We start from the raw sequence: 41,526 nt of genomic DNA, 5'->3' as shown, positions 1-41,526 counted from the left end.
GAGCTTGCTCGCGATGAGGCCGACACATTCAACATCGATGCTGAATGTAAGTCCGCCATCGCGAGCAAGCTCGCTCCCACAGAGGATTTGTGTTGGTCAGAAGGATTTGCTGATGCTGGCTACGACCGTCGCGGTGCACACATCGCCATAACCCCAATTGCTGATGCACTGGCTCTGGGACAAATCCGTGTCGATGTAGCTCAACCCCAACATCACCCCGGCCAGTTCGTGGGTCAGCTTCACTTCCCATTCGTGGTACGCGTCTTCGGCGTGGCCGTTCGACGAGTACAGGTGCGGGTCCTTGAAGTCCATTTCGCCGTAGCGCAGTTTCAAACCCAACCCATAGGGCAACTCGGTTTCGTAACCGATGTAGCTGTACAGCGTGCTCTGCTTGCTGTCGATGCCCGGTGCGTCCGCCGAATAATAAGCCCCGAGTTTCACCCCGTAGGCACTGAGAATGCCGTAGACCTCGCTCTGGTTGAACTGGCTCTCTTTGGGGTAGGCGTAGCGCAGATAACCGACATCCAGGCTGACAGCATCGGTCGCCTGCCATAGCCAGCCGGCGTAGTAATCGAGTTCCTGCCGGGTTTTCAAGCCGCCGCCGAAATCGACATTCGAGCTCCAGACCCCCGCGTACAAACCGCTGCTGTGGGCCAGCGTGGCACCGGCCTGAACAGCGGGGTCGTTCTGGGTTTGCGAGATGCCGCGAGTGCGGTAATCGCTGGCCAGGGTCAGGTCCACTTGCACACTGAAGTCATCATTCAGGGGTAAGGCCTGGCTGCACAAGGGCAGCACACTTAGAGAACCAAGGGCGAACAGGGTGAAAGCTTTCATGGGTCAGTGCCTTTGTTTTGATTGTTTTGGGCAGATAACGGACAAGGCTGCGCCATACCCCGGCGACAGGCGCAGGGGCGGGCAGCAATAGGTTTTCTTATAAAGTGGGTGCGTAGACTTCGCGGCCAGCGAACCAGGTTTGCAACACTTGGGTGTCATGCAGGGCTTTGTTGTCGACCTTGAACACATCGCGATCCAGCACGATGAAATCTGCCTGCTTGCCAGCGCTCAACGAACCGATCTGTTTTTCCAGGCCGATGGTCCGGGCAGCGTTGAGGGTGTAGGCGTAGAACATCGTTTCCCGGTCCAGACGTTCATCGCCATTGAGCACGCCCAGCGGGCCGACACGGGTGATGGCCTGGGCCATGGCATTGAAGGGGTTCGGCGAAGACACCGGCCAGTCGCTGGCACCGGCAATGGTCGCGCCCTGTTTGAGCAACGAGTGCGCCGGGTATTGATAACGGAAGGCCAGGGCGCTGACGTAGGGCTTGATCATGTCCAACGTGTAATCGTCGGCGGTGGCCCACAGCAGTTGCATCGAGGCGATGACGTTCAGTGGTTTGAACCGCGCAAACTCCTTCGGGTTGACCATTTGCAGGTGCGTGATCGAGTGAGTGATGCCGCTTTGGCGATCCTTGCGCGCCTGCTCGATGCCGTTCAGGGATTCGCGCACCGCGCGGTCGCCGATGGCGTGGATGTGCACCAGCCAGCCGCGCTGATCGATGGCGCTGACCAGTTCGCCGAAATGCTTGGGATCAATCAGCAACTCACCCTGTTTGTGCGAGTTGCTGTACGGATCGATCATCGCCGCACTCTGGGCCGGGTATTCGATCACGCCGTCGGCGAAGATCTTGATCCCCGGCAGGGTCAGGTTGGGAATGCCCTGGAATTGCTGGCGGACCTTGTCCAGCACATCGAGATCGGCCGGCACGCTTTTCGGGTTGGCCACCAACAGTGCAGCGACGTGCACCGTCATGCCGCCGGTTTCGGACAGCGCTTTATAGGCGGGCAGTACGCCGACGGTTTTCTCCGTGGGTTTGAGGGCGAACACGGGCTCGCCGGGCGCGGCGTTGGCGGCGGGGTCCATCCACGCGGTGATGCCAAGGCTGTTGTTGTAGCGCACCGCGGATTGCGCGGCTTTGAGCATGTCGGCGGCGCTCGGCACCGGCATTTTCGAAGCGACCCGGTCCCAACCGGCGTCCACCAGAAAACCGTTTGGGCTGCCATCGGCGAGTTTGCCGATTGTGTCTTTCTCGGCGTCGGGCAGGTTTTTCAGCAGCGCGGCATCGATGCCGGCGCGTTGCAGCATCACGTCGTTGGCCCACGCGGTGTGGTGATCGCTGCCGGTGAACACCACGGGCACCTGAGCCCATTCGCCACTGTTGAATTTCTTGCCGAACGCTTCGGACTGCGCCCAATACGCCGAACTCATGCCGGCCACGCTCAGCACATCGCCATGTTTCGCCTTGCCGTCGTCACGCCAGCCGCGCAGGCGTTTTTCCAGTTCATCGAGGCTGACCACCTCGTCTTCCATATTGGCCGAGACCATTTCCAGACCGCCGAAAATCGCGTGGGAATGGCTGTCGATCAGGCCGGGCATCAGGGTCTTGCCGCCGAGGTCGACGACTTGGGTGCCGGACTCGATCAGGGCTTTGATCTGCGCATCCGTACCGACTTTCAGCACTTTGCCGTTTTCTACCGCCAGGGCCTGCACCTTGGGTTGAGCGCGGTCGGCGGTGAAAATCTTGCCATTGAGCAGCACCAGATCGGTGGCGGCCATGGCTTCCATCGAGGCAAAACTAACAGCGGCCATCAACAGATTCGGGATGAATCTTTTCATTGAATGTTTCCTTGTTATTGCGTCTGATGGCCAGATTAGTGGCTGCTCGCGCTCAGCAGAACGCCTGCCTCACGAAAAACGTTTTTGCCAGAATGGAAAAAGCATGGACAAGTTGGGTGCATTGAAAATGTTCGTGGCCACCGCGCAGCTCGGTAGTTTTAGCCGCGCCGCCGAGCAATTGGGCAAGACCCCGTCGGCCCTGACCAAAGCGGTCAATCACCTTGAAGCCGAGCTTGGCGCCCGGTTGTTCGAACGCAGCACCCGGCGGATTCTGTTGACGGAAGTCGGGCGGCTCTATCTGGAAACCGCGCGTCAGGTGTTGCAGCGGCTGGAGGAGGCCGGCGAGGAAATCGAGCAGATGCAACATGGCCTGCGCGGCAGCCTGAAAATCACCGCGCCGCTGGCGTATGGGCAGGCGTTTCTGGATCAGGTGTGCGGCGGCTTTCTGGAGCAATACCCGCAGATCAACCTGCAAGTGGACCTGTGCGATGAGTTCGTCAATCTGCTGGAAAGCGGCTACGACCTGGCGTTGCGCGAGGGTCATGACGACTTGCCGGGGCTGATCGCCCGGGTGGTCGGCAGCAATCGCCTGGCGCTGTGCGGCAGCCCGGCCTACCTGGCGCGCAAGGGCGTGGCGGTGACGCCGCAAACGCTGGATGAGCACGAATGGCTGTTGTATCGCCATCCGTTGCTCAGCCGCGAATTTTGGTGGGCCGAACGCGACGGCCAGCGCCTGAGCCTGCCGCAACCCCGGTCGCCACGGCTGCGTAGTGACAATTACGACTTGCTGCTGGCCAATGCCCTGGCCGGACGTGGCTTGCTGCATACGCCACTTTGGAGCGCCGCGCCGTACATCGCCGACGGGCGACTGGTGCGGTTGATGGCCGACTACGACATCGACCCGGACAGCTTTGGTGCACACATTCTGGCGGTGTACCCGAGCCATCGGCGGGCGACGGCCAAGGTGGTGGCGTTTATCGATTACATCGCGGAGTTTCTGGCGGCCCGTGGATTGGGTGATGACTGCGCTCGTCACTGACATGGTTTCCCCTGTAGGAGCTGACGAGTGAAACGAGGCTGCGATCTTTTGACTTTGTTTTTAAAGCAAGATCAAGAGATCGCAGCCTCGTTTCACTCGTCAGCTCCTACACGGCTCCTACGCGGTGCCTACATAACGCTTACCGGATTGACGGTTGTTGTCAGGAAAACCTGAAAAGAGTACAAATGTACTCCATGACGACTCTCACTCCCCGCCGTACCGCCATCCTGACTTTTATCCGCGATCGAATCGCGGAGCACGGTCAGTCCCCGAGCCTCGCTGAAATCAGCGAGGCCTTTGGTTTCGCCTCTCGCAGCGTGGCGCGCAAGCATGTGCTGGCGCTGACCGAGGCCGGTTTTATCGAGGTCAACCCGCATCAGGCCCGGGGCATTCGCTTGCTTGGGCAACCGGCACGTCCCGAGTTGCTGGACATCCCGGTGCTCGGCCGGGTCGCGGCGGGTGCGCCGATTGGTGCCGATGCCGAGGTGCACAGCCGTTTGCTGTTCGATCCGTCGATCTTCTCCCGGGTGCCGGATTACATGCTGCGGGTCCAGGGCGATTCAATGATCGAGGATGGCATTCTCGACGGCGACCTGGTGGGCGTGCACCGCAATCCCGAGGCGCTTAACGGCCAGATCGTGGTGGCGCGGCTCGACGGCGAAGTCACCATCAAGCGTTTCGAACGGGTCGGCGACACGGTGCGGTTGTTGCCGCGCAACCCGGCCTATAAACCGATCATCGTCGAAGCCGATCAGGATCTGGCCATCGAAGGAGTGTTCTGCGGTCTGGTGAGGCAAGGGTGATGGGCGCCGTCGTTGCGTTGGATACGCTGTTCAATGGCGGCCAGGTCTGGAAGGGCCGACCTGCGCCCCCGGCCGTCAGCCCGCAACCCACCGGGCACGCGGCGCTGGATGCGGCGTTGCCGACCGAGGGCTGGCCGGAAGCGGCGCTTACCGAAATCTTGTTGACCGGGCAGGGCGTCGGCGAGTTGCAACTGGTGTGGCCGGCGCTGGCGCGGCTGTCGGCGGCGGGCGAGCGCATCGTGCTGATCGCGCCACCGTACGTGCCGTATCCCCAGGCCTGGCAGAACGCCGGGGTCGATCTGCGCCAGTTGTCGATCATCCAGGCCAGCGAACGCGATGCGCTGTGGGCGGCGGAACAATGCCTGCGCTCGGGCAGTTGCGGCGCGGTGCTATGTTGGCCGCACAAGGCCGATGATCGGGCGTTGCGACGTTTGCAGGTGGCGGCGGAAACCGGTTCGACCCTGGCGTTTGCCTATCGCTCGCTGGCCGAGGCGGTCAACCCTTCGCCGGCTGCCCTGCGCATTGCCATCGATGCCAAGCCTGCGCAATTGCGGGTCTTGAAGTGCCGGGGCGGGTTGGCCCGTACGGCGCCGATTGCCTTTGCCATGGGACATTGAGGTTGCCATGCGCTGGGTGTGCATTCTGTTCCCGCAATTGGCGCTGGACGCGGTACTGCGTCAGCGTCCCGATCCCGACGAGCCGTTGGCGCTGCTGACCGGCCCGGCCCAACGCCGGGTGTTGCAAGCGGTCAATGGCGCGGCCCGGGCGTTGGGCTTGCGCCCCGGCCAGTCGATGACTGCGGCCCAGGCCTTGAGTAAAGGCTTTGCCACGGCCGAGTACGACGCCGCCGAAATCGAGCACTGGCAGCAGTTTCTTGCGGCCTGGGCCTATGGTTTCAGCTCCCAGGTCAGCGTGCATTACCCGCGCGCGGTGGTGTTTGAAATCGAGTCGAGCCTGGGCCTGTTCGGTGCCTGGCCGCAGTTTGAAGCGCGCTTGCGTAGCGAACTCACCGAACTGGGCTTTCGTCACCGGATTGTCGCCGCGCCCAACCCGGTGGCGGCGCGGGTACTGGCCAATGTTTATGACGGGCTGGTGGTGCCGGACGATCAGGCCTTGGGCTATCACCTGGGGCAGTTGCCCATCGACCGGATCGCCCTCGAACCTTCGGTGTCCACGGCGTTGATGCGCATGGGCCTGCGCACCTTGAGCCAGGTGCAGGCGTTGCCCCGGCATACCCTGGCCCGGCGTTTCGAGGCCCAGGTGCTCAAGCATCTGGACGCCTTGCTTGGTTTGCGCCACCTGGCCCTGGCGTTTTATCTGCCGCCGGACCGCTTCGATGTGCGCATCGAGCTCAACTTCGATGTGCAATCCCATCAGGCGCTGCTGTTTCCATTGCGTCGACTGACCGGTGATCTGTCGGCGTTCCTCTGCGGACGGGACAGCGGCGTGCAGCGCTTCGACCTGCACCTGGAACACGCCGGGTTGCCGGACAGTGTGATCAAGGTCGGGCTGCTCAGCGCCGAACGCGATCCGGCGATGCTCTTCGAACTGGCCCGGGGGCGTCTGGAGCAGGTGCAGGTCGAGGCCCCGGTGCGCGGTTTTCGCCTGCGCGCCGAAGACCTGCCGAGCTTCGTGCCGCAACGCCAGGAACTGTTCGACGACCGTCCGCAGCAGTCCTTGCCCTGGGAGCAGTTGCGCGAACGTCTGCGCGCACGACTGGGGGACGAGGCGGTGCAGGGTTTGCGTTTCCAGGCCGATCACCGCCCCGAGTGTGCCTGGCAGACGAGTGTCGACAGCCAGTTCTGTGGCGGGCTGCCGGAGGTAAAGCGGCCGGGCTGGCTGCTGACCGAACCGCTGGCGGTGCACGAAGCGTCGACGCGCATCCTCATGGGGCCGGAACGCATCGAGTCCGGCTGGTGGGACGGCGCCGATGTGCGCCGGGATTACTACCTGATCCAGACCCACTCCGGCCAACAGGGTTGGGCCTATCGGGCGGTGGGTGAAGACGGTCCTTTGTGGCTGCAGGGCTGGTTCGCATGAACGTCGAATATGCCGAACTGCATTGCCTGTCGAACTTCAGTTTCCAGCGCGGGGCCTCCAGCGCTCTGGAGTTATTTCAGCGGGCGAAACACCAAGGCTATCAGGCCCTGGCAATCACTGATGAATGCACGTTGGCCGGCATTGTCCGGGCCTGGCAAGCGGCCAAGTCTGTCGAGCTGCCGCTGATTATCGGCAGCGAAATCCGCATCGAGGGTGGGCCGAAACTGGTGCTGTTGGTGGAAAACCTCGAGGGCTATCAAACGTTGTGCCGGCTGATCACCCGTGCCCGTCGGCGCACGCAAAAAGGCCAGTACCAAGTGCTGCGCGAGGACTTCAGCGAACCGTTGCCAGGGTTACTGGCATTGTGGGTGCCGGATGCGGTAGATGATTTTCAAAGCGGTCATTGGCTCAAACAGGTCTTCGCCGAGCGCCTGTGGCTGGCGGTCCAGTTGCATCGTGGGCAGGATGATCCCCGGCGGCTGAATGACCTGCTGATGTTGGCCAGGGAGCTGCGAATCCCGGCAGTGGCCAGTGGCGATGTGCATATGCATGCCCGTGGCCGGCGTGCCTTGCAGGACACCATGACCGCGATCCGCCATCACCTGCCGGTGGCGGCGGCCGGGTTGCGCCTTCATCCGAATGGCGAGCGGCACCTTCGCAGCCTCGACGTTGTGGGCGAAATCTATCCGCGAGCCTTGCTCGATGAAACCCTGGTCATTGCCCGGCGTTGCACCTTCGATCTCGGCCAGTTGCGCTATCAATATCCCCGGGAGTTGGTGCCGCAAGGACATACAGCCACTTCCTGGCTGCGTCATTTGACCGAAGAGGGCATCCAGTGGCGCTGGAAAATAGCGCCAAAACCTGAGGTGCTGACGCAGATCGACGCAGAGTTGAAGCTGATCGCCGAGCTGGGCTACGAAAGCTATTTCCTCACGGTTCACGACATTGTGCGCTTCGCCCGCGAGCAAAAAATTCTCTGTCAGGGTCGCGGTTCGGCGGCCAACTCGGCGGTGTGTTATGCCTTGGGAATCACGGAAATCGACCCGGATCGCACCACATTGTTGTTCGAGCGTTTCCTCTCGAAGGAGCGCAACGAACCGCCGGACATCGACGTGGATTTCGAGCATGAACGCCGTGAGGAGGTCTTGCAGTACGTGTTCCAGCGCTATGGCCGCACCCGCGCCGCGCTGACCGCCGTGGTCAGCACTTACCATGCGGCCGGCGCGGTGCGCGATGTGGCCAAGGCCTTGGGCTTGCCGCCGGATCAGGTTAACGCCCTGGCCGATTGCTGTGGTCACTGGAGTGACAAGACCCCACCCGTAGAACGCCTGCTGGAAGGCGGGTTCGATCCTGAGAGCCCGGTGTTGCACCGGGTCTTGAGCCTGACCGGGCAGTTGATCGGTTTCCCTCGGCACCTGTCCCAACACCCCGGCGGCTTCGTGATTTCCGAGCAACCGCTGGACAGCCTGGTGCCGGTGGAAAACGCCGCCATGGCCGAGCGCACCATTATTCAGTGGGACAAAGACGACCTCGACGCGGTCGGGTTGCTCAAGGTCGATATCCTCGCGCTGGGCATGCTCAGCGCGATTCGCCGCTGTTTCGATCTGCTGCGTCGCCATCGAAACCTTGACCTGAGCCTGGCGACGATCCCGTCCGAAGACAAACCCACCTACGAAATGATTGGCCGTGCCGACACCATCGGGGTGTTCCAGATCGAGTCCCGGGCGCAGATGTCGATGCTGCCCCGGCTCAAACCGGTGAATTTCTACGACCTGGTGATCGAGGTAGCGATTGTCCGTCCGGGGCCGATCCAGGGCGGCATGGTGCATCCGTATCTGCGCCGTCGAAACAAGGAAGAACCCGAGGTCTATCCGTCTCCGGCACTGGAAACCGTGCTCAAGCGCACCTTGGGCGTGCCACTGTTCCAGGAACAGGTGATGCAGATCGCCATCGTCGCCGCCGATTACAGCCCCGGCGAGGCCGATCAACTGCGCCGCTCCATGGCTGCCTGGAAACGTCATGGCGGGTTGGAACCGCACAAGGAACGTCTGGCCGCCGGGATGAAGCACAACGGCTACACGGCAGAGTTCGCCGCGCAGATCTTCGAACAGATCAAAGGCTTCGGCAGCTACGGTTTTCCCGAATCCCACGCCGCCAGTTTCGCCTTGCTGACCTACGCCAGTTGCTGGCTCAAATGCCACGAACCGGCGGCCTTCGCCTGTGCACTGATCAACAGCTGGCCCATGGGCTTCTACAGCCCGGACCAGATTCTGCAGGACGCCCGCCGGCATCATTTGCAGATTCGCCCGGTGGACGTGCGCGCCAGCGACTGGGATTGCAGCCTGGAACCGATCAGCGGGGCGCAACCGGCGATTCGCATGGGGCTGCGGATGATCAAGGGCTTTCGCGAGGACGATGCCCGGCGCATCGAAACCGCACGGTCGAGGGGCGCGTTCACCGACATCGCCGACCTCGGCGAGCGAGCGCAACTCGACGCCCGCGCCCAGGAGCAACTGGCCGATGCCGGGGCCTTGCGTGGTCTGGCCGGCGACCGCCATCGGGCGCGCTGGGAAGTGGCGGGGGTGCAAAAGCAACTCGGGTTGTTCGCCGGGTTGCCGCGTCAGGAAGAACCTGAAGTGGCACTGCCCAAGCCCACCGTAGGCGAAGACCTGCAAGCCGATTACGCCGCCGTTGGCACCACCCTCGGCCCGCATCCGCTGGCGCTGTTGCGCCCGCAGTTGAAGGCCCGGCGTTGCCGCAGTTCGCAGGAATTGCTCGACGTCGAACATGGCCGGCCCGTCAGCATCGCGGGGCTGGTGACCGGTCGCCAACGACCGGCCACCGCCAGCGGCGTGACCTTCGTCACCCTCGAAGACGAGTTCGGTAACGTCAACGTGGTGGTCTGGCGCGACCTCGCCGAACGGCAGCGCCAGGTGCTGGTCGGCTCGCAATTGCTCAAGGTTGACGGGCGTTGGGAAAGGGAAGGCGAGGTGCGACACCTGATTGCCGGACGCTTGAGCGATTTGAGTCCGCTGCTCGACGGCATCAGCGTGCGCAGCCGGGATTTCCGCTGAGTCCCCTGTAGGAGCTGCCGAAGGCTGCGATCTTTTGATCTTGATCTTCCGCAATCTGGAGGGCGCCAAAAGATCGCAGCCTGCGGCAGCTCCTACATGATCCACATACATCCGTAAGACCACCCATTCCCCAGCCGCATCGAATGGCCTATAGAGAAAACATCTCGACGTCGTACGCTCCCATATTAGGGAATGCAAGAATCAGCTATACCTCTATGAAACCATTGGCAACCGCAGTGCTCGAAACAAACGGGCGCCAATACAGGACACAGAGTCAGCCAATGCAGTTTTTATCAGATAGCCACGGGTGTGCTGGCTGGACTGGCGAAATGGCCGGGCGCATTCGTGCGTTCGACTGGCGCCAGACCGAGCTTGGCAACATCGATGACTGGCCCCGCAGCCTGAGCAGCACGGTGCAGTTGATGCTCGCTTCGCCGCTGCCGATGGTGATGCTCTGGGGGCGGCTCGGCTACATGATCTACAACGACGCTTACTCGGTCTTCGCCGGCGGCCGCCATCCCTATCTGCTGGGGGTGCCGGTAGAGTTGGGGTGGCCGGAAGTGGCTGAGTTCAATCGTCATGTGCTCGATACCTGTCTGGCGGGCGGCACGTTGTCCTATCGCAATAAAGAGCTGGTGTTGTTGCGCGATGGCGTTCCGGAAGACGTCTGGCTGGACCTCTATTACAGCCCGATTGCCGATGATGAAGGGCGTCCTGCCGGGGTTCTGGCGATGGTGGTCGAAACCACCGACCATGTGATTTCCGAACGTCGGCGCCAGGAAGCCGAGAACGCCTACCGTGCCGACAACGAACGGGTGCGCCTGGCGCTCAATGCCGGGGCGTTGCTCGGCTCGTTCGTCTGGGACATCGAGGCCAATGTGCTGTCCGGGGATGAGCGTTTTGCCCGCACCTTTTCCTATCCTGCGCACCAGGACCTGGCCGATTTGCCCACCGGCATCGCTGAGTCGCGGATTCACCCCGATGACTTTGACTGGGTTCAGGAGCAAGTCGATCAATCGGTGAAAACCGGCGCGCCCTACAACGCCGAATACCGCGTCTTGCGCCCCGACGGCACTTACCTGTGGGTGCTGGCCAGCGGCTGCTGCGAGTTCAATGAACAGGGCAAACCGTTTCGGTTTCCAGGTGTGTTGATCGATATCCACGAACGCAAAATAGCCGAAGAATCCTTGCTCAAGTTCACCCGCAACCTGGAGCAGCGCGTTGCCGATGAAGTCGATGCGCGGCTGGCGGCGGAAGAGCAATTGCGCCAGGCGCAGAAGCTCGAAGCCATCGGCGGCCTCACCGGCGGCGTGGCCCATGACTTCAATAACTTGCTGCAAGTGATTGCCGGCAACCTGCATTTGCTGGCTCGCCATGAGCCGGACAACCTCAATGTGCAGCGCCGGGTCAGTGCCTCGATTGCGGCGGTCGAGCGCGGGGCCAAGTTGTCTTCGCAACTGCTCGCGTTTGCCCGACGCCAACCCCTGTCGCCGGCCGTCTGCGAACCCCGGCAGATCTTCGATGGACTGGGGGAATTGCTGCAACGGGCGCTGGGGGAAACCATTCAGATCAATGTGGCGGTGGCCAACGATGCCTGGCGTATTCATGTGGATCGCAATCAGTTGGAAAACGCCATCCTCAATCTGGCGATCAATGCCCGTGATGCCATGAAGGGCGAGGGCATGATTGGCCTGAGCGCCGAGAACATCGTCCTGGACCGGCGGTTCTGCGCGGGTAAGGACATCGTCGCCGGTGACTACCTTCGCGTCACGGTGACTGACGCCGGCGGCGGCATGTCACCCCAGGTGCTGGCCCAGGCGTTCGAACCGTTTTTCACCACCAAGGCTGAGGGCCAGGGCACCGGTCTTGGTTTGAGCATGGTGTTCGGGTTCGTCAAGCAGAGCGGCGGGCATATCGAGATGTCCAGCGTGGTCGGCGAAGGCACGCGAGTGCAGTTGTATTTCCCGCGCAGCCTGCGACCGTTGCCCAATGAAACACCGCTGCCGGGGCCGCAGCAACGGGGCGGGCATGAAACCATTATGGTGGTCGAGGATAACGAAGCGGTGCGCGTCTCGGCGGTGGAATTGCTGCGCGAAGAAGGCTACCGGGTGCTGACCGCCGCCAACGGCGACATGGCCATGAAAATGTTGCTGGAGGGCGTGGCCGTGGACATGATCTTCACCGACGTGGTCATGCCTGGCCTGATCAAAAGTTCGGACCTCGCGGCCTGGGCCAAGGTGCAGAACCCGCCAGTGGCGGTGCTGTTTACCTCAGGCCACACCCGAGACATTATTTCGCGCAATCACCAGTTGAGCCCGGATACGCATTTGCTCAGCAAACCGTATGGGCCTGAAGCACTGACCCAAATGGTGCGTATGGTCCTCAATGGTTAACCCCAGTCAAATGTGGGAGCGGGCTTGCTCGCGAATGCGGTCTGACATTCAACATTGATGTCGTCTGACACACCGCTTTCGCGAGCAAGCCCGCTCCCACAGGGGTTCGGTGTTTTTTCAGTTATTTATTTAAGGTTATTTCATGACTTCAAAGCGCACCTCCAACCCTCCCTCCGGCATGGTCAGGGTGCGCGGCGCCCGGGAACACAACCTCAAGAACATTGACGTGGACATTCCCCGGGATGCCCTGGTGGTGTTCACCGGTGTGTCCGGTTCGGGCAAGTCGTCGCTGGCGTTTTCAACCCTCTACGCCGAAGCGCAACGGCGCTATTTCGAATCCGTGGCGCCTTATGCCCGACGCTTAATCGATCAGGTCGGGGTGCCGGACGTCGATTCCATCGAAGGCCTGCCGCCCGCCGTGGCCCTGCAACAACAGCGAGGCACGCCGAGTACCCGTTCTTCGGTGGGCAGCGTGACCACGCTGTCGAGCCTGATCCGCATGCTCTATTCCCGCGCCGGCAGTTATCCGCCAGGGCAGGCGATGTTGTATGCCGAGGACTTTTCACCGAACACGCCGCAAGGTGCGTGCGCTGAATGCCATGGTCTGGGGCGCGTCTATGAAGTGACCGAAGCGCTGATGGTCCCGGACCCGAGTCTGACCATCCGCCAGCGGGCCGTCGCCTCGTGGCCGCTGGCCTGGCAGGGCCAGAACCTGCGCGACATCCTGGTGACCATGGGTATCGACGTCGACATTCCCTGGAAAAAGCTGCCGAAAAAGCAGCGCGACTGGATTCTCCTCACCGAAGAAACCCCGACCGTGCCGGTGTACGCCGGGCTCACCCCGCAAGAAACCAGAGTTGCCCTCCAGCGCAAAATGGAACCGAGTTACCAAGGCACCTTCACCGGCGCCCGGCGCTACATCCTGCACACCTTCAGCCAATCCCAAAGTGCCTTGATGAAGAAGCGCGTCTCGCAGTTCATGCTCGGCAGCCCCTGTCCGTTGTGCGACGGCAAGCGGCTCAAGCGTGAAGCGTTGTCGGTGACGTTTGCCGGATACGACATCGGTGAACTGTCGCAGATGCCGTTGCTGCAAGTGGCCGAAGTGCTGCGTCCTGTCGCGGCTCACAGTTACCTTGAACAACCGGATCAACCCGGCGAAGTGCTGACCCATGCGCAGACCCGCGAGGCCCGCGAACAGCGCGTCGCCCACGGTGCCAGCGGTCACGCCAACGCGCCGGACGTGCGCCACACGCCGAACCTGTCCGTGGAGAAACGCCTGGCGGCGCAACGCATCGCCCAGGATTTGCTGGAGCGGGTCAGCACCTTGACTGACCTCGGCCTCGGTTATCTGGCCCTGGAGCGCAGCACGCCGACCCTGTCTTCCGGTGAGTTGCAGCGTCTGCGCCTGGCAACGCAATTGGGCTCGCAGTTGTTTGGCGTGATCTACGTACTGGACGAGCCATCCGCCGGCCTGCACCCGGCGGATGGCGAAGCATTATTTGAAGCTTTGCAGCGCTTGAAAGCGGCGGGCAACACCTTGTTTGTGGTCGAGCACGATCTGGAAACCATGCGCCGTGCCGATTGGTTGATCGATGTGGGCCCGGCGGCGGGCGAGCATGGCGGCCACATTCTCTACAGCGGCCATCCTTCAGGGCTGGAGCACATCACCGATTCCCAGACCCGCACCTACCTGTTCGCCGAGCAGGTCAGCGCGAAACGCACCACCCGCAAGGCAAAGGACTGGCTGCGCCTGGAAGGCATCACCCGCAATAACCTGAACAACCTCAGCGCCGAGTTTCCCTTGGGCTGCTTTACAGCGGTGACTGGCGTGTCGGGTTCCGGCAAGTCGAGTCTGGTCAGCCAGGCGTTACTCGAATTGGTCGGCGCGCACTTGGGCCGTGCGACGACGGCCAGCGAGCCGGAAGAATTGAGCCTTGAAGACGACGCGCCGCAAGTCAGCGGCGGACAGGTCACGGCGGGGCTGGAATCGATCAAGCGCCTGGTGCAAGTCGATCAGAAACCCATCGGCCGTACGCCGCGTTCGAACCTGGCGACTTACACCGGGCTATTCGACAACGTGCGCAAACTGTTCGCCGCCACGCCCCAGGCACAGGCCGAGGGTTTTGATGCCGGGCAGTTTTCCTTCAACGTCGCCAAGGGCCGTTGCCCGACTTGCGAAGGCGAGGGGTTTGTCAGTGTCGAGTTGCTGTTCATGCCGAGCGTCTACGCGCCGTGCCCGACCTGCCACGGTGCGCGCTACAACCCGCAGACCCTGGCCATCACCTGGCAGGACCTGAGCATCGCCCAGGTGTTGCAATTGACGGTGGACGATGCGGTTACGGTGTTTGCCGAGCAACCGGGGATTCGCCGTTCGCTGGAAGTACTTCGCGATATAGGCCTGGGTTATCTGCGACTGGGTCAACCGGCGACCGAACTGTCCGGCGGCGAAGCCCAGCGGATCAAACTGGCGACTGAGCTGCAACGCAACCAGCGCGGCGCGACCTTGTATGTACTCGATGAGCCCACCACTGGTTTGCATCCACGGGATGTGGACCGGTTGCTGGAGCAGTTGAATACGTTGGTGACGGCGGGGCACACGGTGATTGTGGTCGAGCATGAAATGCGCGTGGTGGCCCAGAGTGACTGGGTGATCGACATCGGGCCGGGGGCCGGGGATCAGGGTGGCAAAATCGTGGTGGCCGGCACACCGCAACAAGTCGCCAAGAACAAGAAGAGCCGGACAGCGCCGTTTTTGGCGAGGGTGCTGCGCTGATGATCGTTTCCACGCGCCGTGTGGGAATGCAGCCCGGGACGCTCTGCGTCCCCTTGGAACGCGGAGCATCCCTTGAGGCATTCCCACGCGGAGCGTGGGAACGAACAGTCAAAAGATCGCAGCCTTCGGCAGCTCCTACAGGGATCGGCGTAGGAGCTGCCGAAGGCTGCGATCTTTTGATCTTGAGTTACTCAGGCGCCGTCGAGGCTGCGCCGAACCTTGTCCAGCAATTCGCTGATCTGAAACGGCTTGACCAGCATGTCCATGCCTTCGCCGAGGAACACTTGGCGGTTGAGGGCGTTTTCCGCGTAGCCGGTCATGAACAGGATCGGCAACCCTTCGCGCCAGCCTCGGGCGACATCCGCCAACTCGCGACCGCTCATGCGCGGCAGGCCAACGTCAGTCAGCATCAGGTCAATCGACGGATCGTTCTGTAACCGCTCCAGGGCACTTTCAATGTCTTCCACCTGGGTGCAGCGATAACCGGCGTCCACCAGCACCTCGGCGACGAACATCCGCACCGACGGCATGTCTTCGACGATCAGCACATGCTCGCCCGAGCCCTGGGAATCCACTACCACCGATGCCGTTTCAGTCGCCAGGGAATCAGCGCTGGCCGGCAGCATGATAGTCACCTCGGTGCCACGCCGCGCCACGCTGCGGATATGCGCATCGCCCCCGGACTGCCGGGCGAAGCCGTAAATGGTCGACAGCCCCAGCCCGGTGCCCTGGCCGAGGGGCTTGGTGGTGAAGAACGGGTCGAACACTTTGTCGATCACGCTGTGTTCGATGCCGGTACCGTCATCACGCACTGCCAGCGCGATATAAGCGCCGTCCGCCAGATTCGGGTCGCCGTGGGAATAGGCGGCGTAGGTGCTGACCCAGATATTGCCGCCCTGAGGCAGCGCATCCCGGGCATTGATCACCAGGTTGAGCACGGCGCTTTCCAACTGGATCGGATCGACCAGGGCAATGGAGGGCTTGGTGGTCAATTCCAGTTTCAACGCGATGCGCTCGCCGATGGTACGCACCAGCAGTTCTTCAAGGGAGCGGATGTTCTCGTTAATGTCCACCGGCCGGGTATCCAGCGGTTGCTGACGGGCGAAGGCCAGCAGGCGATGGGTCAGGGACGCGGCGCTCATGGCTGAGTTAAGCGCGGCTTCGGCGTAGAACTGAACCTTGTCGGTGCGGCCATCGGCGACCCGTTTCTGGATCAGCTCCAGGCTGGTGATGATGCCGGTGAGCAAATTATTGAAGTCATGGGCGATGCCCCCGGTCAGCTTGCCCAGCGCATCCATCTTTTGCACTTGCAGCAGCTGTGCCTCGGTGCGCACCCGTTCGGCGACTTCCTTGGCCAGTTGCGTGGTGGCGTCATCGAGCCGGGCCAGGTGCGAGCGTTCGCGATGGCGGTGTTCGGTGACGTCTTCGACGAACACCAGGCTCAATTCCGGGGTGCGATACGGCGAAATCTGCCACTCGGTTTCCCGTACCTGGCCTTCGACCCGCATGTTCAGCGTGCCTTTCCAGCGCTCGCCGTAGGCCAGGCGCAGGCGCAGCTCATCAATCACCGCGCCCTGATCGTCGGCAAAGCATTCGCGCAGGCTGTTCGGGTCGAGGTTTTCCTGGATCAACTGGGCGAAGGCGTGATTGCATTCGTGGACTTTGAGCGTCGCGTCCATCACCGCGATAGGCGCCGAGACATTGGTGAAAATCTCGCGGAACCGCGCCTCGCTTTCGCGCAAGGCGTTCTCGGTGTCGCGCACCCGCAGCAACGTGCGCAGGGTCGCCAACAATACGTCCGGGTCCACGGGGTGGATCAGGTAGGCATCGGCGCCCGCGTCGAGGCCGGTAATGATGTCGCCGGTCTGGATCGAGGCCGCCGACACATGAATCACCGGGAGCAGGGCGGTGGCCGCCTCGGCGCGCAGTTTGCGCACGATGTCGAAGCCGCTCATGTCCGGCAGATTGACGTCGAGGATCAGTGCATCGATCAGTTCGCTGTCGATCAGCGCCAAGCCGTCGCCACCGGTACCGGCCTCGAGGATTTCGTAGCCGTGGCGTTCCAGGCGTCGGCGCAGGGCGTAGCGGGTGGCGACGTTGTCATCGACGATCAACAAACGAATGTCACGTTTCATCGGCAGGCTCCACGGCGATGGCCAGCGGGATGATCACGAAAAAGGTCGAACCCGTCCCTGGCGTGCTCTGCACCCCGACCTCGCCCCCCAGCAGCTCGGCGAAGCGTTTGCACAGGGACAGTCCAAGCCCGGTGCCGCGCAGGCGTTTCTGCAATGGCGAATCGACCTGGGAAAAGTCCTCGAACAATGCGCCATGTAGCTCCGGGGCGATACCTATTCCAGTGTCGCTGACGGCAAAACGCACGTGATCACTGTCTTCCAGCCGCGCCGAGACCCGTACTTCACCGCGGGTGGTGAACTTCAGCGAGTTGGAAATGAAGTTGCGCAGGATTTGCGCGAGTTTTTTGTCATCGGTGAACAGCCGTGGAAGGCCGACCGGCTCTTCGAAGATCAGGTCCACGGCGCTGCCATCGACAATCGGCCGGAACATGCCGCGCAGGGCGGCGAACAGGTCGAGCATGTCGAACCATGCCGGGGAAATGCTGATGCGCCCGGCCTCGATTTTCGCCAGATCCAGCAGGTCGTCGACCATGTCGCTCAGTTCCCGCGCGGCACCGCTGACAAACGCCACTTGTTTGTGTTGCTCGGGGCTCAAGGGACCGTCGAGCTCATCGGTCAGCAGGCCGGTAATGCTCAGGATCGAGCCCAGTGGCGTGCGGAATTCATGGCTCATGTACGACAGGAATCGGCTTTTCAGGTCCGAGGCCTGGCGCAATTGCTCGGCCTGTTCATCGAGTTCGGCGTACAGCGCCAGCACGCCCTGATTGGTTTCGTCGAGTTCGTCGCGCAACGCAATGGCCTCGCCCTGCAATTGCGCGATCAGCGTCGACTGTTCGTCTGGCGTAAGGTTGGGTGACTCAGCCATGGGCGGCCTCCAGGGCAACGACCAATACCGTGACATCGTCCCGCCCACGACAGAAATCGCGGTGCAGGACAGCGGCAATCACGGCGGGATGACGGTGCACCAGCCCGGGGTAGTCTTGCAGGTTCCAACGGGACTGCAGGCCATCGCTGTACATGATCAATAGGTGTCCGTTCACTTGAGCATAGTCAAAAGGTTGAGCGCGCCGGTATTGGCCGCCGACGATGCCAGGGTGGGAGGCCAGGCCACGGGATTTGTCCGCGCCGATCAGGCTGGCGCCAATGTTGCCGATACCGACGAACTTCAAGGCATCGCCGTTGAATTGTGCAAAGGCCGCCGCGCCGCCACGGGTGCCGATCATGGCTTGGTGCATGTCCTCAAGCAACAGTGTCGGCGAGGCGAACGGTGCCAGGGCAAAGACTTTCTCTCCGGCGCGGGCGGCCCGTTCGGCTTCTTCGCCATGGCCGAGGCCATCGATCACCAAGGCGCTGATGCAGCCACCGTCGAAGGCCAGGTGCCAGACATCGCCGCATGCCGGGTCTTGGTGCAATGAGTGCTGGCTGACGCCGACACGTCGATCCGGCGCCTTGTCGCTGCGCGGGTATAAACGGGTCAGCAGCACCGCGCCTCGGTGATCGGCATACACATCAAACACTTCTGTCTGGCGCGACACCGCGCCCAATCCGATGCCCTGGGTGCCGCGAGTCGAAAAGCCATCGGCCAGGCACGCCTGCAAATCAAAGCCTGCGGCGCGGTCCACCGCAAGAATTTCGATCCCGAAGCCTGACGGACGAGGCAAGGTCCGCACATGCAGTTCGCCCCGTCCCGCATGCTTGAGCACATTGCTCGCCAGCTCCGTGACCACCAGCGCGACGCGACCGGCATCGGTGGCATCGAAGCCGTGTTTCTCCGCCAGTTGTTGTGCGGTGCGCCGGGCATGACCGATCTGACTGCTGTCCTCGATCGGCAGAACCTGCGTCAGAGTGCCGCCAATATTCATGTCCATCGGGTAATCGTTATGCGAGTGCCTTTGCCAGGCTCGGTTTCCAGCTCAAACTCTTCCACCAGGCGCTTGGCCCCGGTCAGCCCCAGGCCAAGGCCGCTACCGGAGGTCCAGCCGTCGGTCATTGCCAGTTTGATGTCCGGGATGCCAGGCCCTTCGTCGCGGAAGGTCAGGCGCAGCCCGGTGCGGGCGTTCTCGTCGAGAATCTGCCAGTCCATGTCGCCGCCACCGCCGTAGACCATGGTATTGCGCGCCAGCTCGCTGACGGCAGTCACCAGTTTGGTCAGGTCGATGAGACGCATGCCGCATTCCTGCGCCAGTTTGCGCGCGGTCTGACGGGCCAGCACGACGTCCTGCTCGATAGAAATCGGTTGGCTACCGCTGCTGCGCACAGTCATTGTTCGCGTACTCGGTCCTGCAACAGTTTCATGCCGCGCTCGACATTCAACGCGGTGCTGACGCCAGGCAGCGTCAGGCCGAGCTCGACCAAGGTGATCGCCACGGCCGGTTGCATGCCCACTAACACGGTTTCAGCGTCCATGATTTTCGACAACCCAGAGATGGTCCCGATCATCCTGCCGATGAATGAGTCGACCATGTCCAGCGCCGAGATATCGATCAGCACGCCCCGGGCGGAGGTATTGCTGATGCGCTCGGACAGGTCGTCCTGAAGGGTCATGGCGAGCTGGTCATGCATGTCGACCTGAATGGTCACCAGCAGGAAGTCGCCCATTTTCAGAATCGGAATACGCTCCATCGGCTTATACCGCCTTGTTGACGCTGATTCCCAGGCGGGTCAGGGCCAGTTTCAGGGCATCGGCCAGGTTGGCCTTGGTCACCACGCCTTGCAGGTCCAGGCCCAGGTGCACGATGGTCTGGGCGATCTGCGGACGCACGCCGCTGATGATGCAGTCGGCGCCCATCAGGCGAATCGCGGTGACAGTCTTGAGCAAGTGTTGCGCCACCAGGGTATCGACGGTTGGCACACCGGTGATGTCGATAATGGCGATTTCCGATCCTGTGTCGACGATCCGTTGCAGCAGCGATTCCATCACCACCTGGGTGCGTTGCGAATCGAGGGTGCCGATCATCGGCAGCGCGAGCACGCCATCCCAGAGCTTGACCACCGGGGTCGACAGCTCCAGCAGTTCTTCCTGCTGGCGTTTGATCACCGCTTCGCGGGACTTCTGGAACGTGCGGATGGTGTGCATGCCCAATGAGTCGAGCAGCTCGGAGATTTCCCAGAGTTGTTCGGCCAATTGCGCGGGGTCGTCGCGGTAGTGCGCCTGCAACAGGGTAAACAGCGGGCCTTTGAGTGCGAAGATGAAACTGGCGGTCTGTTGCGAGTCCAGGCCCAGTTGAGCACGGCTTTGGGACAGTTTTTCGAGGAACTGGCGAATCTCGTCCCAACCCGGGGCGGCGACGTTCTGGCTGTTGCCTTGTTCCAGCCCGGAAATGATCAGATGAAGGAAATCCGACGTCTGTTGCTTGAGGTCGAGTTCCTTGATGTTACGCGTAGCACCACTGGTCTCGAGGCTGTTCGTCCATTCGGCGAGCAGTTGCGTCTGGTTGTTTTTGATCGCGTCGAGTGTGTTGCGTTGCAGTGCCGCCATATGCCTTGACTCCCTGAAAATGAAAGGCCGATACCGTGAAAAGTGATCGGCGCAAATCAGTGACATTTGCCGTGCGAAATAGTTGTTCGCTGACGGAAGGATTTTTTCATCCTTAGGGCACAACTCTAGTAGGAGCTGCCGAAGGCTGCGATCTTTTGATCTTTCTCTTGATTTATAGCGATTCAACAGGCGCCGAAGATCAAAAGATCGCAGCCTTCGGCAGCTCCTACGGTTCATGCAATTGAACGTTGCGCCGGGGATGGCTTCGAATCTTCAAGGCACGACTGTTTCAGCCGCGCTTGTGCAGTGAAAAACGAGGTGCTTATGAAAGAAGAATCAATGACGCAGCAGCAGGACCAGGCGGTCAACCGCAATGACCCGGCAATCGACCCGCAGACGCCGGGAGAAGGTGACAGCGAAACCCCTGAGCCGGACAGCGCCAACAGCGCCGTCGACCAGAAAAATATCCACACCGACAACGACAACGAGTTCAGCCCGGGCTTCAAACCGCATCCCGACCGGCCAAAGCCCAGTGATGAGACGGATGCCGATATCGACACGGATGGCGGCTAGGCGCGGAATAAGAACCCACACCTATAAAAACTGTGGGAGCGAGCTTGTGTGGCGAGGGGGCTTGCCCCCGTTCGATTGCGGAGCAATCGTAAACTTAGTCACCGCATTACAATTGCAAGATTGCGGTGACTGGTTTAGGTGTGCTTCGCACCCCAACGGGGGCAAGCCCCCTCGCCACACAAGCTTCGCTCCTACAGGGGATTGCGCCGGTTATTTGCTTGGATGCTTCGCTTGCAGTTCTTTCGCCGCTTCCAAGTGTTTTTGCAGCGCCGGCAGCATTTTCTGCGCAAAGCCTTTCAGCTCAGTGGCGCCCGGTTTTTTGTCGTCGGTCACCGTATCGGCTTCTTTCTTGAACAGTGCAATGGTGTCTTCGTGGGCCTTCACCTGATTGTTGGCGTAGGCCGCGTCGAAGGATTCATCGCGCAGGTCGAGTATTTTCGCCTTGGCCTGATTCACCATCGTCGTGCTGTCCGGCACCTTGATGTCGTGCTGTTTCGCCAGGGCTGCCAGCTCATCGTTGGCCTTGGTGTGATCGGTGATCATCATGTTGGCGAAAGACTTGATGTCCGCCGATGAGCTTTTTTCCAGGGCCAGTTTGCTGGTTTCAACTTCAGCGATACCGCCAGCGGCAGCGTTATCGACAAAATCATTGGAAGTGGCCGCGAACGCGGTGCCCATGCTGGTGCTCAAGGCAACAGCCAGGGCGAGGTGGCGCAGGGTAAATCCGTCCATTGGTTATTCTCCACACGGGTGATAAGCGATCGAGGTGATCGTTATTCAATGGAGGCTGGCGCTGGACGAAAGGTTTGATCGCAAATGCAAAAGGACGACGAACGGACACCGCTGGTCTGACAGGAGGTCGACAGAACCGGGTAACCGAGGCCATTCTGATAGTTGGTGAACGCAATTGATCGCGTTTGCTACCGATCAACAAACGGAGGTGTTCCATGCCGGTGCCACACGACCTTTATCAGGACTTGAAAATTTCAAAGGAAGTTATCCAGCAAAAACGCACCAAGGATCCGTTACTGGATTCACTGATCAACAAGTATTCCCAGGCGGACGCCGAGGTGGTCAAGGCTGAAACCGCCCAATCGGATGCACCCAGCGACGACGCACTGAAAAAGCTCAAGGAACAGCGATTGCTGGTCAAGGACAAGATCGTCAAACAACTCCAGGCGTCGTCCTGATTCACCGACAATCGGTGGATGAATAATTGGAACGGCGATAAAGACCGGCACCTCGAACGTACAGAGTCTCAACATTCATGACTCGCTGAGAGGTGCCTTCATGACTCACCCCAAATTCCCGAGCGAAGAGCAGGGCGGGTACGACCCGATCCCGACGCATCCTGAACCGCTTAGCCCGCAGCACAATACAGTCAAGCCCGAAGAGCCGGATGGTGACGAATTGCCTGAGGATGAGAAGGGCAAGCCTTCGGAGCAGCGTGACAGGGCAAAACCGTAAGATCAAAAGATCGCAGCCTTCGGCAGCGCCTACATGGGATTGCGAATACCCGAGCTGCCGAAGGCTGCGATCTTTTGATTGTGATCTTTAGTGCAATGCCTTGGCCAACGGCAACCGCACCATGTGCTTCTCTGTAAGCGAACCGAAATACAGCCAGTCCCCATACTCGCGCACCGTGGTGATCGGCGAGTAATTGCCGCTGCCGGCGTCCTGCAGATTGGCAATCACCTTGCCGTCCAGATCCAGCCCCAGCGCGAACGCCCGTTTCTCCACCGGTTTGGGCAGCACGGTCAGCGCCCGCACGATCATTTTGCGTACGAACGGATGCTGTGCCGTGGCATCAAGCAGTTTGCTGCGCGGCGCATACAGTGCCACCCAGAAACGGTTGCTGCCGTTGAACGCCAGGTTGTCCGGTAACCCCGGCAAGTTGTCGATGAACACATCATGCGTCCCGGCTTTCGGCCCGGTCAGCCAATAACGGCTGATGCGATACGCACCGGTTTCATTGACCAGCACAAAGGAATCGTCCGGCCCGAGGGTGACGCCGTTGGCGAACTCCAGTTTGTCCAGCAGCAGGGCGGTCTTGCCGGTCTGGAAGTCATAGCGCAGCAAACGACCGTCGCCGCCGTGCTCGATGATCGCCTCGCCATCCTTGCCATAACCCCAACGACTCGACGCATCGCTGAAGTAGGCATAGTGCCCTGGCTTGTCGATCACCACGTCATCGGTAAAACCGAACGGCACGCCATTCGCCTCGGTGGTCAACGGAATGACCCGACCCTGTGCATCGAGAGACAGCAAACCCTTGACCCCGTCAGCGATCACCAGCAAACCGTTGGGATGCCGGGCCAACCCCAGAGGCCGGCCACCCGTATCGGTCAGCACGGTCCTGACGTTGCCGTCGAGGCTGCTGCGAATCACCCGACCGTCATGCAGGCCGGTGAGCAGCTCATCGTTTTCCAACAGCAGCGCCTCGGGCCCGTCGATGTCTGAAGAACCGATACGCTCCACGTCCTTGAGCCGTTGATTCTCGGCATACACGCCGCTGGTCAGGGATGGCGCCGATGGCGGTGTCCAGGCCACCGGTTGCGCCTTGTTCGGCATCAACAGCAAATAGGCAACAATGACGATGATCAGCAGCAACAGAACCCTGAAGACTGCTTTCACGCGCTTACTCCTGCGGGGGCCAGGTGCTTTTGCGCCATGTCGCGCAGCGCCAGCATCGACGCTGCCGATTCTTGATCGATACGCCGTTTGAGCAGCAGTTGATTGGCGATACGCATGCCCAAGCCGCTGAACTGATAATCCAGGGTACGAACAAACCGCGTGCCGTCACCCATGGCCTCGCACTCGTAAGTCACCACCAGCGACAAGCCATGATCGCCCCGGGCCTGGGCACTCCAGCGGCGCCCCGGCAGATACTCCTCGACCTTCCAGCGCAAGTGCCCGTCACGCCCGCCGGCGCGGATGTCCTCCTCGAACCGCGACCCGGCATGCAGCGGGCCCGTCTGGCCATCGACCTTGAGAGAAGACGGATGCCACTCCGGCCAACGGGTAACGGTGCTGGCGTAGGCGAGCACGGCAATTGGATTACCGGCAATCTCGATCTGATGTTGCATGCGGGTCATGGGCGTTCTCGTCGGGTGCGGGTTGGCGTGCTCCGGTTCCCAATAGAGGGTGCCGAACAGGTAATCCATCAGCGGAAACACGATATTGAAGTTGCGCTCCTGCATCAGCTCGCGGCGGTGATGCAGTTCATGCAGGCGGCGCATCTGGCGAATCCACGGCAAGCGTGTAATCGGGTTACGCGGCGGTAAATGCTCGCAGGCGTGAAACACTTCATACGTCAGATAGCCCAGGACCATGCAGCCGCCGAACAGCCCGGCGACGTTGGCGTTGAGCTGTGAAAACAGCCACCAGAGGGGCAGGGTGATCACCACCGTGTGCAGCACGATCAGCCAGGCCGGAAACAGAATCACCCGCCAGTCCCGGGCGCTGTCGTAGGTCATGTGGCCGGGGGCGAAAAAGCTGTGATGGTCACCGGCATGCCGGGCATAGAACATCCGCGCGAAGCTTTTTTTGTGATGCCCCAGATGCCGATGCACCATGTACACGCCGAAGTTGAAGAACAACAGCGTCAGCGGCACCGCCAGCCATTCCAGCGGCTGGACCTGCTGCACGGTGCGCCAGAACCCGCCGATGGCGACAATACCGAACAGCAGTACAAACGCGCCGTGCAGCCACGGGTTGTAGAGCCGATGAATGTCGGCACGGTAACGGGTGCGAAATGCCTGGGTGGTCTGCCTCACTGCGCTCACCTGTGATTATTGTTATCACAGCAGATTAGCCGATCCCGCCGATCAGGCTCGACGAAGCTTGAGGGCACAAATGCCATGCTCCGGTGAAAAAGCTGCCTCTCGATGCACTCAGCCCAACGGGTTCCAGCGTTGGGACCAGTCATCGTCGGTCTTGATCACTTCGCGCAGCAGGTCGAACGCCTGTTGCAGCGTCGCTGAATCCCGGTCACGGGAGTAAACCAGGTAGGTCGGGTAACTGAATTCCGGGGCCTTGGCCACGGCTTCCAGCACGCCGCTTTCCAGGTAGCTCTGGACCACCCGCGTGCGGAAATAACCACTGCCGCCGTGCTCCAGCAGGTACTGCAAGGCCAGCGGCCCGAGGTTGAAAGTCAGGGCGGCCTTGGCTTTTTCCGGCAGGGCGGCGTCGTGCTGGCGACGGAAGTCCGGGCCCCAGTCGATGTAAACGTATGGGTCGGGTTGGCCGGCCAGGCGCACGAGGATCAGTTTTTCTTCCAGCACCTGTTCCACTTGCAGGCGCGGCCAGTATTCCGGCTGGTAGACCAGCGCCGCGTCCAATACGCCCAGCTCCAGTTGGCGCAGCAGGTTTTCGCCGTCACGGATTTCCATGCGCAGGGCGTGGCTGGGGATCTTCTCCCGCAGCTCGGCGGCCCAACTGAGCATCAGCGGATTGCACAGACTGACTTCTCCGCCGATGTGCAACACGTCGCGATAGCCTTCGGGTAACGGCAGGTCGCGGCGGGCGGCTTCCCAGGTCTGCACCAATTGATTGGCGTAGACCACAAAGGCCTCGCCGTTCGGCGTCAGGCGCGCGCCGGCGCGGTTGCGCACGAACAAGGTGCTGCCCAATTGGCTTTCGAGTTTCTGCACCCGGGCGGTGATCGCGGTCTGGGTCACATGGAGTTTTTGCGCGGCGGCGGCGAGGCTGCCGTGGCGGACGATTTCCAGGAAGGTGCGGGCGAGATCGATGTCCATGGGGTGGCCGAAGAGTGAAGTGCCCGCATTGTAAGAGCCTCCTTGGTGTTCGCCTACCTTGATGGCTGCACTCGATCCTGTGGCGAGGGGGCTTGCCCCCGTTCGGCTGCGCAGCAGACGCAAAATAGCGGGCGCGCTGAAGATTTTGGGGCCGCTTCGCGACCCAACGGGGGCAAGCCCCCTCGCCACAGGTTCTGTGGTGCCCGCAATTTCTGAGGTGTGCAAAGTGTCAGAGTTTTCACATTCCCCCCAAGCCATGCGCACTACACTGCAACCGTCTCCCGCCTCAACGGACCACCCCATGCCGGCAAAACCCGCAGCGAATATCCTCGACACCCCTGAAGGCCAGCGCTTGGCCGGCAGCGAGGCCCAGGACTGGCGCGAGTGGGGGCCTTACTTGAGCGAACGGCAGTGGGGCACGGTACGTGAGGACTACAGCCGCGACGGCGATGCCTGGCGCTATTTCCCCCACGAACATGCGCGCAGCCGCGCCTATCGCTGGGGTGAGGATGGCCTCGCCGGGTTCAGCGACAAGGCTCAGCATTGGTGCCTGGGCCTGGGGTTGTGGAACGAGCGCGACCCGATTCTCAAGGAGCGTCTGTTCGGCCTGAACAACAGCGAAGGCAATCACGGCGAAGACGTCAAGGAACTGTATTTCTTCGTCGATGGCGTGCCGAGCCATGCCTATATGCGCATGCTCTACAAATACCCGCAGGCCGAGTTTCCTTACGCCGACCTGGTGGCCGAAAACGCCCGTCGGGGTCTGGCCGAGACCGAGTACGAAATCCTCGACACCGGTGTGTTCGATGACGGTCGCTATTTCGACGTGACCGTGGAATACGCCAAACACACCCCCGACGATATCTTCATGCGCGTCACCGTGCACAATCGCTCCGATCAACCCGCGCGCCTGCAAGTGTTGCCGCAGCTGTGGGCGCGCAACACCTGGAGCTGGGTCGCCGACGGGGAAAAACCGAGCCTGATTCTCGACGGCAATCAGCTCCTGGCCCATCATCCGCAATTGCCCGACCGACAAGCCACCGCGTGGGGTGAGGCCGATTGCGCCTGGCTGTTCTGCGAAAACCAAAGCAATTTTCCCAAGCTCGACGGTGTGCCGGCGCAAGGGCCGTTCAAGGACGGGATCAACGATTTTATCGTCGATGGCGTCGCCGACGCGGTGCGCCATGACCACGGAACCAAGGTCGCCGCGCATTTCGTGCTGACCTTCGAACCCGGCCAAAGCCGCAGCGTGTTCCTGCGCTTTGCCCCGGCAGGTTCGCCGCAGGTCAACGCCCGAACCTTGTTTGAACATCGGCGTGCCGAAGCCGATGGCTTCTACGCGGCATTGCAAGTCGGAATCAAAGACGCCGATGCACGCAATGTGCAGCGCCAGGCCCTGGCCGGTTTGCTCTGGTCAAAACAGCTCTACTATTTCGACGTCAATCAGTGGCTCGACGGCGATCCGACACAACCGGCGCCGCCGCCCGAGCGTACGCACATCCGCAACACTCATTGGCGGCACTTGTCGAATTTCGACATCGTCTCCATGCCCGATACCTGGGAATACCCGTGGTACGCCTCGTGGGACCTGGGCTTTCAAGCGGTGGCATTCGCGCTGATCGATCCGGGCTTCGCCAAGCATCAATTATTGCTGCTGGTCAAAGACCGCTTCATGCACCCCAACGGCCAGTTGCCGGCCTACGAATGGCGCTTCGACGATGCCAACCCGCCGGTGCATGCCTGGGCCTGCTGGCGGGTGTATCAGCAGGATAAAGCGCTGACCGGGGCAGGGGACATGGACTTCCTCGAACGGGTTTTCCACAAACTGCTGCTGAATTTTTCCTGGTGGGTCAACCGTAAGGACGCCGAGGGCCGCAATCTGTTTCAGGGCGGTTTTCTCGGGCTGGACAACATCGCTCTGTTCGACCGCTCGGCGATTTTGCCGCCCGGTTATCAACTCGATCAGGCCGACGGCACGGCGTGGGTCGCCGCCTATGCGCTGGACCTGATGCGCATCGCCCTGGAGCTGGCCAAGCGCAACAACGTGTACGTCGACATCGCGGTGAAGTTCTTCGAGCACTTCCTCTACATCGCCGGGGCGATCAATAAAATCGACTCCGACGCTGAAGGCTTGTGGGATGAGCAGGATCAGTTTTTCTACGACGTACTGCACCGCCCCGACGGTGTCAACGAACCGTTGCGCTTGCGCTCGATTGTCGGCCTGATGCCGCTGTTTGCCGTGCAGGTTTTAGAGCAGCACGAACACGAAGGCTTGCCCGGTTTGCGCGAGCGCTTGCTCGGGTTTATGCGCCATCGCCCGGACTTGGCCAGCCTGGTGTCGCGCTGGACCGAACCCGGTGAAGGCAATCGCATGTTGCTGGCGCTGTTGCGAGGCGAACGCACCAAGGACTTGCTCAAGCGCATGCTCGACGAGGGCGAGTTTCTGTCACCGTTTGGCATACGCTCCTTGTCCAAGTCCTTCGCCGGACAACCCTTCGGTATCCGCATCAACGGTGACAGCCTGTGCGCCCGTTACGAACCGGCGGAGTCCGAATCGCGGCTGTATGGCGGCAACTCCAACTGGCGCGGGCCGGTGTGGATGCCGATCAACTACATGCTGATCGAATCCTTGCGCGAGTTTCACCGTTACTACGATCAGAATTTCTCGGTGGAATACCCGACGGGCTCGGGGTTTCTGGCGTCGCTGGAAGAGGTCGCGGACAGCTTGAGCCAGCGGCTGACCAAGCTGTTTTTGCGGGATGAAGAGGGCAATCGGCCGTCGATGGCCGGCTATGCGCAGTTACAGGCTGACCCGGCGAGTCGCGATCTGGTGTTGTTCCATGAGTACTTTCATGGCGAGACCGGGCGCGGGTTGGGGGCCAGCCATCAGACCGGGTGGACGGCGTTGGTGGCGTTGCTTTTACAACCTTGAGACCGCGTTATCGTTCTTCGCGAGCAAGCCCGCTCCCACATTGGATCTGTGGCGTTCAAAAGTCCCCTGTGGGAGCGGGCTTGATCGCGAAGAGGCCCTCACAGGCGCCGAAAAATCAACCGGCTAATTCAACCTCACGCGCCCACGCCGCCACCAATCGCTGCGGCGTCCTACACGCCTTACGCTTGAACACAAAATTGCGGCATTTCTCGGCAAACTGCTTGCGGTTTTGCACCATGTCCAGATGCATCTCTTCCAACTCCGCATTCCGGCAATGCTGCATCAACTGAGTATCGCTGCGACCCTTGCGCTGACGAATCGCCGCATACGCCGGATCACTCAACGCACCATTGGCCCGCTGCAGCAACCACAGCCCAAACTCATCCGGACAACGCGGGCCGATTTCCTGGACCATGCCCATTTGCAACGCCTGGGTCGCGCTGACTGGCAGGCATTCCTCAGTGAGTTTTTCCGCCATGGCCTGGCCCACCGCACGGGGCAAGCTGTAGGTCCAGTATTCGGAGCCATACAGGCCCATGGTTTTGTAGTGCGGGTTGAGGACGACTTCGGCGCGAGCGAAGACGATGTCGGCGGCCAACGCCAGCATCACGCCGCCGGCCCCGGCACTGCCGGTCAAGCCGCTGATCACCAGTTGCCGGGCGGTGAGCAGTTCCTCGCACACATCATCGATCGCCTGAATATTCGCCCAGGCTTCCAGCCCCGGCACCTCTGCGGCCTGAATCACATTCAGGTGCACGCCATTGGAAAAACTGCCGTGTCCACCCTTGATCAGCAACACCTTCGTGTCTCGGGCCTTGGCCCAGCGCAGAGCGTCCACCAACCGCTGGCATTGCTCGGTGCTCATGGCGCCGTTGTAGAACTCGAACGTCAGTTCACCGACCTGCCCGGATTCGCGATAACTGATCGGTTGATAGGCTTCGGTATTGAACGGGTTGGACGCTATTGACCAGTTCAGGGTCGGCACTTCGCTCAACTGTTGTGGGAGCACATGCCGGGCCGGGCGCTTGAAGGTTTCTTCGCCGGGCAACGGTTTGCGCCGCAACGAACCGATCCACACGCTGTGATCACCGGTCGCCACCAACACCGCGTCGTCGTGCATGGCCAGAATCTCCCCCGGCGTACCGCTGCGTGAGTCCAGATGGGCGTCATACAGGTAGTACTGACTGCCCGCCAGACTGGCCAACACACCGGGCTGACCGTCGGCTGCATCGATGCTGCGTTTGATAAAGCGCGAGCAATCGTGCCAGCTGAAAGACCGGTCTGCCTGTTTCATGTTCGGCTGCAAACGGCCCAGTACCTGAGATTGGCTGTAATCCAGCGGCACCGGCACGAAACCGTCGATGAATTTTTCCACCACGTCGCGAATGCAACGGATCGCCGCGTCGCTGACCCGTCCGTTATACAGCTCGGATTTGCGCAGGCCCCGTGGCAGGTTGAATTCGCAGGTGGCCCAGACCGGCCCGGCGTCCATTTCTTCAACCGCTTGCAGAGCGGTGACGCCCCAGCGCTCCAGTTCATGGGTGATGGCCCAGTCCAGCGCGCTGGCGCCACGATCACCGACGATGCCCGGATGGATGATCACCACAGGGCGCCGGGCATTGCTCCATAACTGTTGCGGCACCCGGTCCTTGAGGAATGGGCAGATCACCAGGTCGGCGCCTGAATGTTCGATCTGTTCACACACTGCATCTTCGTCTGTAAACAGCACCACGCTGGGAGAATGACCGGCCTGACGCAATTCCAGCCAGGCCCGTTGGGTCAGGCCGTTGAAGGCCGATGCCAGCAAAATGATCTTCAGTGAACGCATGATTGCCTCTTCCTTGAGAATGTTCAGCCGCGGCTCCCTATGAGCCGTCCCTGGCTTTCGATGGAAGCGCGATAGTAGAGAGTGCGGCAGTGGCGACCACTGACCGGGATCAACCTTGTGTGACTACTGCTTATTCCTGCTGGTTAGCAGATCCTGATTTTTTATTACTTCAAATGTATCAAGCCCTGTTGCACAGTCGCACCCCTAATCCAGAGCCGGACGATCCCGGCAGAACCAGTGATTTTCGAAGCGGGTCGGACCCGTTTCATGAGGGAGCAAGGCATGGGTGGAAATCAGAACCCTCACTACCCGTTGATCGGGAAGATGTTCCAAAAGGATTATCAGTGGCTGTGCACCACCGTCAGCCGCACGCTCGGGTGCTATCACAGCGCCCAGGACATTGCCTCGGAAACCTTCTTGCGAGTGCTGGCGTTGCCCGATCCACTGGCGATTCGCGAGCCCCGGGCGTTGCTCACCACCATCGCCAGGCGCCTGGTGTATGAAGGCTGGCGTCGGCAGGATCTGGAGCGCGCCTACCTCGAAAGTCTGGCCCTCGCGCCAGCGTTGGTGCATCCGTCACCAGAGGAACGAGTGCTGGTGATCGAGGCGCTGCTGGCGGTGGATCGCTTGCTCAGTGGTTTGTCGGCCAAGGCCAAAGCAGCGTTTCTCTATCATCAACTCGATGGCCTGACCTACAGCCAGATCGGCGAACGCCTTGGTGTGTCCACCAGTCGCGTGCAGCAATACATGGCGGACGCGTTCAAGCGCTGCTATCAAGCGATGGCCCAGGCATGAGCTTGCCCAGGCCGGATGAGGCGGTGGTCGATGAAGCCGCGCAGTGGATGGCGTTGCTGCAATCGGGGGATGTCAGCGCGCAGGAGCACGAGGCGTTTGAGGCTTGGCGTAGCGCCGATCCACGGCACCGCTTGGTGATCGAGCAAATGAGCGGCGGGCTGAACGTGCTGCGCAGCAATGCCTTGCGCGGCGTGCCTAGCCAGAGCTTGTTGCACAGCTTGAATGCGCCTTCGAGTCGGCGGCGGTTTGTTACCGGCAGTTTGAGTGTGGTGGGATTGGCGGTGGTTGCCGGGTTGTTGGGGCGCCGTTATGGGTTGCTGCCGCAGGCCGGTGAGCTGTACACCGGCACCGGCGAGCGCCGGGACTTTACCCTTGAGGATGGCAGTGCCCTGACTCTTAACGCCCGCAGTCGGGTGATCAGCCGGTTTGATACCAGTCAGCGCTTGCTCCAATTGCGCGATGGCGAGTTGTTGGTGGACGTGGCCAAGGACCCGACGCGGCCGTTTGTGGTGGAGACCGAACACGGTCGCCTGCGTGCCTTGGGCACCAGGTTTCTGGTGCAGCGTGGGGATGATTCGACGCGGTTGGTGATGTTGCACTCGCAGGTCGAAGTGGTGACGCGCAGTGGCGCGCGGCAAGTGGTCGAGGCCGGTGAGAGCCTGCGTTTCGATGAGCAAAATATTCTGGCTCTGGAGCGCACGAATGGCCATGAACTGGCCTGGACATCTGGGCGACTGGAAGTTCGCGACCGGCCGTTGAGCGAAGTGATCGACAGTTTGCGCGGTTACCGCCGAGGGATTGTGCGCGTCAGTCCGGATGTCGCGGGGTTGCGCTTGAGCGGGATTTATCCGCTGGACGACAGCGACCGCACCTTGCAGTTGCTGGAGCATTCGTTGCCGATTCGGGTGACGTACCACAGCGCTTATTGGGTCAGCATCGAACACCTGTAGGAGCTGCCAAGTGAAACGAGGCTGCGATCTTTTGATCTTGATTTGCAGCGAATTTTAATTCGCAGAAGATCAAAGCTCGCAGCCTCGTTTCTCTCGACAGCTCTTACGGGCCCGGTCTTTTGATCCTGGTTATAGACCCATAACTTCTTGGCCTATCTGCCGGCCTATAAAAAACCGTGTGCCGCTGCTCATTCCCTGCATACGTCTTCAACAGGGAAGCTCTTCGATGTTTTCACTCAAACAACAACTACCGCGCCTGACCCTGGCCGCCGCGCTGGCAGTCGGCATCTGCCCGTCGCTGACCTTGGCGCAGCAACCCGCCAGCCCGGTGTTCACTTTCGACATCGCCACCGGCCCGCTGGACGAAGTGCTGCTGGACATCTCACGGCAGACCGGTGTGCCGATTTCCTTCAGTCAGAACCTGGTGCAAGGCAAGCGCAGCGCGGCGATTCGCGGTGCGCTCGGCAGCCAGCAAGCCGTGGAAAAGGCCTTGCAGGGCAGTGGTCTGGAAGTCGATCACAGCGAGCAAGGCTTGACCGTGCACCAAGCCGCTGCTGCGGCGAAAGTCACGGCGGCGGCGCCGGCCAGCAACGCCGATTACCGCATGGAAAAAGTGACCGTTACCGGTTCGCGCATAGCCCGCGCACAGACCGATGGCGCCACGCCGGTGAACGTGATCACCCACGAAGAAATGGAAGCCGGAGGCTATAAAAACGTCTACGACGCCTTGGCCACCCAGACGCAAAACACCGGTATGACCCAGGGCGAAGACTACGGCAACACCTGGCAGCCGGCGGCCAGTGCGCTCAACCTGCGCGGGCTCGGGCCCAATCACACACTGGTACTGATCAACGGCCGACGCGTCGCCGATTACCCAACGCCGTATGACGGCAAGGTCAACTTCACCAACCTGGCGAACATCCCGTCGGCGATCATCGAGCGCATCGAGATTCTCAGCAGCGGCGCTTCGGCGATCTACGGTTCCGACGCGATTGCCGGGGTGGTCAACATTATCCTCAAGAAGCAAATGAACGGCATCGACGTCAACCTCAAGGGCGGCACCACTGAGCGCGGCGGTGGCGACAATCAGCGACTGCAACTCAGTGGCGGCGGCAGTTGGGGGGACTTCGACGGTTTGTTCGGCCTGGAGCTGACCAATCGCGACCCGATCTGGTCCGAGGATCGCGGCTTTATGCAGAGCAGCCCGTTGGCGGACGTGGGTTATCGGCGCGATTTGAACAGTGGTAAATACCTGGGACCTGGGTGCGGCGCCTACCAAGGCGTGTTCGACAATAAACTCACGAACAACGGTGGCCGCTGCCGCACTGATCAGGTCTACAACGATTACTGGACGATCCAGACGCAAAAGGAAAACTACGACGGCTACACCCGTGGCACCTGGCATTTCAACGACAGCGGCCAGGTGTTCGCCGACCTGATGTACGGTCTCGATCACATCCAGAACAACACCCGAGGACCGACCTTCACCTCGCCGGATTTCATCAACCAGAACAGCGGCAATCTCGAACGTTGGTACCGGCGATTCGGTGAAGAAGAAATCGGTGGGCGCACCACCAATAACAGCAAATGGCGCGATACGTCGTGGACCGGAACGCTGGGGCTGTCGGACAAGATTGCCGACACAAACTGGAGCTATGAATTGGCGGCCAACCGCTCCGAATACCGCAGCGTGCGCACCACCCGCTATACGCCGCTGTCGACCATCCGCGATTTCTACCTCGGGCCGCAACTGGGCGAGCAGGGCGGTTACCCGTTGTTCGCCCCGAATGCCTCGCGCCTCGACCGGCCGCTGACGCCACAAGAGTGGGAGCAGTTTCGCAGCAACCTGACCCAAAGCAGCAAGTCGGTATCCCAGAGCTACAACGCCTCGATCAATGGCGAGTTGTTCGACTTGCCTGCAGGCCCGGTGGGTTTTGCGGGCGTGCTGGAGGCGGGCAAGCAGGAATATCACGTCGATACCGATGACGGTTTGAACGACGGGACCTTCTACGGTGTCTCGCCGTCCCAGAGTTCCGGCGGCTCTCGCAAGCGTTATGCGGCGGGTGGCGAGTTCAGTATTCCGCTCACCGACAGTCTGCTGGCCACTGCCGCCGGACGTTGGGACCAATACAAATTCAGCGGCCGCACCGAGCAGCAGAAAACCTACAACCTGGGCCTGGAATGGCGTCCGCTCAACAGCCTGTTGGTGCGCGGCAGCTACGGCACCAGTTTCCGTGCGCCGGACCTCAACTACATCTATCAGTCCGACAGCAACGGTTACTACCCGGCGCAGATTGACTACTACGGTTGCAGCCAGGGCGTGGAGGGCGCGTGTGATCGCGGTCGGGTCGACTACACCCAAAGCGGCTCGACGGACCTCAAGTCTGAGCGGGGCAAATCCTGGACCTATGGCTTCGTCTGGTCGCCGTCGCACAACTTCGATTTCTCCACCGATTTCTGGCGGGTCGAGATCGATGACCTGCTGACCACCGTCGATGAAAATCGCCTGCTGCAAGACGAAAACGCCTGTCGCAATGGCACCCAGGACATCAACTCCGCCGGTTGCCAGGCGACATTGGCGCGGATTGACCGCAACCCGGCAAACGCGGCGATTGATCCGAATCAGTTGAACAAAGTGCAGGTAAACGCGATCAACGCCGCCAGCGAGCGGGTCAGCGGACTGGATTTCAAGAGCAACATTCGCTGGGGCGCGGGGCAGTACGGGGCTTTCAGTTCGGCGCTGGGCTACACCCTGGTGCTGTCGCACTTCTACAAGGAATCCGCCGACGCGCCGACCCAGGACTGGCGCACCTCCCGCACGAATTTCGACTGGCGCAGCAAGGTCAACGCCAGCCTGACCTGGGAATATCAAAAGGCGACGGCGACGTTGATGGGCATCCGCTACGGCAGCGTCACCAATGGTGCCGGGGATGGGAGGTTGTCACCGTGGACGGTGTTCAATGCCAGCGCGCGCTACAAGCTCAACGACCGGGCGAGTGTCGGGTTGACGGTAAACAACGTGCTGAACCAGATCAAACACGACGACTCGGCGGGCTGGCCGTATTACCCGACAGGCAACTACGACCCTTATGGACGGCAATGGTGGCTGGATGTGAGTTATCACTTTGGCAGTTGATCACTTGTAGGAGCGAGCCTGCTCGCGAAGGGGCCTGTCATTCGACATCGCTGTCGCCTGGCACACCGCATTCGCGAGCAAGCTCGCTCCCACAGGTTTTGTGTCTTTGCGCTGATCGCGTGAAAGTCGGCATAAGGTCATCACTCATTGGTCTAACCAACCCTCTATAAAATCCCTTCCGTCATTGCACAACCCTGCATAAACCAAAACGCAGGGATGGCTGTCCATGATCCAGTTTTCACCGCTTAAATCCCCACTGACCCTGGCCTTGCTGCTTGCCTTGAACACGCTGCCGGCCTTCGCCGCGAGCAGTGTCGATTTCAACCTGCCGGCCGGTCCGCTGGACCAGACCTTGCTCGGGATTTCTCGTCAGACGGGTACGCCGATCTCCTTTGATCAGTCCCTGGTAAATGGCATCAATGCCCCGGCGATCCATGGCCAACTGACCCAGGCCCAGGCGTTGACCCTGGCCTTGCAGGGCAGTGGTCTGAAAGATGACGACGGCGTGATCAGCGCTGCGACGCCAACAAGCGCTGCCCCCGTCAAAACCTTCGCCGAACCCACCACCCAACTCCAGCGCGTCGAAGTCACTGGCAGCGCAATCCGCCGGGTCGATGCCGAAACCGCCGTGCCGATCACCATCCTGCGGGTCGAGCAGTTGCGCGAGCAGGGCGTGACCAGTACTGAAGAACTGGTCAGTCGCATTTCCGCCAACCAATCCTCGGTTGGCTCGGGACGCTCGGTGGGTTCCAGCAGCGGCGGCGCCTCGTATGCGGACTTGCGCGGTATCGGCCCGAACAAAACGTTGGTGTTGCTTAACGGTCGACGCCTGAGCAACAACGCCACCAACGCAATCAACGGTTCCGGTGTGGACCTGAACACCATCCCGTTCGCCGCCATCGACCGGGTCGAAGTGCTGCGCGACGGCGCTTCAGCGCTGTACGGCACCGACGCCATCGGTGGAGTGATCAACTTCATTACCAAGAAAAGCCTGACCAACGGCCAGCTCACCACCGGTTACGACACCCCGACCCACGCGGGCGGAGGTGACAGCCACAACTTCAGCGGCAGCTGGGGTTTCGGTGATCTGCAAGACGACCGCTTCAACGTGTTCGGTGTGGTCAGCTACGACAAACAGAAACGCCTGGCCGCCGAGGACCGCAGTTACACCTACAACTACCAGCCCGGTCGCGGGCTGGATTACACCTCCGGCACCGCGTCGCCGGCCAACTGGAGCCAAGGCAGCAATGCGACCAACCCGCTCGCAGGTGGCGGCTGCAACGCGCCGGGGTTGTTGTCGCGCAATGGCATCTGCCGCCAGAGCCTGTGGAATTACCTCGACCTGGTGCCGGAAACCGAGAAGACTTCGGCCTTCGCCAAAGCCACCGGCAAACTCTCGGACGACCATAACGTCAGCCTCGAATACTTCTGGGCGCGCAACGAAAACCGCACGCAGATCGGCCCCGGCACGTTGATGGGCAATCAGGTCAATCCGGGCACTACATTCTATCCGGGCAACGGCGTCACCCCTGGCTCCAGCGGTTTCGCTTTGGACCCGACGCAACCGGTGGATGTGAACTGGCGCGAAACCGCTGTCGGCGCGCGCAAGCATGAAGACGACAACACCAGCCAGCGCTTGCTGTTGAGCTTCGACGGCAATCTGGTGGGCTGGGATTACAACGTCGGTGCGTCGTACAACCAGAACAAAGTGGTCAATACGATCCTCGACGGTTACGTGAACGACCGCGCCGTCAGTCAGGGCATTGCCACCGGCGTGATCAACCCGTTCGGCCCGCAAACCGCAGCGGGCAATGCCTTATTGGCGGCCAACACCGTAGACGGCGATTACGGCACAGCCGTCGGACGGGTGAAGGCGATTGACGGGCGCATCAGCCGCGAGATCGGCGACTGGTTCGGTTCCGGTCCAACAGGCCTGGCACTGGGCGGCGAGTACCGCAAGGAAGATTTCCATCAGGACTTCGCCCAGTTTGCCGGCGATATCCAGAGCCTCGGCGTCGACCCCAACGGCAGTGTGACCGGGGATCGCAGCGTCTCGGCCGAGTACGCCGAGGTCAACGTGCCGGTGCTCGACAGCCTGGAGTTGTCCGCTGCCGTTCGTCATGACAAATACAGCGATTTCGGCAGCACCACCAACCCGAAATACTCGTTCCGCTTCCAGCCGTTCAAGGAACTGGTGGTTCGTGGCGCCTACAGCGAAGGCTTCCGTGCGCCATCGTTGTATGAGCTGTACAACCCGAATTTCACCTCGTTCACCAACGCCAACTACAACGACCCGCGCCTGTGTGCCGGTGGCAACCCAAGCAACGGCGGGATCGCCAACCGCGACTGCGCGCAGCAGTTCAATCGCACCTCCGGCGGCAACACCGACTTGAGCCCGGAAACCGCGCGTAACGTGACGGTGGGCTTCGTCTATCAACCCTTCGATCGCCTGACCACCGGGCTGGATTTCTGGTGGATCAACATTGCCAACCAGATCGCCGAATTTCCCGAATCGGCGGTGTTCGAAAACCCTGAGTTGTATCCGGAACGTCTGATTCGCAAGCCTGACGGCTCCATCGATCACATCGTCACCGGCCTGGCGAACCTAGGCAAGATCAAGACTAACGGGGTCGACGTGAGCTTCGACTACCGTTTGCCGAGCACCTCGATTGGCGATTTCGGCATCGGTCTGCAAGGCACCTACGTCAGCCGTTACGAGTATCAGCAGCAACTCAAGGGCGACTACATCGACAAGCTCGGCGACTTTCGTGGCGGCGACTTTTCCTCGGCTGGCGCCGTTGCCCGTTGGCGTCACAGCTTGACCGGCACCTGGAACCGTGGCCCGTTCGGCGCAAGCCTGACCAACCGCTACACCAGCGGCTACCACGACTCCGACCGCGAGACCCACGACTACGTCGGCTCGTACAACGTCTGGGATGTGGCAGGCACCTACACCTGGCGCAAGACCCTGGGCGTGACCCTCGGGGTGAAGAACCTGTTCGACCGTGAGCCGCCGTTCAGCAACCAGACCTACACCTTCCAGAGTGGTTACGACCCTAAATACGGCGACCCTTTCGGGCGGACGTTGTACACGCGGGTCAGTTACAACTTTTGATTTAAACCAACCAGTCGGGACGGGTTTTAGTAACCCAACGTTCTAAACGTCACCCTATAAAAACCGCTGGCCTGTTGCACATAACAGGTAGGCGGGAAGGGTGGGTGTCCTGATTTGACTGTCACGGTTCGGGATGTGTGGCGATTGGGATGGCCTCTTCGCGGACAAGCCTCACTTCTATAAGGAAGTGCATTCCCCTGTAGGAGCGAGGCTTGCCCGCGAAGAGGCCGCCAGCGACACCCACCCTCCCGGCCAGAGATAAAAGGCCTGCCCCGATGCCATCCCGATTCTGCTTGTTGGGCCTCTGCCTCGTACTGAGCCCCGCCGTTTTCGCTGCGCCGCAATCCGCCCTCACGGTCTACGGCGAAGCCCCGAAATACGCTCCTGGCTTCCAACATCTCGACTATGTGAACCCGAACGCCCCCAAGGGCGGCAGCTTGCGCCGTTCTTCGCTGGAAAGTGGGCCGTTCGATCACCTGATTCCGTACGTCGATAAAGGCACCGGCGTCGCCGAGATCGACACCTGGCTCTACGCTCCGTTGGCCTATCGCTCCAAGGATGAGCCTTACAGCGTCTACGGCCTGGTCGCGCAGCAAATGGAACTGGCCCCCGACCGAACCTGGCTGCGGTTCTACCTGAACCCGGCTGCACGTTTCGACGATGGCAGCCCGATCACCGCCGAAGACGTGCGCTACACCTTCAACCTGTTCACCACTCAGGGCAGCCTCAAATATCGCCAGCAATTTGCCGATGTCGCTGAGGTCATCGTTGAGTCGCCGACCCAGGTGCGGTTCGTGTTCAAAAACAACGAGAGCCGCACCTTGCCGCTGGACCTGGCGACACTGCCGGTGCTACCGGAACACTGGTGGCAAACCCGAAACTTCGCCGACGGCGGCGGCTTTGAAGGGCCGCTGGGCAGTGGGCCATATCGGGTCAGCGCCGTGGACGCCGGGCGCAGCATCAATTTCGAGCGGGTCAAAAATTGGTGGGGAAACGACCTGCCAATCACCCGTGGCCTCTACAACTTCGACGCCCTGCGGGTCGAATTCTTCGCCGACACCGACGTCTCGCGGCAAGTGCTCAAGGCCGGCGGCTTCGATTACAACCGCGAATTCTCCGCCACCAGTTTCACCATCGGTTACGCCGGCAGTGCGCTGGATCAAGGACGCCTGATCCGCGAGCACCTGGCCCCCGGCGCAGCCCAAGGCGCTCAGGGTTTTGTGTTCAACCTGCAAAAACCGCTGTTCCAGGACCGTCGCGTGCGTCAGGCGATTGCGCTGCTGTGGGACTTCGAATGGAGCAATCGGCAGATGATGCGCAGCATGTACCTGCGTCAGCGCAGCTTCTTCTCCCACAGCGAACTCTCAGCCACGGAACTGCCGGACGCCGAAGAGCTGAAAATCCTCGAACCGTGGCGCGGCAAGATCCCGGATGAAGTGTTCAGTGAAGTGTTCCAGGCACCGCACACCGACGGCAGCGGGATCATTCGTGGCCAGCAATTGCAGGCGCTGAAATTGCTGGAAGAAGCGGGGTGGAAGCCCGATGGCGATCAACTGGTGAACGCCAACGGCGAACCGCTGCACTTTACCTTTCTCAACGGCCAGAAAGGTTTCGAACGGCTGCTGCTGCCGTTCAAACGCAACCTCACGCAGATCGGCATCGGCTTCGATATCCGCCAGGTCGACACCGCGCAATACACCAACCGGGTGCGCAGCCGCGACTACGACATGATCGTCGCTGGCTACCCGGTGAGCCAGGCACCGGGGCGGGAGCTGTTCAACTATTTCGGGGCTGATGGCGCCGATGACTTAGGCTCCAACAACTACATGGTCCTGCGCGATCCGGCGGTGGATGGCTTGCTCACCGGGCTGGTCCAGGCCGACAGCCGCGCGAGCATGCTGCGCCACGCGCGAGCGCTGGATCGGGTGTTGCAGTGGGGTTACTACTGGATTCCCAACTATTACCCACCGGGCATTTCCACCGTGTGGTGGAACCGTTTCGGTCGCCCGGCGATTGCGCCGCTGTACGACGCCGGGCTGGAAACGTGGTGGGAAATCAGCCCTTCGGCGCTGACCCAAACCCAGATGCTACAACTCACTCGGGAGTATTCCCATGTGGGGTTATAGCCTGCGGCGTTTGCTGCTGATCGTGCCGACCTTGTTGTGCATTTTGCTGGTCAATTTCGTCATCGTACAGGCCGCGCCGGGCGGGCCGGTGGAGCAAGCCATCGCGCGCTTGCAGGGCATTGGTGTGGGCGGCGCGGTGGGCGGCGGACATGTCGAGACCGTCGGCGGCGAATCCCGCGCCACCCGTGGCCTGGACCCGAAACTGGTGGCCGATATCGAGCGCCAATACGGCTTCGACAAACCGGCTGGCGAACGCTTGTGGCTGATGCTCAAAAGCTATGCGCGACTGGACTTCGGCTCGAGTTTTTTCCGTGGCGCCTCGGTGATTGATCTGATCCTGCAAAAACTCCCGGTGACCTTGTCGCTTGGCTTGTGGGCGACGCTGATCACTTATCTGGTATCGATTCCATTGGGGATTCGCAAAGCGGTGCACCACGGCTCGGCGTTCGACGTCTGGAGCAGTGCGGCGATCATCATCGGTTACGCGATGCCGGGGTTTCTGTTCGCGTTGTTGCTGATCGTGGTGTTCGGCGGCGGCACCGTGCTGGACTGGTTTCCGGTGCGCGGGCTGGTCTCGGAAAACTTCGCCGAGCTGTCGGCCTGGGGCAAGGTCGCGGACTACTTCTGGCACTTGGTGCTGCCAGTCAGCGCGCTGGTGATTGGCGGGTTTGCGACACTGACAATCCTGACCAAAAACAGCTTCCTCAACGAGATCTCGCGGCTGTACGTGGTGACTGCCCGAGCCAAAGGCTTGAGTGAAAATCAGGTGCTGTACGGCCATGTTTTTCGTAACGCCATGCTGTTGGTAGTCGCCGGTTTGCCCCAGGCATTGGTGACGGTGTTCTTCGGCGGCTCGTTGCTGATCGAAGTGATCTTCTCTCTGGATGGCCTCGGCCGGATGAGTT

Annotated in this window: 30 protein-coding genes (1 of these 30 cut by a window edge); 17 read left to right on the top strand and 13 right to left on the bottom strand. The window is 61.1% G+C overall.

The features are described 5' to 3' along the window. Nucleotides 1–96: 96 nt before the first annotated feature. Together ACWIKB_RS24470 and ACWIKB_RS24465 are read right to left on the bottom strand one after the other, a co-directional pair. Entirely contained in the window at nt 97–834 is a 738-nt protein-coding gene (locus tag ACWIKB_RS24470; RefSeq protein WP_475269967.1) for a TorF family putative porin, read from the bottom strand. A 97-nt stretch (nt 835–931) separates the two neighbouring features. Next, a complete protein-coding gene (locus tag ACWIKB_RS24465; protein WP_475269965.1) occupies nt 932–2,674 on the bottom strand; it encodes an amidohydrolase in 1,743 nt (580 codons plus the stop codon). 103 nt (nt 2,675–2,777) lie between these two features. Between ACWIKB_RS24465 and ACWIKB_RS24460 the strand changes: the two genes are divergently transcribed. The 7 genes from ACWIKB_RS24460 to ACWIKB_RS24430 all read left to right on the top strand — a co-directional run bounded on the left by ACWIKB_RS24460 (nt 2,778) and on the right by ACWIKB_RS24430 (nt 14,796). Further along, a complete protein-coding gene (locus ACWIKB_RS24460; protein ID WP_475269963.1) occupies nt 2,778–3,713 on the top strand; it encodes a LysR family transcriptional regulator in 936 nt (311 codons plus the stop codon). A gap of 185 nt (nt 3,714–3,898) precedes the next feature. Further along, nucleotides 3,899–4,516 carry a transcriptional repressor LexA gene (gene lexA / locus ACWIKB_RS24455; protein ID WP_475269961.1) on the top strand — a complete coding sequence of 206 codons (618 nt, stop codon included), beginning with the start codon at nt 3,899–3,901 and terminating at the stop codon, nt 4,514–4,516. Next, entirely contained in the window at nt 4,516–5,133 is a 618-nt protein-coding gene (gene imuA, locus ACWIKB_RS24450) for a translesion DNA synthesis-associated protein ImuA (protein WP_475269959.1), read from the top strand. The genes lexA and imuA overlap by 1 nt, the downstream gene beginning before the upstream one ends. A 7-nt stretch (nt 5,134–5,140) precedes the next feature. Then, nucleotides 5,141–6,556 carry a Y-family DNA polymerase gene (locus ACWIKB_RS24445; protein ID WP_475269957.1) on the top strand — a complete coding sequence of 472 codons (1,416 nt, stop codon included), beginning with the start codon at nt 5,141–5,143 and terminating at the stop codon, nt 6,554–6,556. Continuing rightward, nucleotides 6,532–9,630, top strand: coding sequence for an error-prone DNA polymerase (locus ACWIKB_RS24440; protein ID WP_475269955.1), 3,099 nt, complete (start codon nt 6,532–6,534; stop codon nt 9,628–9,630). The genes ACWIKB_RS24445 and ACWIKB_RS24440 overlap by 25 nt, the downstream gene beginning before the upstream one ends. Before the next feature lie 281 nt (nt 9,631–9,911). Continuing rightward, complete coding sequence (locus ACWIKB_RS24435; protein WP_475269953.1) at nt 9,912–12,023, top strand: ATP-binding protein; 2,112 nt, start codon at nt 9,912–9,914, stop codon at nt 12,021–12,023. A 142-nt stretch (nt 12,024–12,165) separates the two neighbouring features. Then, entirely contained in the window at nt 12,166–14,796 is a 2,631-nt protein-coding gene (locus tag ACWIKB_RS24430) for an excinuclease ABC subunit UvrA (protein WP_475269951.1), read from the top strand. Between the two features lie 191 nt (nt 14,797–14,987). On the opposite strand, the gene ACWIKB_RS24425 is transcribed toward ACWIKB_RS24430, so the two are convergent. From ACWIKB_RS24425 to ACWIKB_RS24400, 6 genes are read right to left on the bottom strand one after another with little or no spacing between them, the layout of a single operon-like run. Further along, on the bottom strand, nt 14,988–16,931 hold the full coding sequence (locus ACWIKB_RS24425; RefSeq protein ID WP_475269949.1) for a response regulator: 1,944 nt from the start codon (nt 16,929–16,931) through the stop codon (nt 14,988–14,990). Beyond that, nucleotides 16,921–17,796, bottom strand: a complete 876-nt coding sequence (locus ACWIKB_RS24420) for a sensor histidine kinase (RefSeq protein WP_475269947.1) — start codon at nt 17,794–17,796, stop codon at nt 16,921–16,923. Before ACWIKB_RS24420 ends, ACWIKB_RS24425 begins: the two co-directional genes overlap by 11 nt. Next, nucleotides 17,789–18,793 carry an ATP-binding protein gene (locus ACWIKB_RS24415; protein WP_475270116.1) on the bottom strand — a complete coding sequence of 335 codons (1,005 nt, stop codon included), beginning with the start codon at nt 18,791–18,793 and terminating at the stop codon, nt 17,789–17,791. Before ACWIKB_RS24415 ends, ACWIKB_RS24420 begins: the two co-directional genes overlap by 8 nt. Then, nucleotides 18,790–19,194, bottom strand: a complete 405-nt coding sequence (locus tag ACWIKB_RS24410; RefSeq protein ID WP_475269945.1) for an anti-sigma regulatory factor — start codon at nt 19,192–19,194, stop codon at nt 18,790–18,792. Before ACWIKB_RS24410 ends, ACWIKB_RS24415 begins: the two co-directional genes overlap by 4 nt. Then, complete coding sequence (locus ACWIKB_RS24405) at nt 19,191–19,553, bottom strand: STAS domain-containing protein (protein ID WP_475269943.1); 363 nt, start codon at nt 19,551–19,553, stop codon at nt 19,191–19,193. The genes ACWIKB_RS24410 and ACWIKB_RS24405 overlap by 4 nt, the downstream gene beginning before the upstream one ends. Before the next feature lie 4 nt (nt 19,554–19,557). Next, a complete protein-coding gene (locus tag ACWIKB_RS24400) occupies nt 19,558–20,409 on the bottom strand; it encodes an STAS domain-containing protein (protein WP_475269941.1) in 852 nt (283 codons plus the stop codon). 324 nt (nt 20,410–20,733) lie between these two features. Here ACWIKB_RS24400 and ACWIKB_RS24395 point away from each other — a divergent pair, with 324 nt between their 5' ends. After that, nucleotides 20,734–20,982 carry a hypothetical protein gene (locus ACWIKB_RS24395; protein WP_475269939.1) on the top strand — a complete coding sequence of 83 codons (249 nt, stop codon included), beginning with the start codon at nt 20,734–20,736 and terminating at the stop codon, nt 20,980–20,982. A 210-nt stretch (nt 20,983–21,192) separates the two neighbouring features. Here ACWIKB_RS24395 and ACWIKB_RS24390 read toward each other — a convergent pair whose 3' ends face one another. Next, nucleotides 21,193–21,714 (bottom strand): DUF4142 domain-containing protein, encoded by a 522-nt coding sequence (locus tag ACWIKB_RS24390; protein WP_475269937.1) that lies wholly within the window; start codon nt 21,712–21,714, stop codon nt 21,193–21,195. A gap of 215 nt (nt 21,715–21,929) precedes the next feature. Here ACWIKB_RS24390 and ACWIKB_RS24385 point away from each other — a divergent pair, with 215 nt between their 5' ends. Both ACWIKB_RS24385 and ACWIKB_RS24380 read left to right on the top strand, forming a co-directional pair. Continuing rightward, complete coding sequence (locus ACWIKB_RS24385; RefSeq protein WP_475269935.1) at nt 21,930–22,172, top strand: DUF465 domain-containing protein; 243 nt, start codon at nt 21,930–21,932, stop codon at nt 22,170–22,172. A 100-nt stretch (nt 22,173–22,272) separates the two neighbouring features. Continuing rightward, nucleotides 22,273–22,449 (top strand): hypothetical protein, encoded by a 177-nt coding sequence (locus ACWIKB_RS24380; protein ID WP_475269933.1) that lies wholly within the window; start codon nt 22,273–22,275, stop codon nt 22,447–22,449. Nucleotides 22,450–22,536: 87 nt separating this feature from the next. Here ACWIKB_RS24380 and ACWIKB_RS24375 read toward each other — a convergent pair whose 3' ends face one another. The 3 genes from ACWIKB_RS24375 to ACWIKB_RS24365 all read right to left on the bottom strand — a co-directional run bounded on the left by ACWIKB_RS24375 (nt 22,537) and on the right by ACWIKB_RS24365 (nt 25,739). Further along, on the bottom strand, nt 22,537–23,553 hold the full coding sequence (locus tag ACWIKB_RS24375) for an SMP-30/gluconolactonase/LRE family protein (RefSeq protein WP_475270114.1): 1,017 nt from the start codon (nt 23,551–23,553) through the stop codon (nt 22,537–22,539). A 59-nt stretch (nt 23,554–23,612) separates the two neighbouring features. Further along, nucleotides 23,613–24,758, bottom strand: a complete 1,146-nt coding sequence (locus tag ACWIKB_RS24370; protein WP_475269931.1) for a sterol desaturase/SRPBCC family protein — start codon at nt 24,756–24,758, stop codon at nt 23,613–23,615. Nucleotides 24,759–24,875: 117 nt separating this feature from the next. Then, nucleotides 24,876–25,739: a LysR family transcriptional regulator gene (locus tag ACWIKB_RS24365; protein WP_475269929.1), complete on the bottom strand. Its 864-nt coding sequence runs from the start codon at nt 25,737–25,739 to the stop codon at nt 24,876–24,878. 301 nt (nt 25,740–26,040) lie between these two features. On the opposite strand from ACWIKB_RS24365, the gene ACWIKB_RS24360 reads away from it, so the two are divergent. Continuing rightward, nucleotides 26,041–28,671, top strand: a complete 2,631-nt coding sequence (locus ACWIKB_RS24360; protein WP_475269927.1) for an MGH1-like glycoside hydrolase domain-containing protein — start codon at nt 26,041–26,043, stop codon at nt 28,669–28,671. 115 nt (nt 28,672–28,786) lie between these two features. On the opposite strand, the gene ACWIKB_RS24355 is transcribed toward ACWIKB_RS24360, so the two are convergent. Next, nucleotides 28,787–30,499, bottom strand: coding sequence for a hydrogenase maturation protein (locus tag ACWIKB_RS24355; RefSeq protein ID WP_475269925.1), 1,713 nt, complete (start codon nt 30,497–30,499; stop codon nt 28,787–28,789). Between the two features lie 282 nt (nt 30,500–30,781). Between ACWIKB_RS24355 and ACWIKB_RS24350 the strand changes: the two genes are divergently transcribed. From ACWIKB_RS24350 to ACWIKB_RS24325, 6 genes are all read left to right on the top strand, one after another. Then, complete coding sequence (locus tag ACWIKB_RS24350) at nt 30,782–31,294, top strand: sigma-70 family RNA polymerase sigma factor (RefSeq protein ID WP_475269923.1); 513 nt, start codon at nt 30,782–30,784, stop codon at nt 31,292–31,294. After that, nucleotides 31,291–32,244, top strand: coding sequence for a FecR domain-containing protein (locus ACWIKB_RS24345; RefSeq protein WP_475269921.1), 954 nt, complete (start codon nt 31,291–31,293; stop codon nt 32,242–32,244). The genes ACWIKB_RS24350 and ACWIKB_RS24345 overlap by 4 nt, the downstream gene beginning before the upstream one ends. Before the next feature lie 226 nt (nt 32,245–32,470). Then, nucleotides 32,471–35,380 carry a TonB-dependent receptor domain-containing protein gene (locus tag ACWIKB_RS24340; RefSeq protein WP_475269919.1) on the top strand — a complete coding sequence of 970 codons (2,910 nt, stop codon included), beginning with the start codon at nt 32,471–32,473 and terminating at the stop codon, nt 35,378–35,380. A gap of 226 nt (nt 35,381–35,606) precedes the next feature. Then, nucleotides 35,607–38,495, top strand: coding sequence for a TonB-dependent receptor (locus ACWIKB_RS24335; RefSeq protein WP_475269917.1), 2,889 nt, complete (start codon nt 35,607–35,609; stop codon nt 38,493–38,495). 275 nt (nt 38,496–38,770) lie between these two features. After that, a complete protein-coding gene (locus ACWIKB_RS24330; RefSeq protein WP_475269915.1) occupies nt 38,771–40,621 on the top strand; it encodes an extracellular solute-binding protein in 1,851 nt (616 codons plus the stop codon). Beyond that, nucleotides 40,608–41,526, top strand: partial view of a microcin C ABC transporter permease YejB gene (locus ACWIKB_RS24325; RefSeq protein WP_475269913.1) — the 5' portion only. 146 nt of this gene lie beyond the right edge of the window; 919 of the gene's 1,065 nt are visible here — the first part of the coding sequence; its start codon is at nt 40,608–40,610; its stop codon lies off the right edge, out of view. Before ACWIKB_RS24330 ends, ACWIKB_RS24325 begins: the two co-directional genes overlap by 14 nt.

The sequence above is a fragment of the Pseudomonas sp. 5Vm1k genome, assembly GCF_056161485.1.
This window is presented reverse-complemented; position numbering and strand designations above follow the sequence as displayed.

Coding starts and splice junctions, on each gene's coding strand:
- ACWIKB_RS24470 (WP_475269967.1), bottom strand. CDS start 834: ATGAAAGCTTTCACCCTGTTCGCCCTTGGTTCTCTAAGTGTGCTGCCC.
- ACWIKB_RS24465 (WP_475269965.1), bottom strand. CDS start 2,674: ATGAAAAGATTCATCCCGAATCTGTTGATGGCCGCTGTTAGTTTTGCC.
- ACWIKB_RS24460 (WP_475269963.1), top strand. CDS start 2,778: ATGGACAAGTTGGGTGCATTGAAAATGTTCGTGGCCACCGCGCAGCTC.
- lexA (WP_475269961.1), top strand. CDS start 3,899: ATGTACTCCATGACGACTCTCACTCCCCGCCGTACCGCCATCCTGACT.
- imuA (WP_475269959.1), top strand. CDS start 4,516: ATGGGCGCCGTCGTTGCGTTGGATACGCTGTTCAATGGCGGCCAGGTC.
- ACWIKB_RS24445 (WP_475269957.1), top strand. CDS start 5,141: ATGCGCTGGGTGTGCATTCTGTTCCCGCAATTGGCGCTGGACGCGGTA.
- ACWIKB_RS24435 (WP_475269953.1), top strand. CDS start 9,912: ATGCAGTTTTTATCAGATAGCCACGGGTGTGCTGGCTGGACTGGCGAA.
- ACWIKB_RS24430 (WP_475269951.1), top strand. CDS start 12,166: ATGACTTCAAAGCGCACCTCCAACCCTCCCTCCGGCATGGTCAGGGTG.
- ACWIKB_RS24425 (WP_475269949.1), bottom strand. CDS start 16,931: ATGAAACGTGACATTCGTTTGTTGATCGTCGATGACAACGTCGCCACC.
- ACWIKB_RS24420 (WP_475269947.1), bottom strand. CDS start 17,796: ATGGCTGAGTCACCCAACCTTACGCCAGACGAACAGTCGACGCTGATC.
- ACWIKB_RS24415 (WP_475270116.1), bottom strand. CDS start 18,793: ATGAATATTGGCGGCACTCTGACGCAGGTTCTGCCGATCGAGGACAGC.
- ACWIKB_RS24410 (WP_475269945.1), bottom strand. CDS start 19,194: ATGACTGTGCGCAGCAGCGGTAGCCAACCGATTTCTATCGAGCAGGAC.
- ACWIKB_RS24405 (WP_475269943.1), bottom strand. CDS start 19,553: ATGGAGCGTATTCCGATTCTGAAAATGGGCGACTTCCTGCTGGTGACC.
- ACWIKB_RS24400 (WP_475269941.1), bottom strand. CDS start 20,409: ATGGCGGCACTGCAACGCAACACACTCGACGCGATCAAAAACAACCAG.
- ACWIKB_RS24395 (WP_475269939.1), top strand. CDS start 20,734: ATGAAAGAAGAATCAATGACGCAGCAGCAGGACCAGGCGGTCAACCGC.
- ACWIKB_RS24390 (WP_475269937.1), bottom strand. CDS start 21,714: ATGGACGGATTTACCCTGCGCCACCTCGCCCTGGCTGTTGCCTTGAGC.
- ACWIKB_RS24385 (WP_475269935.1), top strand. CDS start 21,930: ATGCCGGTGCCACACGACCTTTATCAGGACTTGAAAATTTCAAAGGAA.
- ACWIKB_RS24380 (WP_475269933.1), top strand. CDS start 22,273: ATGACTCACCCCAAATTCCCGAGCGAAGAGCAGGGCGGGTACGACCCG.
- ACWIKB_RS24375 (WP_475270114.1), bottom strand. CDS start 23,553: ATGCCGAACAAGGCGCAACCGGTGGCCTGGACACCGCCATCGGCGCCA.
- ACWIKB_RS24365 (WP_475269929.1), bottom strand. CDS start 25,739: ATGGACATCGATCTCGCCCGCACCTTCCTGGAAATCGTCCGCCACGGC.
- ACWIKB_RS24360 (WP_475269927.1), top strand. CDS start 26,041: ATGCCGGCAAAACCCGCAGCGAATATCCTCGACACCCCTGAAGGCCAG.
- ACWIKB_RS24355 (WP_475269925.1), bottom strand. CDS start 30,499: ATGCGTTCACTGAAGATCATTTTGCTGGCATCGGCCTTCAACGGCCTG.
- ACWIKB_RS24350 (WP_475269923.1), top strand. CDS start 30,782: ATGGGTGGAAATCAGAACCCTCACTACCCGTTGATCGGGAAGATGTTC.
- ACWIKB_RS24345 (WP_475269921.1), top strand. CDS start 31,291: ATGAGCTTGCCCAGGCCGGATGAGGCGGTGGTCGATGAAGCCGCGCAG.
- ACWIKB_RS24340 (WP_475269919.1), top strand. CDS start 32,471: ATGTTTTCACTCAAACAACAACTACCGCGCCTGACCCTGGCCGCCGCG.
- ACWIKB_RS24335 (WP_475269917.1), top strand. CDS start 35,607: ATGATCCAGTTTTCACCGCTTAAATCCCCACTGACCCTGGCCTTGCTG.
- ACWIKB_RS24330 (WP_475269915.1), top strand. CDS start 38,771: ATGCCATCCCGATTCTGCTTGTTGGGCCTCTGCCTCGTACTGAGCCCC.